Raw genomic sequence first — 57,671 nt, 5'->3', positions numbered from 1 at the left:
CAAGGGGAAATTCGAATCTTGTGTGCGTGCGGAGAAAGTGCTGGATGAGGAATAATGATGAAAGCGGAGAGACTTCATTTGCAAAGTCTCTCTTTTTATTGGTACCAGTGACCTGCTCACTCTTCAAAAAAGCGGATATCCGTGATGGCCGATAAAGGAATATAGTGAACTTTCTCACCCCTGTCCACGACATGCAGCTTCCCTTCCAATGAATCAGCATGGTGAATGGTTCCGACAAGGGCCTCATGCCGATGATTCACATAATGAGTGATGGATACGGCTTTACCGAATTCCATCGCTTCCGCCACTACTTCGTTCAATACTTCTAATTCTTGTTCATCAAGCTCTTTTCTTTTTTCATAGGTATCTTCTTTCGCCCAGTCGCGTAATAATTTCACATGCTCCGGCAGCATCATGGACGTCCATTTGATTCTTCCTCGGTCACGAATCACACTTGCTCACCTCCCGGATTTCATCATGATTTGTGTCCTCCGACGAGCCGCGCACGGTGTCTCGCCGTTCCTGCTTCTGTATAGGATACCGCCCTGAGCAGGGAAGCCGACCCATACTTGCGGCGAATCCTATCCACCACATATCCCAATTCGCGCTTCTCCCATCGCTTGGGATCAAATAAGGAAATCTGCAGCGTTTCATCCTCCACAATATTTGAAAGGGCGATGGATATTTTCCGGACAGTCTTTCCGTTATCATTCTCTTCGAAAAGCTCAAGGCAGACTCTGTACAGATCCATCGTGATATTGGTCGGCTCTTCCACCGTCCTCGAACGGTGGAACCCGCCCCCAAATTCTTCTTTACTGTACCCGATTCCGAAGCTGATGGTCCTTCCGGCCTTTTTATGTGTCCTCGCTCTTCTTGCCACTTCTTCACACATCTCGAGAATGACAGACTTGATTTCCTTCCTTTCCTTGTAATCCCTGAGGAGGATCTGACTCTTTCCGAAGCTGATCTGCCCTTCCATGATCGGCGCCCCGATTTCCGATAAATCCACACCCCATGCATGATAATACAGCTGGTTGCCCATTACTCCGAACTTCGCTTCGAGCTTTTCCAGCTCATACTGGGCCAGCTGCCCGACCGAGAAGATCCCCATCCGGTTGAGCGTCTTTTCAAGACGGCGGCCGATTCCCCACATTTCACTGAGGGGGGACAGAGGCCACAGCTTTTCCGGCACGTCTTCATACCTCCACTCTGCAATTCCCTCCTTCTTTGCTTCAAGGTCTAAACAAAGCTTGGAGAGAAGCATATTGGGTCCGATGCCGATGGCGCACGGAAGCTGAAATTCCCTTTCCATATCATCTTTGATTTTACGGGCGATGGTCATGGCGTCCCCCCACAGATGGGTGGCCCCGTCAATTTTGATGAAGCTTTCATCGACACTATACGTGTGAATGGCGTCTTTCGGGACATAACGATGAAACAGACGGGTGATTTCAGTGGAGATGCGCACGTAGGTGGCCATTTTGGGCTCTACTAGCTGAATGCGTGGATCCTTTGGAATTTCGAACATCCGCGACCCCGTTTTAATTCCAAATTCTTTTTTTAATCTGGGAGACGCAGCCAATACAATGCTCCCCTGCCGCTCCCGGTCCCCGACCACCGCTAAATGGCACTGGAGCGGATCGAGTCCGAGCATGACAGCCGAACAGCTGGCGTAAAAGCTCTTCATATCGATGCATAAAATCTTGTGGTGCGGCAGCCCGCTGTAATCGACAGTCATCCTTTTCACTCCTTCCCTTCATGAAATCGAACATTCGTTCTTGTTTATTATATCTATGATTGTATACGAATATACGTTCGCTTTCAACTTAAATTACTGGCAATGGAGTTAAAATATTGGGAGACAGAAAAGCGGAAGTGGGCGTTTTGCTCCCTTTGAAAAATGTTCTTAGGCTTTAGAGGCGCTTTTTGCCTCAAAAGACTAAGGTTAATTTTCAAACGGGAGCAGCCCACTGCAGCTGGACACTAGAAAAGCGGAGGCGGCTTGCTCAGAGGCGACAAGCATAAGACAGGGCAGCCATAAAGGCGCTCTTTGCCTTTTTGGATGGCATGACTTATGTCTCGAGCCTCTAGCCGGCGGAGCTGGACAAAAGAAAAGCGGAAGGGCTTTGCTCAGAGGCGGGTGGCATAAGACGAATTGGCCATGAAGGCGGGTCTTTGCCTTCTTGGACAATTCGGCTTATGACATGTGCCTCTAAGCCCTGCAGCTGGACACTGTTAGGATTATAAGGATGCCTTATCCTTTATAGAGTAACTAAAGATAAATAAGGGGAAATTTTCCCGTTAATCTGCTGAAGCTCGCTTGGATAGGGGTAAATAAGGGGAAAATTTTCTTCTAATCTTGCACAAATCCCCAATTTTAATGTTTTTCAAGTGAATAGAAGTAAAACTTCCCTTTATTTTAACTGTTTTCAGTTCCATTACTTCATTAAGGGAAAGTTCTCCCCTTATTTAATCATCCAATGTTACTGATTCTTTCATCTGACTCGGGGGGCCCGCTTCTGTTCACTTTGTCGGGTAAGATTAAGTGTAAATGCATCTGCAATGATCACCACATTTTGCGGTGTAGATTGCAATTTTGCACTCCAAAACAGCACCCGTTAGCTTTAAAGCAGCCTTTTTTACATGAAAAAAGTCATTTCAGCTATAACATCCCGTTTTCTCTCTAATAAAAGGATAAAAACCCTTCTCCACATCTACTGCTGGAGACCTTACTTTCAAATTCGCTCCTGCGTGTAAACAAAAAAGAGCCCGCCCCATTACAGAGCAGACTCCTCATATCCAAACACCGCCCTACCCTTTCATCTCCTTACCCTTTCCCGGCCTGAAATCCCGGATACTTTGTCATTCCCCCATCTGCGATCAAGGTCGTTCCGGTTACATAGCTTGCCTGCTCTGATGCTAGAAATGCTGCACAGGAAGCGATTTGTTCAGGTTCGCCGATGTAGCCGAGCGGTATCAGTTTTTCGACCCCTTTTTTCTTTTCGGGGTCGGAGAATTTCTCCGCGTTGATAGGGGTATCGATGGCGCCGGGGGCAATGTTGTTCACCCGGATGCCGTCGGGCGCGAATTCCAAAGCCAGGCTTTCCATCAACAGTTTCACTCCGCCTTTGCTGGCGGCATAATGAACGAAATGCGGCCAGGGGATGATTTCGTGTACGGACGAAATATTGATGATCGAGCCCTTGATGCCATTCTTCAACATGTACTCCGCCGCTTCCCTGCATCCGAGGAAGGTTCCGGTCAGGTTCGTATTCAGTACTTTATTCCAATCTTCGAGGGATAATCTTTCGGACGGCACTTCATTTTCGATTCCAGCGTTATTCACAAAAATATCGAGGCTTCCGTACGTATCGTGAGCGAATCTGACAAAGCCTTCCACATCCTCTTCTTTTGTCACATCACCCTGGATGATGGAAGCAGTACCGCCGCTTTGTTCGATTTCCTTCAATAATTCCCGTGGATTTTCATCTTCATTGAAGTAGTTGATGACCACCTTGCACTTTTCTTCGGCAAACCTTTTGGCGATTGCCTTTCCGATTCCAGTTGCAGCTCCAGTGATAACGACCACTTTTCCTTTTAAATCTGAAAACATAGTATTTCCTCCTTTATTTTTTCAGCTCTGGGGGCAGAGATTTTGTAATGGACAAAAGAATTGATTGACGTAATGCTTGGTCTATTCTTTTGTGAACCCCAGCAGCACGCCGCCGATAATGATGAGAATACAACCAGCGATGACAAGCAGTATTTGCTTTTTCGATTTCTTTTCCCCTAAAAAGAAGAGCCCCCCGATTGTCGAAATGACAATTCCCGTTTGTGAAAGGGAGAAGCTCGTGGCAACACCGATCCTCGGAAGGGCAAGCAATAGCCCGAGATTTCCCGCTGCCCACATGAGGCCGGTTAAAATATTGCGGATTGTATATTTAGTGAAAGGCTTATGTCTAACGGTGATGGCAACCGCCCCGATAAACATTCCGATGGCCTGCGGCAAAATGGCTTCCCAGCCGTCGATCTTGAACCAGCGGACAATGACGACATACGCTATGTACCCAAGACTTGATATAAACAATGTAAGAAGACCTTTCTTCAACTGTTGATTATCTTTGTCCTCGGATTTTTGTGTATAGGAGGTCAGGATCACCCCAATGATAAGCGCGCTGACAGCCCCGCTTCCCAGCATGATGGTTTCAGTGGTGGTCCATTCTTTAAACACCAGGACGCCGAATAGAGTCGTTCCGATTAACTGCATCCCGGTGGAAATGGGCACTGTTTTGGCGACACCAATAAACTTGACACTTGCGAGCTGGTTGACTTGTCCCACCGCCCAAAAGATGCCTGAAATGAAACCGACACCCCAAACAAGCATTGATAATTGGGGTGATTTAAAGAGGAAAATACCAACCGCAAACAGCAGGGATCCGATTGTGATCCCGACCGTCTGACTGTAGGCATTACCCCCGAGCTTTACACTTACAAACACAAGACTCCCCCATGCGACTGCGGGGATCAGGGCTAACAAAATACCCGTCATACATTCACATCCCTTTTAACGTAGATAACATTAGTTTCCCACTGAAGGAAAAAAGTAGGCATACTTTTTAATAAGATCAGCATTTTACTTGTTCAATGATGCATACCCATATTTTGTTTTGTGTAATCGCTCTGGAGTGGGACGAAGGGAAAAACAATTATTTATAAGAAGATGCTAAAGACCTTTTTAAATATGAACATGCAAGAACGGTACACCCTTTTGAATACAAAAAAAAGAGCGGCTCGATGACCGCTCTTTTATTCATTGACAGAGGTTGATATGGGTACGATGACGCGTTTGTCGTCAATATTGACAAGCACGTGGACATCCCTATTGAGGGACAAGTCTTTAAAGCGCAGGGAATACATCCCTGTCGGATTCTTTTCCATTGATTGCATGACCACTTGGGAAAAACGGGGATCCTTCACGACAAGTTCCACGGCGTTCCCTTGTTTCTTGCTTTGTTCATCAGTCAGCAAAATGAATTGATGTGCAGCTGCACTGGCAGGAAAAGATTCAGAAGAGGCACCGTCAAACTTCACCTTTACCTTTTGACCGATTGTCAAATCTTTTCTATGTAATGATTTCTTTTTATCAGATTTGAATTCTGTTTGTTTATCAAATGAAAACCATACGTCATTGATCAGCACTTTATTATTCTCAAGATCTATATCAGTCGCAAAGCCTATGAAATCTTCATTGTGCTGAGGCTTGCCGGCGACTCCAGCCGACTGACAACCGCTTATGAGAAAAAAGACACACAGCATGAATAAGATGGATTGTTTTTTCATAGACTCCCTCCTTATAAGATTAGACGTACTAAAGTACTATTCGGTTTCACTATTTTTTGAAAAAAAGTTTATTTCCTACTTTTTCGACAAAAGATGGAAATAGTTGATACACCACACTGCCTGCATTCATCCACCGCGGCAAATTGATTTCCCTTCTGTTTGTAAAGAGTGAATCAACCACTTTGTCTGCTACAAATCGGGGCTTCAACATCCACTTCTCCACATTCTTCACATATGTACCCGATTCATCGGCAATTGAAAAAAAGTCAGTGGCGATCGGTCCCGGATTGACGGCTGTCACCTGGACCCCGTATCTTGCCGCCTCCATCCGCAGGCTATTGGTGTAACCGAGAACAGCGTGTTTGGATGCTGAATAAGCGCTTGATTTAGGGGATGCAAATTTACCTGCCTGCGATGCAATATTGATGATATGTCCGAACCCCTGTCCACGCATATGAGGAAGGACCTCGCCTGTACAAGCCATCAGACCCAGAACGTTCACTTCGAACATCCCTTTCACTTCTGGAAAAGGAGCTTCATGCGCTTCTTTGAAAATGCCGTATCCTGCATTATTGATTAAGCCATGCACTTCTCCGAAATCATTCAGGATCGTTTGAAAAACGCCTGGTATCTCTTCGTACCTGGAGACATCCAGCGGATAAATTTCCACTTTCGTTTGAAATTTACTTTCCACGCTGTGTTTCAGCTTCTCCAGCAAATGAAGACGCCGGGCAATCAAGGCCAGATTTCCTCCGTTTTCGGCTACTTTTAAAGCCATTTGTTCACCGATACCCCCTGATGCCCCAGTAATGACAATATTCTTTCCTTTAATTCTATGATTCAACTCTTTCACCTCGATTACGCATGGTAGTAGTAGACATTATCTTGCTTTTCTTTCCGGATGGACCCAAGAGATTCAAGATAATCCAATTGGCCGATTGTTTCTGACAACGTAAGCCCGAGCTCCTTTTTATAAACGGCAGGAAATAGTAGCTTACAGATTTCGAAAACAGTTTGTTGTTTACCCTTGATCATCCCAAGGACTGCCTTTGCCCTTTCTTCCTGTTTCGCCAGTCTCTTCGGAATCAAGTCATGGACATTCTCGATTTCTGCCCCGTGTCCGGTATAAGCATATGAGATGGGGATGCCCATCAGCTTCTTTAACGAATCATTGTATTGAAGGAGCGGCTTTGTGCGCACTGTTCCCCCATCAAAAGGGGGCTCGATGATCGGGTTGGGAGAGATATGGGCGAGAATATGATCGCCCGCGATCATCACTCCATCACTTTCCCGGTAGAAAGAGAGATGACTTTGAGCGTGCCCCAGGGTTTCAATGATTCTCCAGCCGGGAAGTCCGGGTAAGGAGTCCCCTTCTTCTATAGCATCATCCAAGTTTCTGTATCCCATGTATTTCAATGGGCTTTTAAACTTGGGGATCGCTGAAAGATAGGCTTGCGGAAGCCCCGATTCAAGACCCAATTGATAGAAAAAACGGTCGTAAACCTTGTGAAAATAGTCATCTCTGTTTATCCAGTATTGATTATACTTGTGGCCGGTGATTTTTACAGATTCAGAAAAACGCTGCAGCATTCCAGCGTGATCGGGATGATGATGGGTCAGGATGATCTGTTCGATATCCCCGGCGGAATAACCTAAAGAAGCCAGCCCGCCGGTTAGTTGAGACCATGCGGTATCCGTAAGCGGACCCGCATCCACCAAGGAAAGCACATCCCCCTTTATCAAATAGACATTGACATCCCCCACCGCGTACGGAGTTGACAATGTAATCTTGGCAATGTTATCCACGAAACCAGTAGTTGACATTATTTCACCACATTCCAGTGTATTAAATATGACCTAAAAATGAATGGTCCTTCATTTTATAGTGTACAGTTAATTCCTTTCTTTGTCATTTTTCTTATCTTATGAATATACTGAAATAAACACTTGACAGACAAGCTCCTTTTTTAAGATAATCACCTATAATATAAAGTTAAAGCGATGATAAAGAATAGTAACAGATAAATGGCGCTAGAGAGCAGTGCTCATAGGCTGGAAAGCACTGTCGTCCTCTCTGTCTGTGAACCTGCCTTTAGAGCGTCTTAAAAAAGAACGTTTCCAGCGTTACATGGAATAAAGTGTATCCATTCTAGTTCTGGGTGGATAAAACAAGGTGGTACCACGGAAGCATGACCCTTTCGTCCTTTTATGGATGAAGGGGTCTTTTATTTTTCAGGCTTAGTTAATGGCATTGATGATTTATCCGGGGATATTCCTGCGGAAAACGACGTCTTATATGAAAATAAACAGCTGTGAACAGAGCCTTATTTTTCAAAAGGAGGGAACGTTAAAATGAAAACATTGTTTATCGGAGCCGGTTCGATGGCACATGCTTTATTAAGCGGAGCGATTAATGCAAAGGTTTTGGAAAAAGAAGAAGTGTATATCACAAACCGGACCAACCATCAGCGTTTACAGGAGGTTATTGAACATTTTGGTGTAAACGGGGTAAGTGGTTGTCTCCCTTCAAATGAAGAATTTGATGTGGTCATATTGGCCATGAAGCCAAAGGATTTCCATGAGGCAGGGCCGGCAATAAGAAGATTCCTTTCTTCGGGCACACTCATCATTTCTGTATTAGCCGGCATATCGATCAAGCATATCCGGGAAACCCTTGCGTTTAACGGGGCCATTTCCAGGGCCATGCCAAATACGAGTGCGGCACTCCGAAAGTCAGCAACAGCCGTCACTTATAATGAGTTTCTTTCAGAACGGCAAAAGGAATGGACACTCACATTTTTTGGTTCGGTAGGCTTATCCGTGGAGGTTCCAGAAGAGCAGATGGATCTGATCACAGCTGTATCGGGCAGCGGACCGGCATATATTTATTATGTTGCAGAGCTGCTTGAAAAAGCGGCAGTGGATTTCGGATTGCAGAAGGAGCTTGCAAGGGCATTGATCACGCAGACCATTGCGGGTGCATCAAAAATGCTTGAAGATTCGGGCCAGGAAGCCGGGACACTGCGGAAAAATGTGACCAGTCCGGGCGGAACCACGGAAGCAGGCATATCGACACTTGATGAATACGGTGTCAGCGAGGCGTTTTTAAAGTGTGTGGATTCTGCCAGGAACCGTTCTCAGGAAATGGGAAAAGAATTAATAGTAAACCGGGTGGAGTAAAGTCTCGAAAAGCATATTTCTTTTCACCTGTTATTTCAGGTTGATATAATCAAAGAGCACGACTATTTAGGAACTCGAAATAAATTACCGAAAGGAGATTCTTTGTTGAAAACAAAATTGTTCGAATCATATACCCTTAAAAATATTGAACTTAAAAACCGCATTGTGATGGCACCCATGTGCATGTACTCTTCACACAATGAAGATGGAAAAATAGAAAACTGGCACCGTACACATTATGTGAGCAGGGCCGTCGGCGGTGCAGGATTGATTATACAAGAAGCAACGGCTGTCACCCCGCAGGGCCGGATCTCACCGCAGGATCTCGGCATCTGGAGTGACGACCACATCGAAGGGTTAAGCGAGTTAGTGAGCTTGATCAAAGAACAAGGGGCAAAAACCGGGATCCAATTGGCCCACGCCGGCAGAAAAGCGGTGTTGGAGGGTGACATCATCGCTCCTTCTTCCATCCCTTTTAATGATGATATGAAGACACCTCTTGAAATGAATCCTGAGGATATCAGGGAAACCATTACGGCGTTCGTGAAAGGGGCGGAAAGAGCAAGGAAAGCAGGATTCGATGTTATTGAAATACACGCTGCCCACGGGTACCTCATCAATGAATTCCTTTCCCCGCTGTCGAATAAAAGAACTGACGAATATGGAGGTTCAGCCGAAAACCGGTACCGCTTCCTCCGTGAAGTGATCGAAGGGATAAAAGAAGTGTGGGAAGGACCTCTTCTCGTGCGTGTTTCGGCAAAAGATTACCACGAGGACGGGCTGGATGTTGAGGATTACGTATTATTTTCAAGATGGATGAAAGAGCAGGGAATCGACCTTGTCGATGTGAGCTCGGGAGCAGTCGTACCGGCTCGTATACCTGTTTTCCCTGGTTATCAGGTTAAACTTGCGGAAACCATAAAGAAGGAGGCCGGCATCCCTACAGGGGCAGTGGGACTCATCACCTCCGGACTTCAAGCAGAAGAAATCCTGCAGAATGAGCGTGCTGACTTGATACTCCTCGGCCGAGAGCTGCTTAGAGACCCTTACTGGCCGCGCAGTGCCGCAAAGGAATTGAACGAAGAGATCCAGGCGCCGAAGCAATATGAGCGGGGATGGTAAGAAGAAAAGCGGAATCGCTTTGTGCATAGGTGACAAGCATCCAATGAGTAAGGTCGTTAAAAACCGGGCAGGTATGCTCGGTTTTTTAATAGTTAATGTTTAAAACAAGGTGGTTATTTTGAATAATTATCAAAGGATCATAAAATTCAATTTAGGATCATAAAACTGGAAATAGGATCGTATATTTGCAGATAGAATCATAAATCCTGAAACAGGATCATATATACAGGTAGGATCATAAATACAAAAATGAGCTAACAACTGCTGCCATAATGCTTCCAATTCACTTCCTCCCTGTGAAGAATTTTATAAAACCTCTATCGATTGTCAAAAGATGCATAGAAACTTCCCGATCCCCCAATTACAACCGCAATAATCAAAAAAAGCATGCTTTAAAGGCGGTTTCGCTCTTCAAGCATGCTTCATTATTGAATCAGGAACATCAAATAATAATCGATGGTTAGTCAGAATCCCAAACCCGTTCGACCCTTCCTTCATCCACTTTCACAAGGTACACATCCGGGTTGGTCAAGGCAAACAATTCTTCGAACCCATATTTTCCGTCAAAGTAACGCAGAAATAAAGTGGTGAGGTTACCATGGCTGACAACAACGATATGATCCTCTTTTCTTTTGGCCACATCCTCGATAAAAGAAGCGGCACGCCCCATTGCCTGTTCATTTGACTCTCCCCCCGGGAGGGCAAGGGAAAAATCCTCGAAGCTTTCACGAAGCTTACCCTTCCAGTCCGGAAGATCCTTTGAGCTCAATATTCTCTCACCCAGACGATCATCTTCATGCAAAGGGATGCCGGTCCTTTCAGCAAATGGCTGAATCGTTTGCAAGGCTCTTTTATAAGGGCTTGAATAGATGGCTTCCACCGGGTATTTTTCCAAGAAAGCAGCAAGATGATGTGCCTGCCCCTCACCTTCAGCAGTCAAAGATGCATGAAGCGGCTGGCCTTCAGCTTTGGCATGACGCACAATGTAGATGGTTTTCATCAAATGGTCTCCTCTCTTTCCTACTTTTTCAAAGGAATGGTATGCTCCATGAAATCCTTTGCAATATAGCTGTCAGGAAAGATATCCCTTGCTTCTTTTTGCAGTTCCGGCCATGATTCTTTAGCGAATCTGGAAGAAATATGAGTCAGGAACAGGACATTCACTCCGGCCGTCGTTGCAGTCTCTGCTGCCTGTTTTGTTGTTGAATGGAAGTATTCATATGCCATCTCTTCCTGTTCTCTATTGAAGGTGGCTTCATGAACCAGCACATCGGCGGCACGCGCAAGCTCGTATGCATTTTCACACGTGCGGGTATCGCCGAGAATTGTGACGACACGTCCCGGGATAGAGGGGCCGATATAATCATTTCCATTCACAATGCTGCCATCATCGAGTACCACCTTTTCGCCCGCCTTCAATCTTTTATAAATGGGGCCGGGTTTTACCCCTCTTTCCAGGAGGCGATCCACCTGAAGCTCTCCGGGTTTATCTTTTTCCTCCACTCTGAAACCGAAGGTCGGGAGTCCATGCTGGAGTTCCCTTGCTTCCACCCTGAAACTTTCATCCTCGAAGATAGTCCCTTCTTCTATTTCCACTACTTTAAGGGAATATTTCAGATGGGTTTGGCTGATCGATAAAGAGACTTCGATGAACTGTTTGATACCTGGTGGACCATAGACAGTAAGCTCCGATTCCCCTCCTTGAAACGACCTGCTCCCAAGCAAACCAGGGAGCCCGTATATGTGGTCCCCATGGAGATGGGTGATAAAGATTTTCTCGATTCTTCTAGGTTTCAAGCTCGTATGTAATATCTGGTGCTGCGTTGCTTCTCCGCAATCGAAAAGCCATACTGCACCTCTTTCTTCTAATAATTTTAAAGCTATACTTGTCACATTGCGGAGCTTAGCCGGTACACCGGCTCCCGTGCCCAAAAATAATAATTCCACATTTCTTCACTCCTACTGGGTCCGTGATACTTCTATCATAGCATATTTACCCGCAAACCTAGTGCAGCGAAGCATTAAGTGCCATATACAAATGTAAAAGTTCCGCTTTACCATACATTTTTTAATCTGGTTATAAGATTGAAGAATTAAGCCATCATAAAGACGACGATCATTCGTCAGATTACAGCAGTAAACTTGTTTACCACTGATGAAAAGTAAAAACATTTTCATCTATCCTTTATAAGAAAAAAGTTTATCAGCATATGATTTGCTAAATGCTCAGTTAATCTTTAAAATTAAATAATTGTAAAGATAATAAATAGGAAGAAACATTCTTTTATAACAGATCAGTAACAAGATAAAGTGAGGTCATGACTGTGAAAAATACTAATACACCCTCTTCTCTCATTACTATTTTTGGAGCCACAGGGGATTTAGCAAAAAGAAAACTATATCCATCTCTTTATCATTTATTCCGTAAAGGAAAAATCTCTGAACGATTTGCCGTCATCGGTGTCGGCCGCCGTGACTGGTCAATTGAAGATTTTCAAGAGCATGTTAGGACATCCGTACATAACGCATTAGGTAATGATGAAAACATCGATGAATTCGTTTCTCATTTTTACTATCAGCAAAATGATTTATCAAACAGTGAATCCTATCAGGCACAGAAGCAATTGTCGGAAGAATTGGATGAACATTATCAACTCGAAGGAAACCGAATTTTCTACCTGGCAATGGCACCGGAATTCTTCGGGACCATCACGGAACAATTAAAGACTCAAGGATTGACAGACACCCAAGGATTCCAGCGGTTAGTGATCGAGAAGCCATTCGGTCATGATTTGCCTTCGGCTGAGAAGCTGAACAGTCAAATCCGCGAATCGTTTACAGAAGATCAGATTTACCGTATCGACCACTACCTTGGTAAGGAAATGGTGCAAAATATCGAAGTGATCCGTTTTGCAAATGCCATGTTCGAACCGTTATGGAATAATCGGTATATTTCAAACATCCAGGTAACTTCTTCTGAAGAGCTCGGTGTTGAAGAACGTGGACGATATTACGAAAAAAGCGGTGCGCTCCGAGACATGGTACAGAACCATATGCTTCAAATGGTTGCCCTCCTGGCCATGGAACCGCCGATCAAATTGACGACTGACGAAATCAGAAGTGAGAAAGTCCGCGTGTTGAGAGCTCTGCGTCCGTTTGAATCAGAAGAAGTGAAGGATTATTTTGTGCGCGGCCAGTATGGACCAGGCACCTCAAAAGATCTAACCGTCGATGGATATCGTGAAGCTGAAAACGTGGACGACTATTCCAATACTGAAACATATGTAGCCGGAAAACTGATGATTGATAACTTCCGCTGGGCGGGTGTGCCGTTTTATATCCGGACAGGGAAGCGGATGGCTACCAAGTCCACGAAAATCGTGATTCAATTCAAAGATATCCCGATGAACCTTTACTATAATACAGACAAGCCGTTAGCACCGAACCTGCTCGTTATACACATTCAGCCGGAAGAGGGCATCACCCTTCATCTGAATGTAAAGAAATCAGGCCAGAACATTGAAACGACGCCGGTTAAATTGAACTTTGCCAATACCAGTGTCGATGGAATGAATACGCCTGAAGCATACGAAAAACTTCTGCATGACTGCATGCGAGGAGACGCCACCAATTTCACTCACTGGGATGAAGTGAAACTATCCTGGGCGTTCGTCGATAAAATTTCAGAAGTATGGGAAAAGACGCGTGATGAACAGTTCCCTAACTATGAGTCCGGATCGATGGGACCTAAAGCTGCCGATAACCTGTTAGCGAAAGATGGGTACTACTGGTGGCCGATTGCGAACTTAGATGTAGAACAATGCTAAGAAAGTTGTGTAAATCATTCATCGATTAATTCCATGGGTGTTGCAAGAGAAACGGCCAAGGTTGAGGCCTTGGCCGTTTTTTATTTTTCCCTTGGTAAAACTTACCCGAGCGCTTAAGAAACTAAAAAGCCATGCTGCCCAATAGCAGCATGGCTTTTTCATATGATTCAATTATTTTTATTTCATCCACTCAGTATGGAATGTACCTTCTTTATCGACACGCTGATACGTATGCGCACCAAAGTAGTCACGCTGCGCCTGAATCAAATTGGCAGGCAGAGTTTCGGTACGATAGCTGTCGTAATAAGAAAGCGCTGCTGAGAAGCCTGGTACTGGTACACCGTTTTGGACGGCAACAGAGATGACCTCGCGAAGCGCATATTGATAGCTTTCCACGATTTCCTTGAAGTAAGGATCCAATAAAAGATTAGAAAGGCCTGATTCACGGTCATAGGCTTCCTTGATCTTTTGAAGGAATTGAGCGCGGATGATGCAGCCTCCCCGGAAAATCATTGCGATATCACCGTATTGAAGGTTCCAGTCGTATTCGTCGCTCGCTGAACGCATTTGGGCAAAGCCTTGGGCATATGAACAGATTTTACTCATGTAAAGGGCTTTGCGGATGGATTCAATAAGAGCTTTTTTATCACCCGTGAACGCAGGTGTATCAGGACCTTTCAGGATTTTGCTCGCTTTGACCCGCTCATCTTTGATGGCTGAAATAAAGCGGGCAAATACAGACTCTGTAATGATCGGCAGGGATACACCCAGGTCAAGCGCACTTTGGCTTGTCCATTTACCGGTACCTTTTTGCCCGGCTTTATCAAGGATGACATCGACCATCGGCTTGCCTGTTTCATCATCTTTTTTCGTGAAGATATCGGCTGTGATCTCAATCAGATAGCTATCCAGTTCACCTTTATTCCACTCAGCGAAAACTTCGTGAAGTTCTTCCGCGCTTAGCCCAAGAACATTTTTCATTAGGAAATAGGATTCTGCAATCAGCTGCATATCTCCATATTCAATTCCGTTATGGACCATTTTCACATAGTGACCTGCACCATCGGGACCGATATAAGTTGTGCAAGCTTCACCGTTTACTTTAGCAGCGATGTCTTTAAGGATCGGTGCAACAAGCTCATAGGCTTCCTTTTGGCCGCCAGGCATGATAGACGGACCGGTCAATGCCCCTTCTTCCCCGCCTGATACACCTGTACCGATAAAGTGGATACCTGATTCACTCAATTCGTGATTACGTCTTCTTGTATCTTCGAAAAACGTGTTACCGCCATCGATCAGGATATCTCCTTTCTCGAGGAAAGGTTTCAATTGATCGATTGTAGCATCCGTTGCTTTACCCGCCTTCACCATAAGAAGGATTTTGCGAGGTTTTTCCAACGAATTTACGAACTCTTCAATTGTGTATGTAGGGACAATCTTCTTTCCATTTGATTCATTTACCATTTCATCCGTTTTTTCACGGGAACGATTATAAACAGACACAGAATATCCTCTACTTTCAATATTCCATGCAAGGTTTTTTCCCATTACAGCTAATCCAATAACTCCAATTTCTTGCTTAGACATTTCAGTCAACGTCCTTTCTGTGTGAGTTTTACTGTTTATAGAAATCATTTATTATTTCTTAAACACGTTAGGCAATCCCTTTCAATCTAACAAGAATACGAGACCGATGCAAATAATCGGATTATGTCATCCCGTACTTTATCGTATCCATTTGTTAGAGTGCCCATTAATCCCGCAAAAAGTCCTTATTGAAACTTGTATCATGCTTTGTAACATATGAAGATTTCCTCTCTTTTCCCTTAACCCCCTTCGATATAGAATGTTTACCGAATTTTTCCTGCAATTGAGACAGGACGTTATATAAAGGCTCGTCCTTTGCCGCATTTTCGAAAGAAAAAAGATCCAGCTGCTCTGTTGCTTCGTTTTTCTCCATTAAATCCTGTACGGTCACTCCAAGGAGCCGGACGGGATCTCCATTCCAGTGTTTGACAAACAACTCCTTTGCGTAAAGGAAGAGGTCTTCTTTTTTTATGACGGGGTTATCGGCTTTCCTGCTTCTGGTGATGGTTTTTCGGTATTTATCGCGAATCATGATCTGAACTGTCGTCCCCACCACATCCTTCTGCTGCAGTCTTTGGGACACTTTGGTGCACAGCCTGTCAATGATGGCCAGGAGTTCACTTTGATTCGTGGTATCCTTCGGAAGGGTAGTTGAATTCCCTACACTTTTATAATCATAAATCGAATCTGGGTCCACCACTCTACGGTCAACGCCATTTGCACGTTCCTTCAGACGTAGACCGTTGATCCCCAACAAGGATTTAAGCTGAATCTCGTTTGCCTCCGCTAAATCTTTACATGTCACTATACCAATTTTTTTTAGTTTTTCAGCTGTTTTAGAACCGACTCCATGCATTTCGATTACAGGGAGGGGCCACAGTTTCATAGGGATGTCTCGTTTTCTAAGGACAGTGATCCCCATGGGTTTTTTCATATCGGAAGCGGTTTTCGCAAGAAATTTGTTTGGAGCTATCCCGATTGAACAAGGAAGGTCCAATTGACTTTTAATTTGGGTTTGAATGGAGGAGGCTATTTCCAGCGGGGTGCCTTTGTCATATGAATCTGTTATGTCCATATAGCCCTCATCGATGGAAACCGGTTCCACAAGGTCGGAGTATTGTCTTAAAATATCGAACATGCCCTTAGATGCAGCCCGGTACCGATCGAAATTGGGCGTTTTTATGATCAGGGCAGGACAGAGTTTTTTGGCTTCCCAAAGAGGCATCGTCGTTTTCACACCAAAGCTTCTTGCTTCATAGCTGCATGTAACGATAATGCCTTTTCTCTCTTTTGGATTACCAGCGATGGCCAATGGCTTTCCTTTAAGGGTGGGGTCGAAAGCCATCTCAACCGATGCGTAAAAGCTATTCATATCGACGTGAAGAATGACTCTGCCATTCTTGGGGTAATGTGAATTCATACTATCGCGTCTTTCATTTATTAGTTTTGAGAGATTTTTTGATTGAGAACATATTCCTTTATTTCTTTAATACCTTCCAAGCTGTCCACTAAAACATTTGGGTCAATCTGTGTAATCATACGATTCTCCAGGTTGATTACACCATGGAAATATTTTGTCTTTGAATAAGCAAGCAGCCCGACATCCGTAATCGAGGCATCGGCAACTTCAAGGATTTCTTTTGCTTCTTGTACCAGGAGCCCGATTTGAAGGGTTTCGGTATGTACTACAACCAGGAATAATCCTTCTTCGGTGTTTAGTGTCTGATTGTATAGAATGGCTGCCAGATCCATTACCGGAATAAGTTCATTTCTTACTTTAACCAAACCGAGAACGTATGAAGGCAGATGCGGAATCGGGTTTATGTTACCAAGTTTTTCGATTGAAACGACATATTCTATCGGGAGTGCATACTCTTCCCTGCCGGCATGGAAAACGACTACTTTTGTCATCATTGGTGGTGTCCCCTCTCAACTCATTGTTTATTTACTTCTAATGTACCATATTCTTTAGGATAAAGAATCCGACTTTCAATAAAACGCATTTCAAAAGTACGAACTTTTATCCATTCATTTGGAATCAGCGTATAAATAGAAAAGCCCATTAACAATCATGATTGTTAATGGACAATTACTTATAGATACAGAGCGGGCAGACTCAGTTTTACTATTCAGCCACTTCCTGAATGATGGCTACGACCATTTCAGCAAGTTTATTGAGTTCTTCCACAGGCATTCTTTCGTTCTTTGTATGAATCTCTTCGTATCCCACTGCCAGGTTTACTGTCGGTACACCGAAGCCAGCGATGACATTTGCATCACTTCCGCCTCCGCTTGTCAGCAGTTCACTCGGACGGCCGATTTTCTTGGCAGCACGTTTGGCAACTTCAACGACTTCGTCTCCGTCACTGAATTTGAATCCTGGATACATGACCTGGACTTCTACTTCAGCCTTTCCACCCATTTCTTCTGCAACTGTTTCAAATGCACTCTTCATTTTTTCCACTTGTTTTTCCATTTTTTCTGGTACCAGCGAGCGTGCTTCGGCTAATATATCAACTTGCTCGCAAACGATATTTGTTGCTTTTCCGCCTTCAAAACGTCCGATATTGGCCGTTGTTTCTTCATCGATGCGGCCAAGAGGCATTTTTGCGATCGCTTTAGCGGCAATCGTGATGGCAGATACACCTTTTTCAGGAGCAACTCCAGCATGGGCTGTTTTACCGAAGATCGTGGCAAGGATCTTTGCCTGGGTGGGAGCTGCAACGATAATGTTGCCGACTTTACCATCAGAATCCAGGGCAAATCCATATTTCGCTTTTACAAGAGAAGAATCAAGAGCTTTTGCACCTACAAGGCCAGACTCTTCCCCTACAGTGATGATGAATTGGATATCGCCGTGAATAATATTCTGTTCTTTCAAGACAGTGATTGCTTCAAGCATCGTTGCAAGCCCTGCTTTATCATCTGCTCCAAGAATCGTCGTTCCATCGGAATAAACATAACCATCTTCTTTGACCGTTGGTTTTACACCTTTCGCAGGGACAACCGTGTCCATATGAGAAGTGAAATAAATCGTATCGACGCCGTCTTTGTTACCTTTCAGATTACAGATCAGGTTGCCCGCACCATGCCCGGTCACACCCATGGTATCATCTTCATACACATCGACACCCAATTCTGTAAACTTCTTCGTCAATACCTTCGCAATTTCTGCTTCATCTTTCGTTTCAGAGTCGATTTGAACCAATTCGAGAAATTCATTCAATAAACGTTCTTGATTTATCATTCGATAGACCTCCACAATATGTATTCACTGTTTAGTATATCGTGAATGCGGGGACCGGACAAATAAACTTCCTTATAGAGGGATATTCCCGTGTTTTTTTGCAGGTCTTTCTTCTTTTTTATTTCTCATCATTTCCAGACCCTGAATCAGCTTGATACGGGTTTCACGCGGGTCGATGACGTCATCGACCATTCCTCTGGACGCCGCTACATAAGGGTTAGCAAATTTTTCGCGGTATTCTTCGATTTTTTGCTCACGGAGCTCTTCAGGGTTTTCGCTTCCGGCAATTTCCCGTGCGAAGATGATATTTGCTGCTCCCTGCGGTCCCATGACAGCAATTTCTGCATTCGGCCAAGCAAAAACAAGATCGGCACCGATCGACTTACTGTTAAGAGCCACATAAGCTCCCCCATATCCCTTCCTTAATATCACTGTCATCTTTGGCACAGTAGCTTCTGAATAAGCGTATAGGATTTTTGCACCATGACGGATGATTCCCCCGTGCTCCTGCTTGATCCCCGGGAAGAAGCCTGTGACATCTTCAAAGGTGATAAGGGGGATATTGAAAGAATCACAGAAACGGATGAACCTGGATGCTTTATCGGATGAATCAATATCCAATCCTCCCGCCATGAACTTCGGCTGGTTGCACACAAGTCCTACCACTTCACCTTTTATTCGGGCCAGGCCGACCACGATATTCTTGGCAAATTCCTTTTGTACTTCCATAAAGCTGTCCCCATCAACGATTTCATTGATGACCGTCCGGACGTCATATGGACGGATGGCATCGAAAGGGATGAGGTCCGTTAAATCTGCCCGGTAATCATCTTCTTCTGATGCCTCGAGGCGGGGAGGCTTTTCCTCGTTGTTTTGAGGTAAATAACTCAATAACCTGCGCACCTCCAGGAGGACCTCTTCTTCTGTCTTCCCTCTGAAATGTGCGTTTCCGCTGATTGTATTATGAACTTTCGCCCCGCCCAGGTCTTCGGAACTGATTTTCTCCCCCGTAACCGTTTCGATCACTTTAGGGCCTGTGATGAACATCTGGCTTGTGTCATCGACCATGAAAACAAAGTCAGTAATCGCAGGAGAATATACGGCCCCGCCTGCACATGGACCCATAATGACTGAAATTTGCGGAATCACTCCCGAGTAAATGGAATTACGATAGAAAATATGGCCATATCCGTCAAGGGAGACAACCCCCTCCTGGATACGCGCTCCGCCTGAATCATTCAACCCGATAAAAGGGGCCCCGTTCTTGACGGCCAAATCCATGACATGTGCAATTTTCTTGGCATGCATTTCACCAAGTGCCCCTCCAAATACGGTGAAATCCTGAGAAAACAGATAAATGGGCTTCCCGTCTACTTTTCCGTATCCGGTGACTACCCCATCACCCGGACCATTCACTTCATTCAACCCAAAATCCGAACATCTGTGTTCAATGAATGGGTTCAGTTCAACGAAGCTCCCCGGATCCACCAGGATGTCGATTCTCTCCCTTGCTGTCAGTTTCCCTTTCTCATGCTGCTTATCGATTTTCGCATCCCCGCCTCCAAGCTCAACTTCTCTTCTGCGGTCATACAGTTCATTAATCTTTTCATAGATATCCATTATGCATGATCCTCCTTGATGTTTGATTTATCACAAAGTTCGTATAGAACGCCATGTGATGACTTCGGGTGCATAAAGGCGACCATCGCACCGCCTGCCCCTTGTTTCGCTGTTTCATTGATCATTTTCACGCCATTGTCCCGCAATTCCCGGATTCGTTCTTCGATTCCTTTTACTCCGAAAGCAACGTGATGAATCCCTTCGCCTCTTTTTTCAATGAATTTTGCTACGGGACTTTCTTTATGTATTGGTTCCAATAATTCAAGTTTAATATTTCCTCCATCAATAAAAGCCACCTTTACTCCCTGAGATGCAACTTCTTCAAGTTTAAGCAGCTTCAATCCAAGCGTTTGTTCATAAAATGGAAGAACTTGTTCAATTGATGATACCGCTATCCCGATGTGATCCACTCTGTTCATTCTTACCATCCCCTAACTATGTTCTGCTTCCCACTCTCTAATAATTCGATTTAGGATGTCGAAAATCCTCCTAAATTAACGAATTATTAAAGCGTTTTCTTAAAAGGGACAGGTTGTAATCCCGAGGGATAAACGATAAAATATTCTTATCAATAATTTATGTTTTACTGAAAGAATGGAGAGATTCTATGGGTAATAAAAAGATGCAAAAGATCGTGGTATATTTAATGTTGTTTGCGATGATTGCCTCCACAATAATGGCGGGCCTTACATTTTTACTATAAGCTCGGATCTATACTAAAAAGGATTTGCCCATCGACATCGTCGAAGAGCAAATCCCTTTTTATTTCAGTGCACCATATTCCTTCCCCAATTCCTGGAATGATTTTGATGTTTTCACCACTAAAACCTTCGTGCCGATGGGCACCCTGTCATAAATGAATTCAACATTTTTATTCAGCATCCTGATGCATCCGTTTGAAATATACTTTCCGATGCTCGATGGCTGATTGGTGCCGTGGACGCCATAGATCCTTCCATCCGTTCCTTCCGCATCAAATCCAATCCACCTTGAACCCAGCGGATTTCTGGGATCACCGCCCGGAATGTTTTTCTTACGATAATATGGATTTTTCGCTTTTACCGTGACAGTGAAAAGACCTTCTGGTGTTAAATCGGTTGTTTTGCCGGTTGCAACACCATAGGTTCCCACCACCTTCCCTTCATTGATAAAAGACAGCTGGTTGGATTCTTTATTTATGATGAGAAACGGGTCCCCGGGCAGCGGATTTCTTCCCAGCGGCCAGATTGGAGACGCCATCAGCATAATGGCAAGAAGTATGCGCATGTTCATATCACCCTTACTTTTCAATCTTAGGTGTAGTGTACTTCTCTTTTGCTTTTCTCATTCTTTTGAATGCCTTTAAAGGAGCTTTTTATCAACAGATACTGTTCCATCTCCTGAACAAACTGATAAAGTGCTGCACGCACTTCGAATTCCTCCCGTGTTTTAGGCAAGTCCATTTGTTCGAATTCAACTTTTAAATCATATAATTTCTTCAAGTAAAAAAGCGCGGTATTGCCAGGGTGTATATGCTGACTTAGTTCTTCCAGGAATTGAGCGATTTTTTTCCCCTGCTCGACTCTTAACGAGATTGAGGCAGCAATCGGCAGGATGCGCTGCAGAATCTCGAACTGCTTCTCCCTCATCTTGAAATAAAGATAATACAAATCTTCATGACGAAGAAAATGATTCTCCACATCTTTGAAAGCAAGGGTTTTTGCTTCTTTTAATAAAGTTTCTGTTTCGGTGATTTCCTTCCCATCCCAATCACTCTGATTGGTTTTCAAATGATTTATCAGTTCACAGAAGATTTTATAAAAATTCTCTTCGATTTTCTCTTGATATTCAGCCAGCTTATTTTCCACACTCGGCATATACAGATTCATGATGAGCGCGATACCGATACCGATGACTATAATCCCCATCTCATTCCTGAAGAGTCCCAGTGTCACATTTCCCGCAGAATACACATGAAGGATGATGACTGAACTTGTAACGATTCCTTCTTTTATCCGCAGGGAAACCGTTACAGGGATGAAGACGAGTAGCAAGAGGCCAATGACGATCGGATGGTAGGCAATGAATTCAAAGAATGCTCCCGAGAATAACATCCCGATTACACAGGCGATAAAGCGGCTGGAGGAGGCCTGGACGGATTTTTTCTTTGTGTTCTGGATACAAAGGATGGTCAAGATCCCCGCTGACACAAAATTATCAAGCTGAAACAGTTGGGCGATACTGATCGCCAGGGCAGTCCCGATCCCGGTTTTGAGTGTTCGATATCCTATACGGAACATGCATCTTTCTCCTAACAGTTAAAATGATTCTTTAAGAATACCATATTGAAGCGCTAACAAAAAAGAAGGATCATCAATTGCTGATCCTTCTTTTTTCCTTGGCCGTACTGCATTGCTGCCCGGCCATTTAAAAGACTTCGCTTTCTGCAGCCTCCGTCTTTCACTCCAGCAGCTGGATAACCCAAATCACTAAAAACTTTGACATAGCTTTGTCTATAATACTTTTTCAAGAAATTCTTTTGCCCTGCCTGTACTCGGCTGAAGAAAGAAATCTGCGGGTTTTCCTTCCTCGACGATTTTACCGTCATTCATGAAGATGACTCTGTCGGCCACTTCTTTTGCAAAGCCCATTTCATGGGTGACAATGATCATCGTCATCCCGGAACCGGCAAGATCTTTCATGACTGACAATACTTCCTTTACCATTTCGGGATCAAGTGCAGATGTCGGCTCATCGAATAAGATGACTTTCGGTTCCATCGCTAAAGCTCTTGCTATGGCCACACGCTGTTTCTGGCCGCCTGAAAGACGATTGGGATATTCGGCACTTTTATCCTTCAAACCTACCTTGGTAAGTAATTCGATTCCGAGCTGTTCCGCTTTATTACGCTTTACTTTTTTCACCTTTATGGGGGAATATATCACGTTTTCCAAGACTGTCATATGGGGGAACAGATGGAAATGCTGAAAGACCATCCCCACTTCCTGTCTTATTTGACCGATATTCTTCATATTGACATCTTTCTCTTGAAATTGGATCGTGCCGCTGCTTGGCTGCTCCAAGTAATTCAGGCATCTCAGCAAGGTTGACTTCCCTGAGCCTGAAGGACCGATCACCGCCAGTACCTCACCTTTTTGGACAGTTATGTCTATCCCCTTTAACACGTCCAGGTTTCCAAATGATTTTGTGATGTGTGCTCCTTTAATCATTTCCTATCAGCCTCCTCTCAAGTAATTTCCCAAGAAGCGTCAACACCATGACCATTACATAATAGATGAGCCCTGCAAGTAATAGGGGTTCAAAGAAGGAGTAAAGATCGCTTCCCACCATGTATGACCTTCTCATTACGTCCATCGCTCCTATTACCGTGACAATGGCCGATTCTTTCGTCAACGTGATAAATTCATTCATCAAGGCCGGTAATATATTTTTAATCGCCTGAGGCAATATGATATCCTTCATCGTTTGGCTGTAGGGAATCCCTAAAGCCATAGCAGCTTCCTTCTGGCCCTTATCGACGGCATTTATACCCGCCCGGATGATTTCGGAAATATATGCTGCTGAATTTAAGGAAAACGAAAGAATCGCAGCTGTATATGGTTCAATTTGTGTTCCAAACAGTTGGGGGGATCCGTAGAATATGATCATCAGCTGCAGTACAAGTGGTGTTCCCCTGAACACAGATGTATAAGCATCAGCAAGCCACACCAGGGGTTTTACTGAACTGATTTTAAATAACGATAATACAATTCCGAATATAAATCCTAAAATGCCTGATGCACCCACAATCATCAACGTAACCTTCAAACCTTCCAAAATAAAAGGTATGGAAGGCAGCAGCTGTGCAAAATCAAGTTTCATTTTTTATTCCTCCAACATTCTCAATAAATGTCGAAAGGCCAACCGCAAGGATGGTCAGCCTCTCTCTTTTCAATTCCTTATTCAACAGCCCCGTTGAACCATTTTTCAGCCAACTTATCCAATTCTCCGCTTTCTTCAAGTTTCTTTAAGGCTGTATTGAATTCTCCAGTAAGTTCACTTTCCTTTGGAAAAGCAATCGCTGATCCCGCTTCTTCTTCATTCACATCCATCGTCGTTCCTTGAAGCTCTTTGTTTTTGTTCAAGTAGCCATCGGCTACTGTATTTTCAATAATGATGGCATCAAAACGTCCATTTTGAAGGTCTTGTACCAGCTCAGGAATACGGTCTCTTGTTTCAACTTTAAGGTCGATTGAAGAACTCATACTTTCCGCTTCATCCTGTTGAATCGATCCTAATTGAACCCCCACTGATTTTCCACCCAAATCTTTTTCAGTGGAAATCCCGCTGTTTTTTTTCGTGATGATCATATTTTTCGCTGTATAATAGACATCACTGAAATCCACATTTTTCTTGCGCTCCGGAGTAGGTGTCATCGCTGATAGGACGAAATCAACCTGCCCTGTTTTTAACGCAGTGATAAGTCCGCTGAACTCCATGTCTTTTATTTCAACTTCATATCCCAACTCATCTGCCAGCAGATTGGCGAGGTCGATATCATATCCGATGAATTTATCACTGTTTGCTGTGTCGACGTATTCGAACGGTTTATAATCCGCCGATGTACCCATGATTAATTTCTTTGGATCTCCGGATGCAGTATCTGCTGCGTCTGACCCGCATGCAGCGAGACTGATAGATAGTACAAAGACTAATAAAAATGATAATAGCTTTTTCATTTACTCATCCCCCTAAGATTGTATAAATATTTATATTTTTGTATATTAATTAATATATTTGTATTCTATCAGCTTTTTATTTTTATGCAATACTTTTTATAATTATAAATTATTGTTTGTATTTTCAGAAAACTCCCTCAAAAATAAAGATAAAAAAGGCCTGTTAGAGAATGCTCTAACAGGCCTTTTTTGTATATTTATTAAACCTCTTCACAATATTCATCAAAATACGATTGAAGCTTGTTTACAACTGACATTGGATCATGACCTTCAATCTCATGTCTTTCTACCATTGTCATAAGCTTCCCATCTTTTAATAAAGCGAAAGATGGAGAGGACGGCGGGTAGCCGGTAAAGTAACTGCGCGCTTTAGCCGTTGCTTCTTTATCCTGGCCAGCGAATACCGTTACCAATTGATCAGGTCTCTTATCGTAATGGATGGAATGAGCCGCTGCAGGACGGGCAATGCCCCCGGCACATCCGCAAACTGAGTTGATCATGACAAGCGTCGTACCAGGCTTTGTGAAAGCTTGGTCAACCTCTTCTTCTGTTGTTAATTGTGAATAACCAGATGTCTCCATCTCTTGACGGGCCTGGCGGACGATATCGTTCATAAATAAATTGAAATCCATATCCATTCTATGACGCTCCTTTTCACTGCTCTATGTTCTTGATCATTCTTCTCTGTTAGCGAAGTTTGATTTACCACCATCATACAAGTTTGGGTCTTAATTTTCAATTGTAAATGATTGATTCCTATACAAACCTCATATTCATTTAGCACTTTTGATCCCCGCTGTTGATTTCCGTGCAAGACATCGCTTTCCGCGCACGATTTGCCTCCGCCATGCCCGGATCAAACCTGCTTATAAAGATGAAGCAGTTCTTCGATTGCCTTGGAAGTGGTAAGATCGCCGACTTTGACCTTCTCCTCCATTTGCGGGACGGCAGGCTTTATTCTTTCATCGAGGAAGAAATCTGACAGAATCCGGTCTTTTAACATGGTATAGAACCAATCTTTCTTTTGAAGGGCCCTCCTATTTTGGAAACTGCCGATTTCTTTTGTTTTCTTTTCAAATTCCTTCATCACATCCCACAGTTCAATCAGACCCCTATTCTCAAGGGCAGAGCATGTATACGCCTTTGAAGTCCATCCTTTTGTAGCGGGTACGAGAAAGTGGAGGATTTGATTCAGTTCACGTCGGGTTTTTTCCGCCAGCGGCTTATTTTTACCATCCGCTTTATTGACGACCATTGCATCTGCTAGTTCCATGATGCCCTTTTTCATTCCTTGCAGCTCATCTCCCGCGCCGGTGATGGCAAGTAAAAGGAAGAAGTCAACCATCTGTCTGACCATGACTTCACTTTGACCGACACCGACGGTTTCAATGATGATAATGTCGTATCCCGCAGCTTCACACAAAAGCAGGGTCTCATTCGTTTTTCGATGCACACCCCCGAGGGTTCCTGCAGTCGGTGACGGCCTGACAAAGGCTTTAGGGTTCTTTGACAGCTGCTCCATCCTTGTTTTATCCCCCAGGATGCTGCCCCCGGATAAGGAAGAGCTTGGATCGATCGCAAGAACCGCAACAGAATGCCCCTGGTTGCACAGCATCTCTCCAAACGCCTCGATAAATGTGCTTTTCCCGGCTCCGGGAACTCCCGTGATACCAATACGGAGGCTGTTCCCTGTATGGGGCATCACTTCCCCAAGAAGTTCCTGTCCCCATTCGTAATGATGGGCGGCATTGCTTTCAATCAAGGTGATGGCTTTGGCCAGGGAGCTGCGATTTCCATTCAGGATCCCTTCCTTCAATGCTTGGATGGAGATCGGATCTTGTTTTTTCTTTACAAACCTCTTCTTTTTTTCCGGGCGTTGGTTGTCCATTATTCGGTCACTTCCTCATAACCGAGCACTTCGTATATTTCCTTGATCACTTTCTGTGCAGCGACCGGAATGATCGTGCCCGGTCCGAATACGGCAGACGCTCCGCTATTCAGCAGGAACTCATAGTCCTTGGCCGGAATGACGCCGCCCACTACGATGAGTATGTCTTCTCTTCCAAGTTTTCTGAGCTCGGCCGCCAGCTGCGGCAAGAGGGTTTTATGACCTGCTGCGAGTGAACTGAAGCCTATGACGTGGACATCATTTTCCACCGCCTGCAGAGCCGTTTCTTCCGGCGTTTGAAACAGAGGTCCGATATCGACATCGAATCCAAGATCGGCAAATGCCGTAGAGATCACTTTCGCCCCTCTGTCGTGCCCATCCTGACCCATCTTGGCAATCAGGATACGAGGTCTTCTTCCTTCATTCTCCAGGAATTCCTCTGTCATGTCCTGTACGACTGCGATTTCATCTTCATTTGAAAAATTAGAACTGTACACGCCGCTGATACTCCTTATCGTCGCTTTATGTCTGCCTGATACTTTTTCGACCGCATCAGAGATTTCACCGAGAGTGGCTCTTGCCCGGGCAGCTTCCACTGCTTTTTCGAGCAGGTTTCCTTCACCTGTTTCCGCGGCTTTCGTCAAGGCGTCCAGCGTCTTTAACACTTCCTCTTCATTTCTCTCTTCTTTCAACTTTTGTATTCTTTCAATCTGTTTCTGTCTGACGGCTGTATTATCAATATCAAGTGTTTCGATCTCATCTTCTTTTTCCAGACGGTATTTATTCACTCCGATGATCGATTCTTTACCTGAATCAATCATTGCCTGCCTTTTCGCTGCTGCTTCCTCGATCCGCATCTTCGGAAGACCTGTTTCGATCGCTTTCGTCATTCCGCCAAGCTCTTCGATTTCTTCAATGTGCTCCCAGGCTTTCTCCATGAGCTGTTTTGTCAAAGATTCTACGTAATGGGATCCTGCCCAAGGGTCGATGACTTTTGTAATCAATGTTTCTTCCTGAAGGTAAAGCTGAGTGTTACGGGCAATACGCGCTGAAAAATCTGTCGGCAGGGCTATCGCCTCATCCAGTGCGTTTGTATGAAGCGACTGTGTATGCCCCATTGCTGCAGCATGTGCTTCAATCAGCGTACGGGTCACATTGTTGAACGGATCCTGTTCCGTCAGGCTCCATCCTGATGTTTGAGAATGCGTACGCAGCGCCATTGATTTTACATTTTCCGGATTAAAGGATTTCATCATTTGGGCCCAGATCCTTCGTGCGGCACGCATTTTTGCCACTTCCATAAAATAATTCATTCCTATTGCCCAAAAGAATGACAGCCTTGGTGCGAATGAGTCGATACCAATACCTGCCTTCAACCCGGTCCTCACGTATTCAAGGCCATCGGCAAGGGTATAAGCAAGCTCGATATCAGCAGGTGCCCCCGCTTCCTGCATATGATAACCCGAGATGCTGATGCTGTTGAATTTTGGCATTTTTTTGGATGTATACTCAAAGATATCCGCGATGATCTTCATCGAAGTTTCAGGTGGATAGATGTACGTATTCCTCACCATGTATTCTTTCAAAATGTCATTTTGAATGGTTCCTGAAAGCTGTTCCTGGGAAACTCCCTGCTCTTCTGCCGTCACAATGTAAAAGGCAAGAATCGGGAGGACGGCCCCATTCATCGTCATCGATACCGACATTTGATCAAGAGGAATACCATCAAATAGTATTTTCATATCAAGGATGGAATCGATTGCCACCCCTGCTTTCCCAACATCACCTACCACTCTCGGGTGATCGGAGTCATAGCCCCTGTGGGTCGCAAGGTCGAACGCTACCGAAAGGCCTTTCTGCCCCATACTCAGGTTTCTTCGATAGAAAGCATTACTTTCTTCCGCTGTTGAAAAGCCTGCATATTGGCGCACAGTCCATGGCCTGTTTACATACATCGTCGGATATGGACCTCTGGTGAAAGGCGCCAGTCCCGGCAGATCATCACGATGGGGGATGTCCTTTGTATCTTCCTCTGTATAGAGGGATTTGATTGTTACATTCTCATTTGTTTCATAGGTGCTGCCGGAAGCAGAAAAACTCCCCGTCTCCTTCGCTTGTGAGTATGGATCCATCCCCTGCCAGTCTGGTTTAATCATGTTTCTTCTCCTCCTCCCAGATTGAAAGTAATTCAGTCAGTTTATGGAGCATATTCTGTTTCTGATGGATACAGCCGTTCAACCCAAGCTGTAACCATTCATTCATTTTCTCACCGTTCAGTTTACCTGCGATATCGACTTTTATTTGGGAATGATAATTGGCTGCTGTCTCCACGATCAACGGAAGCCATTCATCATATTCTTCATCTTTACCGCAAACAACATAATAAGGATAGTTGGTTTCTTCAATGAACGTAAGGATATCTTCTTTCGTGAGACATGAATGACTCAGTCGGGAGTCGATGCCTCCTGTGGATAAGAAGCCACTTACAAAGTCGGCCCGCGCCTTATGGCTCTTCAATTCCCCCAAACCAATAATGCCGGCAGCGGGTTTGCTGCCTGACTTCACGAGTTCTTCAGCTCTTATTCTAAGTTTCTCGAATGGAAGGGAGAGCCTGTTCCCCTTCTCTGTTTCCACACCTGAAAGTGAATCTTCCAGGTTGGCGTAGATGTTGGTACCGATCATGGACTTGGATCGTGTGGATAAATCAGTCACTCTCTCTTCGAGTACCTTTCTAATACTCTCCTGGATTTTCCCCTCCAGCAATAAAGTATCGATTCCGCCTTCTCGATCGATGTGCTGGAATTCCTTCCAGGCTCTTCTCCCTGCTTCTTCCGTCAGCCACTCCACATAATAGGAGCCGCCTGCAGGATCGAAGACTTTATTTAAATGGGCTTCTTCCCCAAGGATCAACTGTAAGTTGCGTGCCACCCTCTCAGAAAATGGAGTTGTTTCGCCTTTTATACTGTCAAAAGGATGGACAACCAGGTAATCGACGCCGCCAAGAACAGCAGAAAATGCCTCTCCCCCCGTCCGAAGCAAATTGACATGCTGATCGAGCCCCGATTTATTGAACTTTGAGGTTTCTGCACTTATACTGATGCAATCATCACAGACTTCTTTAGTGAGGCCGTAGGAGGCAAGGACGTCCTTCCATAACTTTTTGAATGCCCTCATCTTGGCCACTTCCATAAAAAAGTGACTTCCTAAAGAAAAATGAACATGAATCTTTTGGGCGATTTCCTCAGGGGACCAGCCCTTCTCTTGCAACCTTTCAAGATAAAAGACTCCTGTACTCAAAGCATAGGCAAGTTCCTGTACGGCATTCGCCCCCTGTTCATGGTAAGGAGACGTATTTATTACGATGGTTTTGATTTCAGGAAGATGAGATGCTGCTGCAGCGGCCTTTTCTATCCAACCGTCAAGCTGGTATTCCCCCTGTTCAAGTCCGATTTCTGAAAGGGGATCAAATCCAATCACTCCTCTAAGCTCTCTGAAGGACTCATCACCAACCGCAAGAAAGGATAATCGGTCAACTAACTCAGCATTATTTTTCTCTATGTTAAAAACCGGCAGGGCTTCCCCTGCAAACCGTTCGATAAAGGAGTCAAATCCTTCTCCGATTTCCATTCCTTCCATTGAAAATGCCAGACAGTTTTGTCCCCTGGAGACTGCCTGCTGCATAGCATCGGCTAATTCTACCCACGTCTTCCTTTTTAATTGCTGAGCGATTCTCCACTCATTGAGGGTTGATAATTTTTTATTTATATCCGGTATATAGGAATCCACACGATTGATAGCTGAAATATCTTCTTGGGTGAAAAGTGGTTTCAGATCGATTCCTTCATACGTTTTAGTATGTAACGCTTCCACACTTCTCCCTTTCAAGGCTCTTTCAGCCGCTTCCTGCCATTCTTCTAAACTGGGAGGATTGAATGTTTGCTCTTTCATCTCACTAAGCTTCATAGTACCCCTCTTTCATTTCGCATTTTTGAAATCGTTTACAAAATAATGTTTAGTCATCCCATTTGCTCTCTTTTTTCTTTGGATCTTTTTGATGAAAATTCTAAATTTTTATTCTAATACTATTTTAGTATATAAAAAAACTCTCTTATCTTCAATTCCCCTCTGAAAACAAATAAAGAAAAAGAAGAGCCTGAATGCCGGCTCTTCCCTTTCTCAATCTGTTATTTTTTTGTGTTGATATATAACTTTCCATCTGCACGTTTGGTGGATACATTACCGAAGTCATCAGAAATTTTCACTTCAACCACTGCACCTGCTGCCTTAACATCAGATATGGCTGTATAGTACCCTACATAATGACCTTCAGATGTTTCCATCATCGGAAGTTCAGTTGCGTTTGTCAACTGCCCTCCTGCATTGGTCAACGGCATGTGGATGACGAATGTTGCATCCAGGCCAGGTTCGCTGTCAAATTCGATTTTGACCGATTCACCTTTTTTCAATTCTTTATCTTCAGCCGGAAGAAGATGATCGATTTCAATGTCCCCGAACTTGGCAAAGACCGTCACCGATTTCTTCTTTTTGTTGCCGGCTTTATCTTTTGCAACGACTTGAATGACATTTTCCCCTTCATTGAGAAGAAGCCTGTGGCTGAATTCGCCGTCTTTCACAGTTGCTTTTTCACCATTCACTTTCACCCACGCAAGGTGATCCTCGTTAATGGTTCCTTTCACTGTAATGGCTTCACGATTTGTTTTCAGTCCTTCCTCAGGAGAAGTGATCGCGAGTTCCGGTTTCACTTGATCGAGCGTGATTGTGACAGGTTCGGAAGCCCCCGTCATACCCTGCTCTGTTGCAGCTTTTGCCGAAATGACATTCTCCCCGTCGTTCAAGGTAACATCTGCAGAGAATGTACCGTCTTCAGCCGTTTCGGCTTGAGCCACTTCTTCATCCCCATTGTATAGATGGACGGTAGTAGTAGGTGCTGAAGTACCTTCAACGGTCACCGATTCGTCCTTCGTATATGAACCGTCTTTAGGTGAAGTGATGACTGGTGCAGTCACTTCGTAATTCACCGTTGCACGGATCATATAGTTTCCTTCATCTTCTGGAGAAGGCGACCATGCTCCGCCGACCAGCTGCCAGCTGCGCGCAGCGTATTCGCCGTCTTCATCTGTACCCAATCCAGGTGCGTTAGGGTTAGGGGCAGATTGGATGTAGACCATATAGAAGTCTCCATCGACCATGATTCCGTGTTCACTAAGATCTACATGCGTCCATTCGCCATTTCTCAGGGCAGTTGCATCAATTGGGCCTGCAATTTTATTACCAGGTGCCCCATCAGTTCCGGAAGCGTCATAGATGGCCACTTGGAAATCAGTTCCCCCCGGCACCGGCCACTCTGTATCCCAGAATCGGAATAGACCTCCGGTTACCATCGCTGAATCATTTCCTTCTTCAAGTGACATCTTAACGGCCCATCCATTGCCTGCATCGTAGAAGGCACGTGCGTTTTCTGCCGTTCCATCATCGTATCCGATTTCGCCAGGGTAGCCGATGAACGGTTCAAGTGAAACATCCGCTGCAGCAGCTTCCCCGCCTTCAATCGTCACACTCACTTCTTGGCTGTAGTAGTAAGGGGCAACGATTTTAAGCGTATACTCACCCTCATAGGCTTCAAGTTCATATTCACCATCTGCATTGGTTTCCACCGGTGTCACGACTGCGTCTTCCATCAGGAAGACCGTAGCCCCTTCAACAGGTTCACCGGTTACTTGATTCGTTACGACACCCGACACAGTACCACGAGGAATTTCCTCCAGCGTGAAGTTGGCTGTAGATGTTCCATCCGCTTCCACTGTGACATTTTGTGTCTGGGATCTGAAGCCGTAGGTTGAAGCTTGAAGCGTGAATTCTCCCGCTGCATGCGTCATTTGATAAGACCCGTCTGCAGGGTTTGTGTATGCAGAGCGTCCTGTTTCAAGCACTGTCACCTCAGCTTGTAACGGTAATAATACCGGTGCAGGTGCAGTACCATCCGCAGGTGCTTCTTTCTTCGCAGGTTTCACCATTTCGATCTTATTAGGGTTCACACTAGGCTTCTTGGAAACCGATGAAGAGCTGTCACTCTTCGACTGCAGCCCTAACTGAGCCTTACCAGCCGGCAAAATGGATTCTGCACTCAGTTTGACATCATCCAGATACCAACCTTGTTTCACGACACTCCCATCAGTTGTCACATTGAATGCTACGTATACTCGCTGGCCTGCATAGGCACTTAAGTCAACCTCGCCGTCCACCCAGCCGTCTGTCACATTGTTTACGCGAAGAGCCTGTGTCCAGTTCTCTCCATCCGTAGAGACAAATACGTGACCATAATCGTAGTTGCGTTCTAGTTCATGCCACTGCTTGAACTGCAAGAAGCTGTTTCCTTCCGGCAGATCGATAGGAGGCATCTGCAGGGACATGTTTGCTCGATTATCATAGTTTCCATCGAGATTCGTTGCATACACTTTTTCTCCGGAAACTGCGCTTTCAGGACCTGTAGTCGGTGAGCCCCATTCCCAGCTGTTTGCCTCTCCATAAGTAGTCCAGCCAGCCGGAGTTGATTCAAAGTCCTGCTCATAACCAACTGTGATTCCAGGCAGTAAAGGAACCGTGTACGTATCACTTTCAACTTCATTCCCGCCGAAGTCCAGCGCACTCCATTTATAATTCACACTGTCACCGGTTAAATCCTCACCAGGAATGGCGGCTTCGTAGGTGCCTTCTGTGTAGTCGCCGGATGTTCTTGAAGCTTCAACCGAAACCCATTCGCCATCCGCATTTTGATAGTCAAGCGAAACATTCGTTACACTGACATTATCGCTTACATCCGCTTGAAGCGGTAAATTCATTTCTTTAAATGCTTCTGCAGGGGCCTCATGTGTAATGGCAGGTGCTTCTGTATCATCGCCTTCTTTCGAAACGTTACCTTCAATCTTTCCGATACCGCTCATTACTGACGAAACTGCATCAAATGCGTTTACAAGCCCATGGCCATACCCATTATTCGGAGACTCAGGGAATGTTCCATCAGTCAATGGGATTGCAGTCGCCATTAAGATTTCTTCAATATCATCAACAGTCAAGTCTGAATTGACCTGCCTTAAAAGTGCGGCAACCGCCGATACGTGAGGACCGGCCATCGATGTACCATTCCATCCGCCTTCATAATTGCTCCCAGGAACGGAAGAACGGATGTTCACGCCCGGGGCAGATATTTCAGGCTTCACCTCATCATACGGGGATGGTCCTTGAAGAGAGAAACCGGCCAGGTTATTACTGCTGTCAGTCGCCCCTGTAGCAAATGACTCAGGATAGTTTGCCGGTGTTGCAACCGAACCTGGTCCTCCAGGATTGAATAACGTAGTGTTTCCTGCAGAGAACTCAGGGAAGATCTCAGCCGCTCTCCATGCATTAACCATTGGGCGGTACCACTCATCTAAACCAGGTCCGCCTCCCCATGAGTTGTTGACCACATCCGGTGCCATTTCAGGATGCGGATTGCCTTCTGCATCAGTTGGTGCAAGGATCCATTCTCCTGCTGCAAGCAAATCGACATCTGTTCCTCCATTGGCTGTGAATGCTTTAACCGCGATCCACTTCGCTCCCGGAGCTACACCGATCTGGTTATTTCCATCTGGTTCAGATCCTACCATTGTACCAGTAACATGTGTACCATGCCCCTGATCATCATAAGGTGTGCCCTGACCTGCTGTAGCATCAAACCAGTTGAATTCGTTTTCCGGAGTATCCGGATTTTGAGGATCGAACCCTCTGTATTTCTCCTTCAATGCCGGATGATTCCATTGAACACCGGTATCGATTGAAGCAACAACTGTACCTGCTCCGTCGATTCCCATATCCCATACCGCCGGGGCACCGATCTGCTCGATGTTCCACTCGATGGAAGCCGGCTTGTTGTCAGCTTTCTCAGCCTTCTTTACATCCAGCGCCGCTTGAGATCCTTCTGCTTTGACCGGCTGGATGAGCTGTCGCGTTTCATTCGGTAAAATTTTCGCTACTTCAGGGAATTTAGCGATCTTCTCCATGACTTCCTTTGTACTTGTAACAGCCATACCATTTACGACATAAAAGTCTTTAACATTTTTAACGGCACCGCTCTTTTTCTCTTTGTTTAAGTATTTTTTTACTTCTGCTTGAGTTTCAAGTGCAGTGGCACGCAGCTCTGAAACAACCATATTACGCTTCAACAGCTTCTTACTGTTTGCAGTAAGCTTCTGTTTCTCAGCTTTTTCAGCCGCTTTTTTCGCTACGCCCTTAGTGTCGACCTGCTCCTTGAACTTCACTAAGTATGTGACGTGCTTATCTTTCTTGAATTGCTCCTGCAGTTTAGAGGTGATCTTCGATTGCGGACTTACCTTTGCAGTATCATTTACTGATGTAGAAGCTTTTCCTTTTGCTGCACTTTGCATGGAAGTGCTTGCTGCGTTTGAATTGAATGGAAACATTAGTGGAATGAACATTACTAGGGTCAATACGATTGAAAACCACTTTCTTTTACTTTTTCCCCTCATTTAATTCCCTCCCGATATCATTTGATGTTTCCTTTCAAGATTCACCTCCTCATTCAGTGTCACCTGGTAAAATGTAGGTGTTACACCAAAGATAACCAACTGCAATTGTAAAATGTTGTAACTTTTTGTCATTATTAATCTGAATTTTCGGAAAATGAACGAATGGTCTGATTCCGATCATTTTATGAGAAGACGAAAGTCATGTGTATTCCATAACTGCAGGAATATTCTTTGATTTCAGGTAAAAAAACAGGGGCAAAAAGACACGTTTTCTTCAGCACAGAAATTATGATTCAAAAAAATAAGAAATAGGGGTTAGGAATGTTTTTTCATAAAAATCAGTCGCAAAAAAAGTACTACGTGAATATGTAATGTTCATGGAAGATTATTCTTCTGGGAATAAACCGTCGTTTTATCCCGGGATTTCCAGGAAAAACCAACTCAAATAAGGAAAAAATAACCATTTGATAAAAACAAAAAAAGGACTAACCGCTTAGGTTAGTCCTTTTATCGATGTCGTTTTACCTTATCTGCAAGGTAAGATCCTATTATTAATATACAGAAGTGGTTTCTTTAGAAGTATTCTCCAAAATTTCTTTGATTCGCTGCAGGAATCTGCCGCAAACCAGGCCGTCAAGTACACGATGATCGAGTGACATACACAAATTCACCATATCACGGACGGCAATCATCCCATTATTCATGACAACAGGACGCTTGACGATTGATTCAACCTGAAGGATTGCAGCCTGCGGATAGTTGATAATACCCATTGATTGGACAGAGCCGAAAGACCCTGTGTTATTCACCGTAAAGGTTCCGCCCTGCATATCTTCCGACTTCAGCTTGCCGCTTCGTACTTTACCGGCAAGGTCCGTGATTTCACGAGCAATGCCTTTGATTGTTTTTTCATCTGCATTTTTGATGACAGGAACGAATAAAGCATCATCCGTGGCAACAGCGATCGAGATATTGATGTCTTTCTTCTGGATGATTTTATCCCCTGCCCACATGGAATTGATTTGCGGGAATTCCTTAAGGGCTTGTGATACAGCTTTCACGAAGAAAGCGAAGAATGTCAGGTTAAACCCTTCACGTTGTTTGAATTCTGTCTTGAGTGAATTTCTGTATTCTACAAGGTTTGTAACATCGACTTCCATCATTGTCCAAGCGTGAGGAGCTTCGTGCTTGCTTCTCACCATATTGGAAGCGATCGCCTTTCTAACCCCAGTCACAGGGATTTCGATATCCCCTGGCATAACCGGTACATTCGGTGCAGGTGCTGCCTGCTTCTGAGCTGCAGCCGGTTGTGCCTGTTCTTTTACAGGTGCAGGTGCTGCTTCCGCTGGTTGTGATGCAGGTGCATCTCCAGCTTTAGGGATATTGCCTGACTCGATGATCTTCTTAAGATCTTTTCTAGTGATACGGCCGTCGTTACCGGTACCTTCCACCTGATTCAAGTCGATATCATGTTCTTGAGAAAGCTTAAGTACAGCCGGGGAATATCTTGCTTTATTTCCGGCTTCTTTCTTCGCTGGCTGCGATGGTTTCGCAGCTGGCTGCGATGGTTTCGCAGCTGGCTGCGATGGTTTCGCAGCTGGCTGCGATGGTTTCGCAGCTTGCTGAGAGGATTTCGCAGCTGCCTGTGAAGATTCTGCAGTTTCCTTTTTCTCTTCTTTGGGTGCTTCCTCAGAAGGAGCAGAACCGGCCCCTTCCACTTCGATTGAGCAGATAATTTCGCCGACTTCCAATGTGTCCCCTTCTTCAGCGATCAGTTCTTTGATCGTCCCAGTAAAAGAAGATGGAACTTCAGCATTCACTTTATCCGTCTGCACTTCTGCAATCGGATCATATTTATTTACAGTATCACCGGGCGATACCAGCCATTTACTAATTGTACCTTCCGTAACACTTTCCCCTAACTGCGGCATCTTCATATTTTCTATACCCATGAGGAACCCTCCTAACGTTTTGCATTCAGTGTGTTTGATGGATTAAAATTCTGCCAGCTCACGCATAGCTTTTTCTACTTTGTCCGGGTTGATCATAAAGTATTTTTCCATTGTAGGTGCATAAGGCATTGCAGGAACATCAGGTCCGGCAAGACGCTTGATTGGAGCATCAAGTTCGAATAAGCAATGTTCTGCAATGATTGCCGAAACCTCACCCATGATGCTTCCTTCTTTATTATCTTCAGTAACCAGCAGTACTTTGCCCGTTTTAGAAGCTGCTTCGATGATGGCTTCCTTATCTAATGGATAAATCGTTCTTAAATCAAGAATATGGGCTTCGATTCCATCCTGGGCGAGCTTTTCTGCTGCTTGGAGAGCGAAGTGGACGGATAATCCGTATGTGATGACAGTAATATCTTCACCTTCCCGTTTCACGTCCGCTTTCCCGATTGGCAGGGTGTAATCATCTTCAGGTACTTCACCTTTGATTAAGCGGTATGCACGTTTATGCTCAAAGAATAGTACCGGATCTTCATCACGGATAGCCGCTTTCAGCAAACCTTTAACGTCGTAAGGAGTAGATGGCATCACGATTTTCAATCCTGGCTGATTGGCAAATACAGCTTCTACCGATTGAGAGTGATAGAGGGCCCCGTGAACACCGCCCCCGTAAGGAGCACGGATGACCATCGGGCAGCTCCAGTCGTTATTTGAACGGTAACGAATACGTGCCGCTTCAGAAATGATCTGGTTCACGGCAGGCATGATGAAATCTGCAAACTGCATTTCAGCGATCGGTCTCATGCCGTACATTGCAGCACCGATCCCGACACCTGCGATTGCTGATTCAGCCAGGGGGGTATCGATGACACGCTCTTCCCCGAATTGGTCATATAATCCGTGAGTCGCTTTGAATACTCCGCCTTTTTTTCCGACATCCTCACCAAGAACGAATACTTTTTCATCTCGTTCCATTTCTTCTCTAATTGCCATTGTTACTGCATCAATGTATGAAATTACTGGCATAATCTATTCCCCCTTACTTCTCTTCTGCGTACACATACTTCATTGCTGATTCAGGCTCAGCATATGGAGCGTTTTCTGCATAGTCTGTTGCTTCGTTCACTTGCTTCATAACACGATCGTTGATTTCTTTTTCAAGCTCATCATCCATCACGCCGGTTTCTTTCAAGTAAGCACCAAATGTAATGATCGGGTCGTTCGTTTTCGCTTTTGCCACTTCATCCGGAGAACGATAGCTTCGATCATCATCGTCTGAAGAGTGAGGAGTCAAGCGGTATGAAACCGTTTCGATCAGAGTAGGACCTTCCCCGCGGCGGCCGCGGTCTGCTGCTTCTTTAACAGCCTTGTATACTTCCAGAGGATCATTTCCATCAACCGTGTATCCAGGCATTCCGTACCCGATAGCACGATCTGATACATTTTCACATGCCAATTGCTTCTCAATTGGAACAGAGATTGCGTATTTATTGTTTTCACACATAAAGATAACCGGAAGCTTATGTACCCCTGCGAAGTTAGCACCTTCATGGAAGTCACCCTGGTTTGAAGAACCTTCACCGAACGTTACGAAAGTGACAAGGTCTTTCTTTTCCATTTTCCCTGCAAGTGCAATTCCTACTGCGTGCGGGACCTGAGTTGTAACAGGTGAAGACCCGGTTACGATGTTATTTTTCTTTTGACCGAAGTGACCAGGCATCTGGCGTCCGCCTGAGTTTGGATCTTCAGCTTTGGCAAATCCAGAAAGCATCAATTCCTGAGCCGTCATGCCGAATGTCAGCACAACACCCATATCACGGTAGTATGGAAGGACATAGTCCTTTTCTTTATCCAGTGCGAAGGCTGCCCCGATTTGTGCAGCTTCCTGACCCTGACATGAGATGACGAATGGGATTTTACCAGAGCGGTTCAATAACCACATACGCTCATCAATTTTTCTAGCAAGTAGCATCGTTTCATACATTTCTAATACTTTTTCATTAGAGAGACCTAATTCTTCATGACGATTCTCTGCCATATTTATTTACCTCCTGCGGGTTAAAGTCTTAATAAGGGGGAATGATTCCCCCTTCTGAATAAGTTGAAATTTATTATGAATGGATCGCTTTTCCATCCACTGCAAGTGCAGCTTCCCCGATCGCTTCAGACAGGGATGGGTGCGGGTGGATGGTATGACCGATTTCCCATGGTGTGGCATCCAGCACACGTGCAAGTCCTGCTTCAGAAATCATATCGGTTACATGAGGACCGATCATGTGTACGCCGAGGATGTCGTCAGTATCCTTATCAGCAATGATCTTAACGAAACCATCAGATTCACCGTATACCAGTGCCTTCCCGATGGCCCTGAAACTGAATTTTCCTACCTTGAGTTCAAAGCCTTTTTCCTTCGCCTCTTGTTCGGTCATGCCTACGCTGGCAATTTCCGGGTTGCTGTATATACACTTAGAAATAAGTGAGTAATCAATGGGACCAGGGTTTTCATTTGCCATGTGCTCGACTGCTGTAATACCCTCATGAGAAGCAACATGGGCCAATTGAAGACCGCCGATGACATCACCGATAGCGTAGATATGAGATTCTTTCGTTTGGAAGTAATCATTTACTTCAACAAAGCCTTTTTCTATTTTGATGTCGGTGTTTTCCAGGCCTATTCCTTCTACATTTGCCTGCCTGCCCACAGAGACAAGAATTTTTTCAGCAGTGAATGACTTCTCTTCGCCCTTATGTTCAGCATTGATCGTTACATTTCCGTCACCTTTTTGCAGGGATTCCGGAAGTACCTTTGCACCTGTTACGATTTTCACGCCTTTTTTCTTCATCAAACGCTGCATTTCTTTAGAAATTTCATGGTCTTCCGTCGGTACGATTTTGTCAGCATACTCTACCACTGTCACTTCAACGTCAAAGTCGGATAACATGGAAGCCCACTCGATTCCGATCACACCGCCGCCGACAATGATGATCGACTTCGGCAGCTGTTCAAGTGACAGCGCTTCATCTGAAGATAATACATAGTCTCCGTCGATATCCAGACCCGGCAGCGAGCGGGGACGTGAACCTGTTGCTACAATGACGTTTTTCGGAATCAGCATTTCATTCTCTTCACCGTTATTCATCTCGACTGAAATCGTACCAGGCATCGGAGAGAAAATAGAAGGGCCCAAAATACGGCCGATTCCTTCAAATACATCGATTTTCCCTTGTTTCATTAAATGCTGAACGCCTTTATGAAGCTGTTCGACGATTCCGTCCTTACGGGATTGAACTTTTTCAAAATCAAGCTCTACACCGTTGATCTTAACACCGAAGCTGTCACTGTGCTTTGCCGTTGCATAAACCTCAGCGCTTCTTAAAAGAGCCTTACTCGGAATGCACCCTCTGTGGAGGCAAGTTCCTCCCAGCTTCCCTTTTTCAACGATTGCTGTCTTTAAACCTAATTGTGATGCGCGGATAGCGGCAACATAACCGCCTGTTCCTCCGCCCAGAATGACTAAATCATATTCTTGTGCCAATGCTGCATCCTCCTCAATCTTATACTGTCGCTTCTTTTTTTACCGTTCCTGGATAAACCTTATAGCTTTCTTCCTCTTTCAGTACTCTGAGTGCCCCTTCAGCCAATGCCTGCAGTTCATTCTCTCCTGGATGGATAATGACATCCGCTATCCAATTGATGCGTTCTTGAATCGCTTTGACGAATTCTTTACCATATGCGAGTCCGCCTGTTAAGACGATCGCATCAACCTTACCATTCAGTACCGCACTTGCAGAGCCGATTTCCTTAGCAATTTGATAAGCCATGGCATCGTATACTTTTTTCGCTTTTTCATCACCGTTTTCAATCATTTTCTCTACTTTTACAGCATCACTAGTGCCGAGATACCCAACCAGTCCACCTTGACCGACCAGCTTTTTCATGATCTCGTCCCGATAATAATCTCCTGAGAAACATAGATCGACCAGATCTCCTGCAGGTACCGTACCCGCTCTTTCAGGACTGAATGGACCGTCTCCATGCAAACCATTGTTTACATCGATCACTTTTCCATTTTGATGAGTTCCGACAGTGATACCACCGCCCATATGAGTGATGATTAAGTTAAGTTCGTCGTATTTTTTTCCTAATTGCTTTGCGACTCTTCTTGCTACAGCTTTTTGGTTTAACGCATGGAAGATACTTTTTCTTTCAATCAAAGAGAAACCGGATATCCTTGCCAACGGCTGAAGCTCGTCCACTACGACAGGATCAACGATATAAGAAGGGATATTCAGTCCTGATGCAATTTCAAAAGCCAATATGCCCCCTAGATTGGAAGCGTGTTGACCTGAAAAACCGTCCCTGAGATCTTTAAGCATTTCATCGTTAACCAAATATGTCCCGCCTTCAATCGGTCGTAACAACCCTCCGCGGCCGCAGACCGCACTTAATTTGCTGATGTTGATGCCTTCTTCATCCAGCGTTTGCAGAATCGTATTTTTACGGAATTCATACTGATCGATGATATTCGGGAATTCGTTTATTTGATCTGTATCATGACGGATCGTTTTTTCAAAAATGGATCGATCATTATCGAAAACACCAATCTTCGTTGATGTCGATCCTGGATTTATGACTAATATTCGATGTTTCGTTTCCTGCACTGCTGTTACCTCCATTTGGGTAGCTGTAATGTGTTGTTCTGTATTGAAATTTCCCCCTATGATAGATAACCCCTTGTTCCCATCTATATCCTGTTACCAGGTAAGAAACGCTTCACTTCAAAAGAAGTCAAGCGTTCTGTATTTATTATCCGCGTCTGCTTAAAATGTGTTGCCCGTTTTGCAAGAATTGGCTTCTTGAACGGCGCATTTTTTCAATTCTTTCTTCCGCCATTTTGTCTGCAGCAACATAAGTAGGTACGTTATCACGCTTCGCAATTTCAATTACACGCTCAACGTTGTTGTAAACCTGTTCTACCTTTTTCATTGCTCTTTCACTGTTATAACCGTATAGTTCGTCTGCTACATTGATTACGCCCCCGGCGTTGATGACATAGTCCGGAGCATAAACGATGCCCATCTCATGGATAGCATCTCCATGGCGGGTTTCTTTTAATTGGTTATTAGCAGCCCCGGCAATTACTTTCGCCTTGATTTGAGAGATTGTTTCATCATTGATGATGGCTCCCAGTGCACATGGAGCGAAAATATCACAATCAACACTGTAAATTTCTGAAGGATCAACTGCTTTAGCACCGAAGTCGTTTACGGCGCGGTCTACCGACTCTTTATGAATATCCGTAACGATGAGGTTTGCGCCTTCTTCATGAAGATGCTTACACATGTTGTACGCTACGTTACCTACACCTTGAACCGCGATTGTCTTACCTTCAAGTGAATCTGTGCCGAACGCCGCTTTAGCAGCAGCCTTCATCCCGCGGTATACACCGTATGCTGTTACAGGAGAAGGGTTTCCTGATGATCCGAATGCCGGAGAAATACCTGTAACGTAATCTGTTTCCTCGTGGATAAGGTCCATATCAGCCACAGTGGTACCTACATCTTCAGCTGTGATGTAGCGGCCATTCAACCCTTGGATATAACGTCCGAATGCACGGAACATTTCTTCATTTTTGTCCTTGCGCGGATCACCGATGATCACTGTTTTCCCTCCGCCAAGGTTAAGGCCTGCAGCAGCATTTTTGTATGTCATTCCTCTTGCTAAGCGAAGAGCGTCTTCAATCGCCGCTTCTTCTGACTCATATGTCCACATGCGTGTCCCGCCAAGTGCAGGTCCAAGAGTGGTATCATGAATCGCAATGATCGCTTTTAATCCAGATACTTCGTCTTGACAGAATACTAATTGCTCATAATCGTATTTTTCCATATAGCTAAAAATTTTCATTTATAATTCCTCCCCAGGATCTTTTAAATAAATTTTTCACATCGGGTATTTCAATTATTTGAAGCAGAGCATATTGCCAGTGCAAGTGAATATAATTTACTTTCGGCACTGTCCGCTCTGGATGTTAACACAATCGGTGCTTTTGCCCCTGCAATCACTGCCCCTACTTTTGCTTTGGCAAAGTAAATGAGTGATTTATATAATGCATTGCCCGTTTCAATATTAGGGACGAGTAATATATCTGCTTGTCCAGCTACTTCGCTTTGAATCCCTTTATGTCCTGCTGCATGATGCGAGATGGCATTATCAAGAGCCAGCGGACCATCCACCACACAACCTTTAATTTGTCCTCTTTTATTCATCATCGTTAGAGAGGCAGCATCAATGGTCGCCTGCATCGCCGGATTCACCACTTCCACTGCAGCAAGCGGCGCTACTTTAGGCAGTGAAACACCTATTGAAGATGCAACGCTGACTGCATTTTCGATGATTTGAGTCTTTTGATTCAAATCAGGAGTGATATTCATTGCGGCATCTGTCACAAACACCAATTTATCGAAGCCAGATATTTCAAAAGCCGCTACATGCGAAAGCACATTTCCAGTACGAAGGCCCCATTCTTTATTCAATACAGCCTTCAAAATGACTGCTGTAGGGACATTACCTTTCATCAAAGCACCTGCTTCGTTTTCTCTGACAGCTTTCACAGCCAATTCAGCTGCTTTCAGAGGGGAAGGTGCATGTTTGATTTTCACAGCATCGCTGGACTTCAAATGCGGCACACTCTCTTCTATTATGGCTTCAATCTTTTCTTTGTCACCAAATAGAATAAATTCTGCCATATCCCTGTCTACTGCCATACCGACAGCCCCAAGTACTTCTTTATCTTCTGCTGCCGCAACAGCAACAACAGAATGTTCTTGTTGGGTTGCTTTTTCCACTAAAGACTGTAGATTCATGAATGTATGTTTCAACCCCTTCAAAAAAATATTGTTCCCACTTTAAATACATGCAAGAAGCGTGCCAACTTTCCAATCCTTGAAAACGCTTTATTTTACACTGTATTACCGTGCAATTTATTTCACACCATGCAATTTATTTCATGCTATTTATTTCAATGTTATATTTTTCAAGCTTGTAATACAAATTTCTGACTGAAACATTCAACTTTTTTGCAGCAGCTGTTTTGTTACCATTATTCTGCTCTAAAACTTCTTGAATTATCTTTTTTTCATATTTTTCAAGCTGAGAATTTAAATCCAGCGCATCAGTGAGCGGGGCGGACGTTTTACCGGCTTCTTCTTTCAACGTCCTTTCCAGCGGAGGCAGGTGATGCAAGTCTATGGTCATTTCATTATATTTCATAAAGATCATCGCCCGGCCAAGAACATTCTCAAGTTCTCTCACATTTCCAGGCCAGTGATAATCCATCAGCCTGTTTACAGCACTTTCAGTAATTCCTTCAACATTTCTACCATAGTCCTGATTAAGCTTAGCAATCAAACTTTCAGTAATAAGTGGAATGTCACTCTTACGATTCCTGAGCGGCGGGATTTGAATCGGCATCCGGTTCAGCCGGTAATACAGATCTTCCCTGAAGGATCCGTCAGCAATTCCTTTTTCTAAATTGACATTTGTTGCAGCTATAACCCGCACATTGATACTTATTGATTTCGTTCCTCCGACTCTAACGATTTCATTTTCCTGCAGCACCCTTAATAATTTCGCCTGGGTATTGGCACTGAGTTCACCGATTTCATCCAGAAAGATACTGCCTTTATCAGCTTCTTCAAATAACCCCCGTTTACCTCCGCGCTTCGCACCTGAAAATGCCCCTTCTTCATATCCAAATAATTCACTTTCAAGCAAATTTTCAGATAGGGCGGCACAGTTTACACGCAGAAACTTGTTGAATTTGCGGTCACTTGCATTATGTATCGCGTGTGCAAATAGTTCCTTTCCCGTTCCCGACTCCCCTCTCAATAAGACCGTCGCCGGGGTTTTGGCTCCCAGTTTCGCTTGTTCAACGGCAATCTGCATCTCTTCAGATTCCCCGATGATATCCTCAAACATATATTTGGCTTCAAGGGTGCGAATGATCCTCCTGGCCCTGTCCAACTCCTGAGTCAGGGACTGAATCTCCGACATGTCGTGAATGACCCCGACACTTCCTTTCAACTTACCGTTCACTATGATGGGAGCGACATTCACGATAACTTCTTTACGTTTTGGACCCACTCTCATTTTCGTACCACGGATCGCCCTTCTTGTCTGGAGTACTTTCAGATGGATACTCTCACCTTCTGAAATATCAGCGGTGGCAGGCTTTCCTATGACCTCATCGCGGGTCAGCCCGGTAATTCTTGTATATGCAGGATTGATCATGATCCCTTTTCCTTCTTCATCAACCACCGAAATGGCATCATCACTTGAATGTATGATAGCTTCAAGCATGGTTTGGATTTCTTTCAGATTTGTTATTTCTTCCGCAAGATTCACGACTTCTGTAATATCCTTGAAGACAGTGAACGCTCCTATTATCTCATCATTTTCCGTAATCATCGGTATACGGTTGGAAATGATTTTTAACCCATTCTCCAATACCACTTCCTGATTGATTTCGGTACGTCTGGTTTCAAGGGTCGTGGTGAGTTTACTTTCAGGAATCACATCATTGATATGCTTTCCGATGACATGTTCACTGCTTATTCCTATCATACGTTCAGCACTTTTATTGAACAGCATGACAATCCCTTTTGAATCTATACCGACCATTCCATCGTCAGTGGAATTAAAAATCAAATCCCTTTTAAATGACTCACTCGTCAATTGGTGAATGAGATCTTCTTTTTCTTCCAGGAGTTTAGATATAAGAAATGCGACGCTGCCTGGGATGAGAACAGTGTTTTTCCCTCTTACTTCTCTAACGTCTTCAAAGACTTGTCGATCCCCAGTGACTTCAATCACGATATCAACAGAATCATTCAGGAAATCTCTCCAGTCGCTTCCGTATGGGATACCCCACTCCTTTGCCAGACGAAGTCCCAACGCATCTTTGTTCAGATCTGTTATAGCGACCACTTTCATCAAGGAGACTTCATGGAGGATTTTTAATATGGCGGTTCCGCCTTTGCCTCCCCCGATGATTAGAACTTTTTGCAATTTCTTTCACCTCATTACAGGATATCTGCAATTTTTTTCATATCCATGTTTATTTTACAACAATGTTGAACAGCTTGACAATTTTCAAGATGAAGTTAGAATTTTTAGTAGTGAGGAAAAAAGGAGATATGTCCATAATGGTACGTATTATTGCATTGATTATCATGCTGATTCCCGGTGCATTGGCAGCACTGGGTATCAAGTTAATGAGAGATATGCTTTTTGGCATTCTGCAGCCTCCCATTCCGTTTTTGGGACTGCAATTTATTATAGGGTTAGTTTTCTTTTTAGCAGGTCTTGGCTTCATCGCAGGATTTGTATTGCACCGTGACAGGAAACGAAACAAAGTGCAGGATCGTTTCAACAATAAAAGCTAGCGTTATTTATAACGCTAGCTTTTTTTACATTAGAGGTCTGCTCTCATGTTGATTGCCTTTTCAGGATAATCGGTCACTATGGCAGAGCAGCCGATATTGAACAGACGATTCAGCTGATTTTCTTTATTGACGGTATAGGGCCTGACTGCAATTCCATTTTTCATCGACTCTGATATGATCTCATCTGAAGCCACTTTCTGGTTTGGATGAATCGCCTTCGCTCCGAGAGATTTTGCATAGACCCAAGGCATATATAGACCAGTGGAGTATAATGGTGCAATTTCTATCGACGGATCCAGGCGTCTGCAAGCCACGATGGAATAGTGATTGAAAGAAGAAATGACAACACGGTTTGAATAGTCATATTTGCTGATCAACTGAATGACCTTCTCTTCGAGTCCCTGATAGTCCATGATGCTGTTTTTCAGTTCAATATTACATATAAGGCTGTTATCCTTCATCCAATCAAATACCTCATTAAGTGTCGGGATTCTTTGTTTATTGAAGAATTTCTTTTTAAAGGTATAATTCGCATGTAATTTTCTAAGGTCCCTTAAGTGATAATCTTTTATGTATCCCTTACCATTAGTGGTCCGGTCAACCGTTTCATCATGGATGACCACGATTTCACCATCCTTGGTCAATTGAACATCGAGTTCAATGCCGTCTGCCCCCACTCTCTCCGCTTCCATAAAAGCATCCATTGTATTTTCAGGATGAGTTCCCGCTGAGCCCCTGTGTGCAAATATCAACGTCACGCTCGTCACTTCCCGTGTTAGTTTTATTTTCTTATTTACCCTTTTTCCTTTTATTATATGTCCAGCAAATTCGCAAAGAAATAAAAAACCCAATAAATCATGGATTCATCGGGTTCATTACTATTAAAGATGCAGTATGATTACTTACCCTTTCAAGAAGCCTTGTGCTCAAGTCTCAGTTTATCTGCCACCATCGCAATAAACTCACTATTGGTCGGCTTCGCTTTGGACATGCTTACAGTATAACCGAACAATGAGGAAATCGAATCTATATTTCCGCGGCTCCAGGCGACTTCAATGGCATGGCGGATCGCACGTTCAACACGGGATGCGGTTGTATTGTACTTCTTTGCAATATCAGGATAAAGAACTTTTGTGATGGAACCAAGCAGCTCGATATCGTTATATACCATAGAAATGGCTTCTCTCAAGTAAAGGTAACCTTTAATATGTGCAGGGACCCCGATTTCATGGATGATGCTTGTGATGCTTGCATCTAAGTTTCTAGGTTTTGATTCTGTAGTTAATCTGGATGAGGAATGTTTTTTAATGATCGGATTTGATTTTCCGCTCACTTGCCTGATATGACTGACGAGATTTTCCATATCAAAAGGCTTCAGGATAAAATAGGACGCACCAAGGTCGACAGCCTTTTTCGTTACATCTTCCTGACCGAATGCCGTAAGCATGATGACATTGGGAATTTTCTTCTTTTCGCGAAGACGCTCAAGTACAGCGAGACCGTCCAAATGAGGCATGATTATATCGAGCACTAATACATCCGGATCCACTTCTTCCATTAAGTCCAGGCACTCCTGACCATTATGGGCGATTCCCACCACTTCCATATCGTCCTGTGAAGCAATGTAGTCTTCCAGTAAGGAAGTTAATTCCCGGTTATCATCCACGACACATACTTTAATTGATTTCACTACAGGTTTCCTCCTCGAATCCATTTTAATTCATGTGTATATTTTCATGTCTATATTTTTATTCTAAATTACTTTTTCGACAATGCAACCAAAAATCCTTTTATTTTTTAAAAAATACCAAAAAATATATTATTTTCTCTCATTTACTTTGTTTTCCTTTATTTTTCGACCTCTTTCGCTATTCGCTTGAGCTTTTGTCGAATAATCTTTATTTTATCAATTTTTTGGAGTTCTTACAAATGCTTGTATCGAATGTTAAATCCCTTAAATCACCGATGTTCATTTCCATACAAGACTTCGCTTTCCGCGGATGGACGTAAGCCTTCTTGGTCGCATACTATCTGCGGGTTCCTTGGTATAATAAAAAAAGAACCCTCTAAAGCACCGTTTGTACCGGCACTATATAAGGGTTTGAAAAAGTTAACTTGCTCTTTCATGGTTTTGTTTATAGATATCGATTCCCGCTTCGCTCAGCATCCATTCGATATGGACACCATATCCGCTTGTTGGGTCGTTGACGAATACATGCGTGACTGCACCGATCAGCCTGCCATTTTGAATAATCGGACTGCCGCTCATCCCTTGCACAATCCCACCGGTTTTTTCTAATAACTCAGGGTCAGTGACTTTGATGACCATCCCTTTAGTGGCAGGAAATTTTTGAGGAATCGTACTCACAATTTCAACACCGTATTTCTCCACTTTATTTCCATCCACAACCGTAAGGATCTCTGCAGGACCTTCTTTTACCTGATGTGACAGCGCAATCTTCATCGGCTTATCCAAAATATCATTTTCAACCGATTGATTGAGCTCCCCGAAGATTCCAAATGGGCTATTCCGCGTAATATTTCCGATTACATTTCTGTCTGCCGAAAAACGAGCAAGTTTCTCTCCCGGCTTCCCTCCGCTGCCTTTCTCAATGGAAGTTACCTCGGAATGAACGATTTCACCGTCTTCCACCACAATCGGCTTTTTCGTATCCATATCTGAAATTACATGTCCAAGTGCTCCATATTTCTTGGAGAGAGGATCAAAAAATGTCATCGTTCCGATCCCGGCTGCAGAATCGCGGATATACAATCCGAGTTTATATGCGTCCTCCCCTTTTTCTTTCAGGGGCAGCAGCGACGTTTTTACAATTTCATCTTCACGTTTAATAACAACTTCCATACTTTTGGCATCTTCTCCAGCTTTTTGAACAAAAGGAGCAACATCTGCAAGCTGTTCAATTTTCTTGCCGTTAATTTCAGTGATCATATCCCCAACCTGGATACCGGCCTTTTCACCGGGAGATACTTTACCTTCTGCTGTGTCGACTAAATGGTGGCCTACCACCAGCACCCCAACAGTATTTAATTTGACTCCAATTGATTGACCGCCTGGGATGACTTTGAAATCCTTCAGTACTTCCACATTGACTTTCTTGATCGGAAGACCGGCCAACTCAAGCACGACTTCATCTTTTCCAACCGATTTTCCCTGGATGGACAGAAGTCCTTTTTCTTCGCCGACTTGTACATTCTTATTGGTAAACGAACTCATAGCAGTAACGGATGCTGTCTTGGGGAGAGCAACTTGATCCCCTTCCATTACTCTGATCGAATTCGGTATATTGACTAATTGTTGAACAGGTTCATAAAAACCAAAAAAACAAAGCGAAACAAGGAGAATTCCACCTATATATTTCCTTAAACAGTCTAAACTCACTATTTTCACTCTCCTCGCTTCAAATGCACAATCACTTACTTGGCTACAGTTTTAATTTTGCCTTTAAAAGCTGTATTTATAACTGGTAATAAAGAAAAAAAGCTACCCTGTATGGATAGCTTCTCATGTCTCTTTTATGGAACTTGCCAATTGCAGCAGCTCTTTTGCATGCTCTTGTGTCAAATCGGTGATTTCCACACCCGAAATCATCCGGGAAATTTCTTTTACCTTTTCGTCTTCTTCCAAACGCTTGACAGATGTGCTCGTGCGCCCTTTAATCAGTTTTTTGGATATAAACAAATGACTGTCAGCCATTGCAGCCACTTGCGGTAAATGGGAGATACACATCACCTGTGAATGGATTGCAACCTGGTAAATCTTTTCGGCAATGGCCTGGGCCACCCTTCCGCTTACACCGGTATCCACTTCGTCAAAGATAATGGATGTGATTCCTTGATGTTTCGAAAAAATCGTCTTAAGCGCAAGCATGATTCTTGAAAGCTCTCCTCCTGAAGCAACCTTGGATAGCGGCTTCAGCGGCTCGCCAGGGTTGGTGGAAATATAAAATTCCACCTGATCCCATCCATCCTTTTTAAAATGGGAAAAGGAGAAAGGTTCTTCATCTTTTCCGCTGAAGCGCACTTCAAATTTTGTTTTATCCATATAGAGCTGCTTTAACTGTTCATGAATGCTCACAGTTAATTTCTTTGCCCATTTCTTCCTGGATTGAGTCAGGTTTTTTGCTTCTATGGTTAAGTCTTTCTCAAGGGACTGCAATTTATTTTGAAGTTCTGCGATATGTGAATCCTTATTCAAGATCGTCTCGATTTCTTCTTCGATCTTGGAACCATATGCAAGAATCTCCTCTACTGAAGTGCCGTATTTCCTCTTCAATCCATTTATCTCATTCAATCTGGTTTCGATGAGGTCTAAGCGATCAGGCTCAAATTCCAGCTGATCCAACTCTCCGCTTATTTGGTGAACAGCATCTTCCAATACATAAAAGGCATTCGTTACCGCCTCGAGCGTTTTTTTATGCTGTGCGTCTAGGTCTGCAGCGGTTTCCAGGTGACTCATAGCCAAGCCTGTCCAATCCAGGCCTTTCCCTTCACCCTGGATACTGTTATAAGAAGTTTGAAGGGCTTCATATAATTTCTCGAAATTCATCAGTTTCCGTTTCTCATCAAGCAGCTCTTCGTCCTCTTTCAGCTTTAAATCGGCTTCCTGAATTTCTTTCAATTGAAACGTAATAAGATCCAATCGATGTGCCATCTCTTGTTCATTTTCATTCATCCTGGTCAATTGCTTGTGTATGGTGCTGTATTCTTTATAGATTTCCCGATAAGAGACTAAATTAGCATGTATTTCTTTACCCCCGAATTGATCGAGAAGGGATAAGTGCAGATGTTCATTCATCAATTCCTGATGCTCATGCTGACCATGTATATCAATCAGCGCACCGCCGATTTCCCTCATGATGGCAATTGTGACTAACTTGCCGTTTACTCTGCAGACACTTTTTCCGCTATTGGATATTTCACGCCTGAGAACGATCATTCCTTCTTCAATCTCAATTCCGAAACTTGAAGCTTTTTCATAACAAGGATGCGCATCATCATCAAGAATAAATAAACCTTCTATCTCTGCTTTTTTCTCTCCATGCCGAACATACTCAGCAGATCCCCTTCCTCCCACAAGAAGATGGATTGCGTCGATGATGATGGATTTACCTGCACCTGTTTCTCCTGACAGCACAGTGAGTCCCTCTTCAAACGAGAGGGCCAAAGAGTCGATGATGGCAAAATTTTTAATGGATAATTCCTGTAACAAGAAACATTCACCTCAGTTAATAAGGTCTTTATTTTTATTTGTCTTCCTGTAAAAATGTGGTTTATGAATTTCTAACCTTTTTTCCACTTTTGTAAACAATATTTCTTTTTAAAAGTGGAAAAGCGGGTGAAATCGATTTCACCCGTCTCATAAAGAATGATTTTGATTCAGTTTCAATGCAACGAAACTGCAGCCTATAACATTTCGAGAAAGCGTTCTGTGATGACCTTCGTTTCGTCTTCTGTTCTGCAAATGATCAAGCATGTGTCATCCCCGCAAATCGTACCAAGGATTTCTTCCCAGTCCAGATTATCAATAAGGGCACCGATGGCATTCGCATTACCAGGCAGAGTCTTCATAACAAGCATGTGGCCTGCAGTGTCAATCTTGACAAATGCATCCGTCAGGGTTCTTTTCAATTTTTGAAGAGGATTGAACCGCTGATCCGCTGGGAGGCTGTATTTATATCTCCCATCCATCAATGGCACTTTGACTAAATGCAATTCTTTGATATCCCTTGACACCGTGGCCTGTGTCACATTGAAGCCTGCGTTCTTAAGGCTGTCAACCAGCTCATCCTGTGTTTCCACATCTCTATTTGTAATGATTTCTCTTATTTTTATATGTCTTTGTCCCTTGTTCATCATAGAACTCACACCTCTTACCTAGAATTAAACCTGTATATTTATACCTCTACGCTTATAGTAGCCTATTTAAAGGATAAGTACAACAGAAAAGCGGAGGCGGCTTTGCTCAGAGGCGGGTGGCATAAGCCAAAGCGGACAGGAAGGCGCTTTTTGCCTTCTTGGCCGCTTTGGCTTATGACATGTGCCTCTAAGCCCCGGAGCTGGACAATGAAAAGCGGAGGCGGCTCGCTCAGCCCCGACAAGCATAAGATGAATGGGCCTAGAAGGCGGCCTTTTGCCTTCTAGGACCATTTAGCTTATGACCTCGAGGGGCTAGCCGCCGGAGCTGGACAGTGAAAAGCGGAGGCGGCTTTGCTCAGAGGCGGGTGGCATAAGCCCCGGAGCTGGACAATGAAAGCGGAGGCGGCCACAAGCTTACATACCGCTGTTGGTTTACGTGCAAGACTTCGCTTTCCGCGGGCGGGCGGTGAGCCTCCTCGACGTTCCGTCTGCGGGGTCTCTCCTGCACCGCTTTTCCCACAGGAGTCTTCGCCTTGCACTCCAACCAACAGCTAGATAGACTTTACAATCAAGCATACCTATTATTCAGATAGAAAACGAAACAAAAAAATACAGACTGCCCTCTTCAGGGCAGTCTGCTCTTTCATTGATTATTAGCTTAAAACTGACTATGTGCCTCTTCAATAACTTGTTGAGGAGTGATGGTGAGAAGTGATTTCCCTTCACTTTCTTTTCCAGTCCAGCGGATATGGATAAGGAATTCTATGTTGCCGTCCCCGCCGGTAATAGGGGAATATGACAACCCATGGATGTCATATCCTTCTTTCACAGCAAGGTCCATGATTTTATCAATAACAGCGTTATGAACTTTGGGATCGCGGACGATCCCTTTCTTGCCGACTTGTTCTTTACCCGCTTCGAATTGAGGTTTAATCAGTGCGATGCAATCTCCACCCGGAACCAGGAGTGTTTTTAGGACCGGCAGAATTAATGAAAGTGAAATGAATGAAACATCAATCGATGCAAATGAGGGCATGTCACCCGGTAAATCAGCGGGGGTGACATATCGGAAATTGGTTCTTTCCATTACCACAACCCTTTCATCCTGTCTTAACTTCCAGGCTAACTGGTTGTAGCCGACATCGATGGCATAGGACATTTTTGCACCATTTTGAAGGGCGCAGTCAGTAAATCCGCCTGTCGAAGATCCGATATCGATCATGACTTTATCTTCAACCTCAATATCAAACACCTTCAACGCCTTTTCAAGCTTCAGTCCGCCCCGGCTCACATATGGCATCATTTTACCCTTGATTGTAAGCTGGGCATCTTCACTTACTTTTTCACCTGGTTTGTCCAGCCTCTCCTCATTTGAATAGACAAGCCCTGCCATGATTGCTCTTTTTGCTTTTTCTCTTGTATCAATAAGTCCTCTTTCAACCAAGAGTACGTCTACACGTTGTTTTTTTGACTTCATATATTAGTTAAGCCCTTTTTTGTTTTTTTGGAGTGATTGTCAGGATTCGATCCATGATATTTTCTTTCGTCATACCGATCTCGTTTAACAATTCTTTGACGCTTCCGTGCTCGATGAAATAATCAGGGATTCCGATTCTTTCGATTACCGCATTCCGGTAGCCGTTTTCCTGGACATATTCAAGCACAGAACTGCCGAATCCGCCTTGCAGGACAGCTTCTTCAACCGTCAGGACCGGAATGTCTTCATCAAAGATTGATTTCAGCATCTCTTCATCCATCGGTTTGATGAATCTAGCGTTGATTACACGGACTGAAACTCCTTGGTCTTCCAGTTCATTGGCTGCTTCAAGTGCCATCGGTATTGTAGTGCCGAAAGTAAGGACTGCGACGTCATTGCCCTCTTTCAACACTTCCCATTTCCCGATCGGGATGGTTTTCAACTCCTGATCCATGGGAACCCCATATCCGTTTCCTCTTGGATATCTTAATGCAATCGGACCGTCATCATAATTCATTGCCGTATTGACCAGGTGCTGGCCTTCATTTTCATCTTTCGGCATCATGATGACGATATTAGGCAGATGTCTCAAGAAGGCGATATCGAATACACCTTGGTGTGTTTCTCCATCAGCCCCGACCAGCCCTGCTCGGTCGATTCCGATGAAAACATTCAGGTTTTGACGGCAGATATCGTGAACGACCTGATCATATGCCCTTTGCAGGAAAGTAGAATAAATGGCCAAAAATGGCTTCATATTCTGAGTCGCAAGACCTGCAGCCACTGTTGTTGCATGCTGTTCTGCAATACCTACATCAAACATCCGCTCAGGAAATTCTTCAGCAAATCCTAAAAGTTTTGATCCGACAGGCATTGCCGGAGTGATGGCAACTACACGATCATCTTCTCTCGCGATCTTTCTCACCGTTTCACTCACCAGACCGCTCCAGGAAGGGGGTGCATTGACCGGTTTAATAATATCACCGGTATCGATTTTATAAGGTCCGGTACCATGCCAGTCTCCTTTTTTGTCAGACTCGGCAGGATGGAATCCCTTTCCTTTTTTCGTGATGACGTGGAGCAGTACAGGTCCTTTCGTCTTCTTGGCATACTGGATGTTTTCATCCAGCTCCTCAAAGTCATGACCGTCAATCGGGCCTAGATAAGTAAATCCAAGTTCTTCGAAGAACATGCCGGATACAAACAGATACTTCAGGCTGTCCTTCACCCGTTCCGCCGTACTTGCAAGTTTCCCGCCGACTGCAGGGATACGTTTAAGGATATACTCGAGTTCATCTTTAACCCAATTGTATTTACCGGCAGTGCGCAGCCTTCCAAGCACACTATGAAGGGCTCCTACATTAGGGGCAATCGACATTTCATTATCATTCAGGACTACGATCATATCTTTCTTTTCATGCCCGATATGGTTCAATGCCTCCAAAGCCATTCCGCCTGTCAATGCCCCGTCCCCGATTACAGGTATGATGAATGATTTCTCTTTTTTCACATCACGCGCAATCGCCATTCCCATAGCTGCAGAGAGAGAGGTTGAACTATGGCCGGTTTCCCAGACATCATGCTCGCTTTCATTTCTCTTCGGAAAACCGCACAACCCTTTATATTGCCTTAACGAATCAAACTGACACGCACGCCCTGTTAATATCTTATGTACATAAGATTGATGGCCTACATCCCAAATGATTTTATCAACGGGGCTGTTAAAATGTTTATGAAGGGAAACAGTCAGTTCCACGACACCCAAGTTTGGACCAATATGACCTCCAGTTTTCGATAAATTCTCAATTAAAAACTGGCGTATCTCTTGACTGAGCTCTTCTAATTGCTCTTTACTCATGTTTTTCAAAAAAGAAGGCTCCTTTATTGATAGTAAATCCATTGGGTCCACTCACTTTCATGACTATATATTTTGTTTCTCGATTTTGCGCTTTTTCTTTTTTTGATCTTTTTTATCTTTAATCAGAACAATATGGAACCGATCTTCTATAAATTGAAGCACGGTGCCAACTCTAAATATTATATCCTTTGAATACGTAATCGCAAACGTTTTCCCAAGAGCTTTGCCGCCAACGGTCAGAGAGGCGATGATACTTGTCAATGTAACACTGACTATATATTCCTTGATCGATCCGCCTTCCAGCTGGAAGGAAACCGCTAATTGAATGATGACGATGGCGGAGGCTGTACCGCTTATGATTCCTGAGATATCCCCGATTACATCATTACAGAAACTTGCAAATCGATCCGCATTCCTTACGATCTTGATCGAATATTTCGCACCGTATACTTTCTTGGCTGCCATTGCATGAAAAGGGGTTTCATCAGCAGCAGTGGAAGCAATCCCCAACATGTCAAAGAAGATCCCGATGCATACGATGATGAGCACTACGAATAACCCCGTACCCCAGGCCACACCGTTTAATACCATATTGGATGTAACTGAAAAAATAGCCGCTAACACGAATGTGATAACGGCAATACTGACACTCCATTTTATTGAGTTTTTCAATGTATCATTCATTATCGTCTACACACACCGTTTCTACTGTGTAAAATATTCATTCGAATTCTATGTAATTGGATGGTCATATATAGGGTAAAAATTGCAGCTTAGGTCCAGTAGGTTTTCCCAATCAGGTACCGGATGTTGCCATACCGGCGGTTTCCCTTTAAACCCGACTTAGCCGCGTCACCACAAGCTAGACTGGATTACCACTTAGTCCGCACTATAATCCCCGATATATGTCCAATGAACAGTCTAGGAGTTTTCCTCAACAACCCTTAACACAATCCTTAGCCTCTTTTGCAAAAAGGATTTCATATGGACGAAAAAGCACATATCAATGGCCAACTGATGTGTACTTTGTAACCATAATCCCCTCTCTCTTCACTCAAGGCAGGCTACGCTGCTAGTGATCAAAATCACAATCGCAGGTTCATACTCTGCACTTATTGCACATGCTTTATGCCAGCGTAAGATACAGAGCCTCCGCGGCTTGCGGGTCAACGCCCACATGCCATTGTGGATCGCCCTCAAGCCTTACTCCCAGATATGACCCAAAGCTGGGCGCCTCAAGCCAAGTCCAGGAACTTCATCGATGTGCCCTTTAGTGGATTTTTAGGCCCACCTTCAGGATTGGTGGGTTGACTAGAATACTGCACCACCCAAATGTTTATAATCACATTATATCATATTTTATGATTTCCTCAAATAATAAAGAACCTTAATGGTTGCGGTTGACTATGAGATGGGCAATTTGCCTAAGCAATTCCGTATCCATACTGAGTCCATCCAGGGAAACCAATGCTTCATCAAAATGAAACGTAAGTTTTCCCTTGGCTCCATGCATGGACAAGAGCCCTGGATAGGTGCTTTTCTGTTTGGATTCATCGCTCCCGGTCCGCTTTCCGATCAATTCTTCTGCTCCTTCAATATCGAGGATATCATCCTGAATTTGAAATGCCAGGCCGATATGATAGGCAAATTCTTCAAGTTTGTGTTGTTCTTCATCTGAAGCACCTGAAATGATTGCTCCCGCAAGCGCACTGAAAATAAGTAACTTCCCTGTTTTATGAACATGGATCGATTCCAATTCTGCAACAGACAGCTTTTTATTTTCCCCTTCAAGATCAGCTGCCTGCCCGCCAACCATACCTTCAGGGCCTGCACAGCGGCTCAAGAGGCCCACTAACTTAATTTTTTGATCACTGGTAAGAAAGGTGTCTTCTGCAATAAGCTGAAAGCTTTGCGTAAGCAGACCATCCCCGGCGAGGATTGCCATAGCTTCACCAAATACCTTGTGATTTGTCGGCTTTCCCCTTCTTAAG

Annotated in this window: 48 protein-coding genes and 1 other annotated feature (2 of these 49 cut by a window edge); of the genes, 6 read left to right on the top strand and 42 right to left on the bottom strand. The window is 44.1% G+C overall.

Going from position 1 to position 57,671, the window contains the following annotated elements; genetic code table 11:
• Positions 1-55, top strand: the final stretch of a protein-coding gene (locus HWX64_RS19240) for a CDGSH iron-sulfur domain-containing protein (protein ID WP_175991130.1). 161 nt of this gene lie to the left of the window's left edge; 55 of the gene's 216 nt are visible here — the last part of the coding sequence; its start codon lies beyond the left edge, outside the window; the stop codon is at positions 53-55.
• A 61-nt stretch (positions 56-116) separates the two neighbouring features.
• Here the strand turns inward: HWX64_RS19240 and HWX64_RS19235 are convergent, their stop codons facing one another.
• The 7 genes from HWX64_RS19235 to HWX64_RS19205 form a co-directional block, all read right to left on the bottom strand.
• A complete protein-coding gene (locus tag HWX64_RS19235) occupies positions 117-452 on the bottom strand; it encodes a YolD-like family protein (protein ID WP_175991129.1) in 336 nt (111 codons plus the stop codon).
• Positions 453-475: 23 nt separating this feature from the next.
• Positions 476-1,738 carry a DNA polymerase thumb domain-containing protein gene (locus HWX64_RS19230; RefSeq protein ID WP_175991128.1) on the bottom strand — a complete coding sequence of 421 codons (1,263 nt, stop codon included), beginning with the start codon at positions 1,736-1,738 and terminating at the stop codon, positions 476-478.
• A gap of 1,089 nt (positions 1,739-2,827) precedes the next feature.
• Entirely contained in the window at positions 2,828-3,613 is a 786-nt protein-coding gene (locus HWX64_RS19225; RefSeq protein WP_175991127.1) for a glucose-1-dehydrogenase, read from the bottom strand.
• 81 nt (positions 3,614-3,694) lie between these two features.
• Positions 3,695-4,549 (bottom strand): GRP family sugar transporter, encoded by an 855-nt coding sequence (locus HWX64_RS19220; protein ID WP_175991126.1) that lies wholly within the window; start codon positions 4,547-4,549, stop codon positions 3,695-3,697.
• Between the two features lie 257 nt (positions 4,550-4,806).
• The gene (locus tag HWX64_RS19215; protein ID WP_175991125.1) at positions 4,807-5,340 is read right to left on the bottom strand and encodes a DUF3221 domain-containing protein; all 534 of its coding nucleotides are present in this window, start codon (positions 5,338-5,340) and stop codon (positions 4,807-4,809) included.
• 49 nt (positions 5,341-5,389) lie between these two features.
• Positions 5,390-6,184 (bottom strand): SDR family oxidoreductase, encoded by a 795-nt coding sequence (locus HWX64_RS19210; RefSeq protein WP_175991124.1) that lies wholly within the window; start codon positions 6,182-6,184, stop codon positions 5,390-5,392.
• A gap of 14 nt (positions 6,185-6,198) precedes the next feature.
• Positions 6,199-7,164 (bottom strand): MBL fold metallo-hydrolase, encoded by a 966-nt coding sequence (locus tag HWX64_RS19205; protein WP_175991123.1) that lies wholly within the window; start codon positions 7,162-7,164, stop codon positions 6,199-6,201.
• Positions 7,165-7,332: 168 nt separating this feature from the next.
• Positions 7,333-7,549 (top strand) — a binding site (T-box leader).
• 143 nt (positions 7,550-7,692) lie between these two features.
• Between HWX64_RS19205 and proC the strand changes: the two genes are divergently transcribed.
• Positions 7,693-8,520, top strand: a complete 828-nt coding sequence (gene proC, locus HWX64_RS19200) for a pyrroline-5-carboxylate reductase (RefSeq protein WP_175991122.1) — start codon at positions 7,693-7,695, stop codon at positions 8,518-8,520.
• A gap of 105 nt (positions 8,521-8,625) precedes the next feature.
• Complete coding sequence (gene namA, locus HWX64_RS19195; RefSeq protein ID WP_175991121.1) at positions 8,626-9,642, top strand: NADPH dehydrogenase NamA; 1,017 nt, start codon at positions 8,626-8,628, stop codon at positions 9,640-9,642.
• A 460-nt stretch (positions 9,643-10,102) separates the two neighbouring features.
• On the opposite strand, the gene HWX64_RS19190 is transcribed toward namA, so the two are convergent.
• Positions 10,103-10,642, bottom strand: coding sequence for a histidine phosphatase family protein (locus HWX64_RS19190; protein ID WP_175991120.1), 540 nt, complete (start codon positions 10,640-10,642; stop codon positions 10,103-10,105).
• Between the two features lie 20 nt (positions 10,643-10,662).
• A complete protein-coding gene (rnz, locus tag HWX64_RS19185) occupies positions 10,663-11,589 on the bottom strand; it encodes a ribonuclease Z (protein ID WP_175991119.1) in 927 nt (308 codons plus the stop codon).
• A 371-nt stretch (positions 11,590-11,960) separates the two neighbouring features.
• On the opposite strand from rnz, the gene zwf reads away from it, so the two are divergent.
• Entirely contained in the window at positions 11,961-13,469 is a 1,509-nt protein-coding gene (gene zwf, locus HWX64_RS19180; RefSeq protein ID WP_175991118.1) for a glucose-6-phosphate dehydrogenase, read from the top strand.
• 177 nt (positions 13,470-13,646) lie between these two features.
• Here zwf and gndA read toward each other — a convergent pair whose 3' ends face one another.
• The 6 genes from gndA to mce all read right to left on the bottom strand — a co-directional run bounded on the left by gndA (position 13,647) and on the right by mce (position 20,342).
• Entirely contained in the window at positions 13,647-15,056 is a 1,410-nt protein-coding gene (gndA, locus tag HWX64_RS19175) for an NADP-dependent phosphogluconate dehydrogenase (RefSeq protein ID WP_175991117.1), read from the bottom strand.
• A 166-nt stretch (positions 15,057-15,222) separates the two neighbouring features.
• Positions 15,223-16,476: a DNA polymerase IV gene (locus HWX64_RS19170; RefSeq protein ID WP_175991116.1), complete on the bottom strand. Its 1,254-nt coding sequence runs from the start codon at positions 16,474-16,476 to the stop codon at positions 15,223-15,225.
• A 20-nt stretch (positions 16,477-16,496) separates the two neighbouring features.
• Positions 16,497-16,970 carry a chemotaxis protein CheW gene (locus tag HWX64_RS19165; RefSeq protein WP_368495600.1) on the bottom strand — a complete coding sequence of 158 codons (474 nt, stop codon included), beginning with the start codon at positions 16,968-16,970 and terminating at the stop codon, positions 16,497-16,499.
• A 211-nt stretch (positions 16,971-17,181) separates the two neighbouring features.
• On the bottom strand, positions 17,182-18,303 hold the full coding sequence (locus HWX64_RS19160) for a M20/M25/M40 family metallo-hydrolase (protein WP_175991115.1): 1,122 nt from the start codon (positions 18,301-18,303) through the stop codon (positions 17,182-17,184).
• Positions 18,304-18,375: 72 nt separating this feature from the next.
• The gene (locus tag HWX64_RS19155; RefSeq protein ID WP_175991114.1) at positions 18,376-19,923 is read right to left on the bottom strand and encodes an acyl-CoA carboxylase subunit beta; all 1,548 of its coding nucleotides are present in this window, start codon (positions 19,921-19,923) and stop codon (positions 18,376-18,378) included.
• The gene (gene mce, locus HWX64_RS19150) at positions 19,923-20,342 is read right to left on the bottom strand and encodes a methylmalonyl-CoA epimerase (RefSeq protein WP_175991113.1); all 420 of its coding nucleotides are present in this window, start codon (positions 20,340-20,342) and stop codon (positions 19,923-19,925) included. Before mce ends, HWX64_RS19155 begins: the two co-directional genes overlap by 1 nt.
• 188 nt (positions 20,343-20,530) lie before the next feature.
• Here mce and prli42 point away from each other — a divergent pair, with 188 nt between their 5' ends.
• Positions 20,531-20,626, top strand: a complete 96-nt coding sequence (gene prli42 / locus HWX64_RS19145) for a stressosome-associated protein Prli42 (protein ID WP_172250231.1) — start codon at positions 20,531-20,533, stop codon at positions 20,624-20,626.
• A gap of 59 nt (positions 20,627-20,685) precedes the next feature.
• Here the strand turns inward: prli42 and HWX64_RS19140 are convergent, their stop codons facing one another.
• The 18 genes from HWX64_RS19140 to HWX64_RS19055 form a co-directional block, all read right to left on the bottom strand.
• The gene (locus tag HWX64_RS19140) at positions 20,686-21,189 is read right to left on the bottom strand and encodes a L,D-transpeptidase (protein WP_175991112.1); all 504 of its coding nucleotides are present in this window, start codon (positions 21,187-21,189) and stop codon (positions 20,686-20,688) included.
• Between the two features lie 26 nt (positions 21,190-21,215).
• Entirely contained in the window at positions 21,216-22,202 is a 987-nt protein-coding gene (locus HWX64_RS19135) for an aromatic acid exporter family protein (RefSeq protein ID WP_175991111.1), read from the bottom strand.
• Between the two features lie 213 nt (positions 22,203-22,415).
• Positions 22,416-23,132, bottom strand: a complete 717-nt coding sequence (locus tag HWX64_RS19130; RefSeq protein WP_175991110.1) for an amino acid ABC transporter ATP-binding protein — start codon at positions 23,130-23,132, stop codon at positions 22,416-22,418.
• Positions 23,125-23,784 (bottom strand): amino acid ABC transporter permease, encoded by a 660-nt coding sequence (locus tag HWX64_RS19125; RefSeq protein ID WP_175991109.1) that lies wholly within the window; start codon positions 23,782-23,784, stop codon positions 23,125-23,127. The genes HWX64_RS19130 and HWX64_RS19125 overlap by 8 nt, the downstream gene beginning before the upstream one ends.
• 77 nt (positions 23,785-23,861) lie before the next feature.
• Entirely contained in the window at positions 23,862-24,641 is a 780-nt protein-coding gene (locus HWX64_RS19120) for a transporter substrate-binding domain-containing protein (protein WP_175991108.1), read from the bottom strand.
• 200 nt (positions 24,642-24,841) lie between these two features.
• Entirely contained in the window at positions 24,842-25,279 is a 438-nt protein-coding gene (locus HWX64_RS19115; protein WP_175991107.1) for a BrxA/BrxB family bacilliredoxin, read from the bottom strand.
• Positions 25,280-25,497: 218 nt separating this feature from the next.
• A complete protein-coding gene (gene meaB / locus HWX64_RS19110) occupies positions 25,498-26,529 on the bottom strand; it encodes a methylmalonyl Co-A mutase-associated GTPase MeaB (protein WP_175991106.1) in 1,032 nt (343 codons plus the stop codon).
• Positions 26,529-28,661, bottom strand: a complete 2,133-nt coding sequence (scpA, locus tag HWX64_RS19105) for a methylmalonyl-CoA mutase (RefSeq protein WP_254871248.1) — start codon at positions 28,659-28,661, stop codon at positions 26,529-26,531. The genes meaB and scpA overlap by 1 nt, the downstream gene beginning before the upstream one ends.
• A 16-nt stretch (positions 28,662-28,677) precedes the next feature.
• Positions 28,678-30,492: a methylmalonyl-CoA mutase family protein gene (locus tag HWX64_RS19100; protein ID WP_175991104.1), complete on the bottom strand. Its 1,815-nt coding sequence runs from the start codon at positions 30,490-30,492 to the stop codon at positions 28,678-28,680.
• 221 nt (positions 30,493-30,713) lie between these two features.
• Entirely contained in the window at positions 30,714-35,072 is a 4,359-nt protein-coding gene (locus HWX64_RS19095) for a S8 family peptidase (RefSeq protein ID WP_175991103.1), read from the bottom strand.
• A 551-nt stretch (positions 35,073-35,623) separates the two neighbouring features.
• Positions 35,624-37,024, bottom strand: a complete 1,401-nt coding sequence (locus HWX64_RS19090; RefSeq protein WP_175991102.1) for a dihydrolipoamide acetyltransferase family protein — start codon at positions 37,022-37,024, stop codon at positions 35,624-35,626.
• Between the two features lie 42 nt (positions 37,025-37,066).
• Positions 37,067-38,050 (bottom strand): alpha-ketoacid dehydrogenase subunit beta, encoded by a 984-nt coding sequence (locus HWX64_RS19085; RefSeq protein WP_175991101.1) that lies wholly within the window; start codon positions 38,048-38,050, stop codon positions 37,067-37,069.
• A gap of 13 nt (positions 38,051-38,063) precedes the next feature.
• Positions 38,064-39,062, bottom strand: a complete 999-nt coding sequence (locus HWX64_RS19080; RefSeq protein WP_175991100.1) for a thiamine pyrophosphate-dependent dehydrogenase E1 component subunit alpha — start codon at positions 39,060-39,062, stop codon at positions 38,064-38,066.
• A 73-nt stretch (positions 39,063-39,135) separates the two neighbouring features.
• On the bottom strand, positions 39,136-40,560 hold the full coding sequence (gene lpdA, locus HWX64_RS19075; protein WP_175991099.1) for a dihydrolipoyl dehydrogenase: 1,425 nt from the start codon (positions 40,558-40,560) through the stop codon (positions 39,136-39,138).
• A gap of 19 nt (positions 40,561-40,579) precedes the next feature.
• Complete coding sequence (gene buk, locus HWX64_RS19070) at positions 40,580-41,686, bottom strand: butyrate kinase (protein ID WP_175991098.1); 1,107 nt, start codon at positions 41,684-41,686, stop codon at positions 40,580-40,582.
• 145 nt (positions 41,687-41,831) lie between these two features.
• Complete coding sequence (gene bcd, locus HWX64_RS19065) at positions 41,832-42,929, bottom strand: branched-chain amino acid dehydrogenase (protein WP_175991097.1); 1,098 nt, start codon at positions 42,927-42,929, stop codon at positions 41,832-41,834.
• Positions 42,930-42,979: 50 nt separating this feature from the next.
• Positions 42,980-43,888 (bottom strand): phosphate butyryltransferase, encoded by a 909-nt coding sequence (gene yqiS, locus HWX64_RS19060; protein ID WP_175991096.1) that lies wholly within the window; start codon positions 43,886-43,888, stop codon positions 42,980-42,982.
• 136 nt (positions 43,889-44,024) lie between these two features.
• The gene (locus tag HWX64_RS19055; RefSeq protein ID WP_175991095.1) at positions 44,025-46,091 is read right to left on the bottom strand and encodes a sigma 54-interacting transcriptional regulator; all 2,067 of its coding nucleotides are present in this window, start codon (positions 46,089-46,091) and stop codon (positions 44,025-44,027) included.
• A 137-nt stretch (positions 46,092-46,228) separates the two neighbouring features.
• Between HWX64_RS19055 and HWX64_RS19050 the strand changes: the two genes are divergently transcribed.
• Entirely contained in the window at positions 46,229-46,468 is a 240-nt protein-coding gene (locus HWX64_RS19050) for a DUF2627 domain-containing protein (protein WP_175991094.1), read from the top strand.
• A gap of 29 nt (positions 46,469-46,497) precedes the next feature.
• Here HWX64_RS19050 and HWX64_RS19045 read toward each other — a convergent pair whose 3' ends face one another.
• From HWX64_RS19045 to HWX64_RS19005, 9 genes are all read right to left on the bottom strand, one after another.
• Entirely contained in the window at positions 46,498-47,226 is a 729-nt protein-coding gene (locus HWX64_RS19045) for a glycerophosphodiester phosphodiesterase (protein ID WP_175991093.1), read from the bottom strand.
• Positions 47,227-47,378: 152 nt separating this feature from the next.
• The gene (gene spo0A, locus HWX64_RS19040; protein ID WP_175991092.1) at positions 47,379-48,158 is read right to left on the bottom strand and encodes a sporulation transcription factor Spo0A; all 780 of its coding nucleotides are present in this window, start codon (positions 48,156-48,158) and stop codon (positions 47,379-47,381) included.
• A 420-nt stretch (positions 48,159-48,578) separates the two neighbouring features.
• Positions 48,579-49,868, bottom strand: a complete 1,290-nt coding sequence (spoIVB, locus tag HWX64_RS19035) for a SpoIVB peptidase (RefSeq protein WP_175991091.1) — start codon at positions 49,866-49,868, stop codon at positions 48,579-48,581.
• Positions 49,869-49,991: 123 nt separating this feature from the next.
• Complete coding sequence (recN, locus tag HWX64_RS19030) at positions 49,992-51,698, bottom strand: DNA repair protein RecN (RefSeq protein ID WP_175991090.1); 1,707 nt, start codon at positions 51,696-51,698, stop codon at positions 49,992-49,994.
• Positions 51,699-51,892: 194 nt separating this feature from the next.
• The gene (gene argR / locus HWX64_RS19025; RefSeq protein ID WP_175991599.1) at positions 51,893-52,342 is read right to left on the bottom strand and encodes a transcriptional regulator AhrC/ArgR; all 450 of its coding nucleotides are present in this window, start codon (positions 52,340-52,342) and stop codon (positions 51,893-51,895) included.
• A gap of 661 nt (positions 52,343-53,003) precedes the next feature.
• On the bottom strand, positions 53,004-53,822 hold the full coding sequence (locus HWX64_RS19020) for a TlyA family RNA methyltransferase (protein WP_175991089.1): 819 nt from the start codon (positions 53,820-53,822) through the stop codon (positions 53,004-53,006).
• A gap of 7 nt (positions 53,823-53,829) precedes the next feature.
• Positions 53,830-55,722, bottom strand: a complete 1,893-nt coding sequence (gene dxs / locus HWX64_RS19015; RefSeq protein ID WP_175991088.1) for a 1-deoxy-D-xylulose-5-phosphate synthase — start codon at positions 55,720-55,722, stop codon at positions 53,830-53,832.
• 21 nt (positions 55,723-55,743) lie between these two features.
• Entirely contained in the window at positions 55,744-56,364 is a 621-nt protein-coding gene (locus HWX64_RS19010; RefSeq protein WP_175991087.1) for a hypothetical protein, read from the bottom strand.
• 703 nt (positions 56,365-57,067) lie between these two features.
• Positions 57,068-57,671 carry the 3' portion of a polyprenyl synthetase family protein gene (locus tag HWX64_RS19005; protein WP_368495599.1) on the bottom strand. The gene runs 287 nt beyond the window's last position, so only the last 604 of its 891 coding nucleotides appear in the window; the start codon falls outside the window, past its right edge; its stop codon occupies positions 57,068-57,070.

The organism is Bacillus sp. Marseille-Q1617, from assembly GCF_903645295.1.
Taxonomy (GTDB): domain Bacteria; phylum Bacillota; class Bacilli; order Bacillales; family Bacillaceae_B; genus Rossellomorea.
The sequence above is the reverse complement of the archived record's forward strand: the minus strand, read 5'-3'. Positions and strand labels throughout refer to the sequence as shown.

Coding starts and splice junctions, on each gene's coding strand:
- proC (WP_175991122.1), top strand. CDS start 7,693: ATGAAAACATTGTTTATCGGAGCCGGTTCGATGGCACATGCTTTATTA.
- dxs (WP_175991088.1), bottom strand. CDS start 55,722: ATGGATTTACTATCAATAAAGGAGCCTTCTTTTTTGAAAAACATGAGT.
- HWX64_RS19095 (WP_175991103.1), bottom strand. CDS start 35,072: ATGAGGGGAAAAAGTAAAAGAAAGTGGTTTTCAATCGTATTGACCCTA.
- zwf (WP_175991118.1), top strand. CDS start 11,961: ATGACTGTGAAAAATACTAATACACCCTCTTCTCTCATTACTATTTTT.
- HWX64_RS19100 (WP_175991104.1), bottom strand. CDS start 30,492: ATGAAGCTTAGTGAGATGAAAGAGCAAACATTCAATCCTCCCAGTTTA.
- mce (WP_175991113.1), bottom strand. CDS start 20,342: ATGAACAGAGTGGATCACATCGGGATAGCGGTATCATCAATTGAACAA.
- HWX64_RS19165 (WP_368495600.1), bottom strand. CDS start 16,970: ATGATGACAAAAGTAGTCGTTTTCCATGCCGGCAGGGAAGAGTATGCA.
- bcd (WP_175991097.1), bottom strand. CDS start 42,929: ATGAAAATTTTTAGCTATATGGAAAAATACGATTATGAGCAATTAGTA.
- HWX64_RS19020 (WP_175991089.1), bottom strand. CDS start 53,822: ATGAAGTCAAAAAAACAACGTGTAGACGTACTCTTGGTTGAAAGAGGA.
- HWX64_RS19190 (WP_175991120.1), bottom strand. CDS start 10,642: ATGAAAACCATCTACATTGTGCGTCATGCCAAAGCTGAAGGCCAGCCG.
- HWX64_RS19225 (WP_175991127.1), bottom strand. CDS start 3,613: ATGTTTTCAGATTTAAAAGGAAAAGTGGTCGTTATCACTGGAGCTGCA.
- HWX64_RS19220 (WP_175991126.1), bottom strand. CDS start 4,549: ATGACGGGTATTTTGTTAGCCCTGATCCCCGCAGTCGCATGGGGGAGT.
- HWX64_RS19085 (WP_175991101.1), bottom strand. CDS start 38,050: ATGCCAGTAATTTCATACATTGATGCAGTAACAATGGCAATTAGAGAA.
- HWX64_RS19140 (WP_175991112.1), bottom strand. CDS start 21,189: ATGCGCATACTTCTTGCCATTATGCTGATGGCGTCTCCAATCTGGCCG.
- HWX64_RS19080 (WP_175991100.1), bottom strand. CDS start 39,062: ATGGCAGAGAATCGTCATGAAGAATTAGGTCTCTCTAATGAAAAAGTA.
- HWX64_RS19230 (WP_175991128.1), bottom strand. CDS start 1,738: ATGACTGTCGATTACAGCGGGCTGCCGCACCACAAGATTTTATGCATC.
- HWX64_RS19130 (WP_175991110.1), bottom strand. CDS start 23,132: ATGATTAAAGGAGCACACATCACAAAATCATTTGGAAACCTGGACGTG.
- HWX64_RS19115 (WP_175991107.1), bottom strand. CDS start 25,279: ATGGATATGGATTTCAATTTATTTATGAACGATATCGTCCGCCAGGCC.
- HWX64_RS19090 (WP_175991102.1), bottom strand. CDS start 37,024: ATGGGTATAGAAAATATGAAGATGCCGCAGTTAGGGGAAAGTGTTACG.
- gndA (WP_175991117.1), bottom strand. CDS start 15,056: ATGTCTAAGCAAGAAATTGGAGTTATTGGATTAGCTGTAATGGGAAAA.
- HWX64_RS19010 (WP_175991087.1), bottom strand. CDS start 56,364: ATGAATGATACATTGAAAAACTCAATAAAATGGAGTGTCAGTATTGCC.
- scpA (WP_254871248.1), bottom strand. CDS start 28,661: ATGGATCCATACTCACAAGCGAAGGAGACGGGGAGTTTTTCTGCTTCC.
- HWX64_RS19160 (WP_175991115.1), bottom strand. CDS start 18,303: ATGATAAATCAAGAACGTTTATTGAATGAATTTCTCGAATTGGTTCAA.
- HWX64_RS19120 (WP_175991108.1), bottom strand. CDS start 24,641: ATGAAAAAGCTATTATCATTTTTATTAGTCTTTGTACTATCTATCAGT.
- HWX64_RS19050 (WP_175991094.1), top strand. CDS start 46,229: ATGGTACGTATTATTGCATTGATTATCATGCTGATTCCCGGTGCATTG.
- HWX64_RS19135 (WP_175991111.1), bottom strand. CDS start 22,202: ATGTTCCGTATAGGATATCGAACACTCAAAACCGGGATCGGGACTGCC.
- yqiS (WP_175991096.1), bottom strand. CDS start 43,888: ATGAATCTACAGTCTTTAGTGGAAAAAGCAACCCAACAAGAACATTCT.
- HWX64_RS19170 (WP_175991116.1), bottom strand. CDS start 16,476: ATGAATTCACATTACCCCAAGAATGGCAGAGTCATTCTTCACGTCGAT.
- prli42 (WP_172250231.1), top strand. CDS start 20,531: ATGGGTAATAAAAAGATGCAAAAGATCGTGGTATATTTAATGTTGTTT.
- HWX64_RS19125 (WP_175991109.1), bottom strand. CDS start 23,784: ATGAAACTTGATTTTGCACAGCTGCTGCCTTCCATACCTTTTATTTTG.
- HWX64_RS19155 (WP_175991114.1), bottom strand. CDS start 19,923: ATGGATATCTATGAAAAGATTAATGAACTGTATGACCGCAGAAGAGAA.
- meaB (WP_175991106.1), bottom strand. CDS start 26,529: ATGGACAACCAACGCCCGGAAAAAAAGAAGAGGTTTGTAAAGAAAAAA.
- HWX64_RS19205 (WP_175991123.1), bottom strand. CDS start 7,164: ATGTCAACTACTGGTTTCGTGGATAACATTGCCAAGATTACATTGTCA.
- HWX64_RS19215 (WP_175991125.1), bottom strand. CDS start 5,340: ATGAAAAAACAATCCATCTTATTCATGCTGTGTGTCTTTTTTCTCATA.
- argR (WP_175991599.1), bottom strand. CDS start 52,342: ATGAACAAGGGACAAAGACATATAAAAATAAGAGAAATCATTACAAAT.